38 protein-coding genes and 4 pseudogenes are annotated in these 49,009 nt (G+C 57.6%); 20 read left to right on the forward strand and 22 right to left on the reverse strand.

Annotated elements, in window-relative coordinates; all coding sequences use genetic code 11:
* A partial coding sequence (locus IB262_RS36815; protein WP_348646952.1) for a DUF5372 family protein occupies positions 1–81 on the reverse strand: 81 nt, incomplete at its 3' end.
* Positions 82–125: 44 nt separating this feature from the next.
* Between IB262_RS36815 and IB262_RS33930 the strand changes: the two are divergent.
* Positions 126–311, forward strand: a pseudogene (locus tag IB262_RS33930) (integrase core domain-containing protein); the annotation flags it as partial.
* Between the two features lie 361 nt (positions 312–672).
* Here the strand turns inward: IB262_RS33930 and IB262_RS33935 are convergent.
* From IB262_RS33935 to IB262_RS33945, 3 genes are all read right to left on the reverse strand, one after another.
* The gene (locus IB262_RS33935; protein WP_113554708.1) at positions 673–906 is read right to left on the reverse strand and encodes a hypothetical protein; all 234 of its coding nucleotides are present in this window, start codon (positions 904–906) and stop codon (positions 673–675) included.
* A gap of 262 nt (positions 907–1,168) precedes the next feature.
* Entirely contained in the window at positions 1,169–2,281 is a 1,113-nt protein-coding gene (locus IB262_RS33940; RefSeq protein ID WP_113554707.1) for an exo-alpha-sialidase, read from the reverse strand.
* Positions 2,265–2,552: a SemiSWEET transporter gene (locus IB262_RS33945; RefSeq protein WP_113554706.1), complete on the reverse strand. Its 288-nt coding sequence runs from the start codon at positions 2,550–2,552 to the stop codon at positions 2,265–2,267. The genes IB262_RS33940 and IB262_RS33945 overlap by 17 nt, the downstream gene beginning before the upstream one ends.
* Before the next feature lie 1,595 nt (positions 2,553–4,147).
* Here IB262_RS33945 and serA point away from each other — a divergent pair.
* Together serA and IB262_RS36280 are read left to right on the forward strand one after the other, a co-directional pair.
* The gene (serA, locus tag IB262_RS33955; RefSeq protein WP_192494487.1) at positions 4,148–5,386 is read left to right on the forward strand and encodes a phosphoglycerate dehydrogenase; all 1,239 of its coding nucleotides are present in this window, start codon (positions 4,148–4,150) and stop codon (positions 5,384–5,386) included.
* A 323-nt stretch (positions 5,387–5,709) separates the two neighbouring features.
* The gene (locus IB262_RS36280) at positions 5,710–6,054 is read left to right on the forward strand and encodes a hypothetical protein (protein ID WP_049811001.1); all 345 of its coding nucleotides are present in this window, start codon (positions 5,710–5,712) and stop codon (positions 6,052–6,054) included.
* Positions 6,055–6,266: 212 nt separating this feature from the next.
* On the opposite strand, the gene IB262_RS33965 is transcribed toward IB262_RS36280, so the two are convergent.
* A complete protein-coding gene (locus IB262_RS33965; RefSeq protein WP_112976924.1) occupies positions 6,267–6,512 on the reverse strand; it encodes a DUF982 domain-containing protein in 246 nt (81 codons plus the stop codon).
* A gap of 35 nt (positions 6,513–6,547) precedes the next feature.
* A complete protein-coding gene (locus tag IB262_RS33970; RefSeq protein WP_090300513.1) occupies positions 6,548–6,718 on the reverse strand; it encodes a hypothetical protein in 171 nt (56 codons plus the stop codon).
* A 515-nt stretch (positions 6,719–7,233) separates the two neighbouring features.
* On the opposite strand from IB262_RS33970, the gene IB262_RS33975 reads away from it, so the two are divergent.
* The gene (locus tag IB262_RS33975) at positions 7,234–7,443 is read left to right on the forward strand and encodes a cold-shock protein (RefSeq protein WP_029742828.1); all 210 of its coding nucleotides are present in this window, start codon (positions 7,234–7,236) and stop codon (positions 7,441–7,443) included.
* A 565-nt stretch (positions 7,444–8,008) separates the two neighbouring features.
* Positions 8,009–8,938 (forward strand): NAD(P)/FAD-dependent oxidoreductase, encoded by a 930-nt coding sequence (locus IB262_RS33980; RefSeq protein ID WP_192494488.1) that lies wholly within the window; start codon positions 8,009–8,011, stop codon positions 8,936–8,938.
* An 87-nt stretch (positions 8,939–9,025) separates the two neighbouring features.
* On the opposite strand, the gene IB262_RS33985 is transcribed toward IB262_RS33980, so the two are convergent.
* Positions 9,026–9,286, reverse strand: coding sequence for a hypothetical protein (locus IB262_RS33985; protein WP_029742830.1), 261 nt, complete (start codon positions 9,284–9,286; stop codon positions 9,026–9,028).
* A gap of 77 nt (positions 9,287–9,363) precedes the next feature.
* Entirely contained in the window at positions 9,364–9,615 is a 252-nt protein-coding gene (locus IB262_RS33990; protein WP_029742831.1) for a hypothetical protein, read from the reverse strand.
* A gap of 602 nt (positions 9,616–10,217) precedes the next feature.
* Here IB262_RS33990 and IB262_RS33995 point away from each other — a divergent pair.
* From IB262_RS33995 to IB262_RS34015, 5 genes and pseudogenes are all read left to right on the forward strand, one after another.
* Positions 10,218–10,877 (forward strand): DUF6766 family protein, encoded by a 660-nt coding sequence (locus IB262_RS33995; RefSeq protein WP_029742833.1) that lies wholly within the window; start codon positions 10,218–10,220, stop codon positions 10,875–10,877.
* A gap of 427 nt (positions 10,878–11,304) precedes the next feature.
* The gene (locus IB262_RS34000) at positions 11,305–11,592 is read left to right on the forward strand and encodes a hypothetical protein (RefSeq protein WP_029742834.1); all 288 of its coding nucleotides are present in this window, start codon (positions 11,305–11,307) and stop codon (positions 11,590–11,592) included.
* 434 nt (positions 11,593–12,026) lie between these two features.
* Positions 12,027–12,530: a ferritin-like domain-containing protein gene (locus tag IB262_RS34005; protein WP_029742835.1), complete on the forward strand. Its 504-nt coding sequence runs from the start codon at positions 12,027–12,029 to the stop codon at positions 12,528–12,530.
* A 375-nt stretch (positions 12,531–12,905) separates the two neighbouring features.
* Positions 12,906–13,808, forward strand: a complete 903-nt coding sequence (locus IB262_RS34010) for a hypothetical protein (RefSeq protein WP_192494489.1) — start codon at positions 12,906–12,908, stop codon at positions 13,806–13,808.
* 198 nt (positions 13,809–14,006) lie between these two features.
* Positions 14,007–15,129: pseudogene (locus IB262_RS34015) on the forward strand (zinc-dependent alcohol dehydrogenase).
* A 249-nt stretch (positions 15,130–15,378) separates the two neighbouring features.
* Here the strand turns inward: IB262_RS34015 and IB262_RS34020 are convergent.
* The 6 genes from IB262_RS34020 to IB262_RS36285 form a co-directional block, all read right to left on the reverse strand.
* Complete coding sequence (locus tag IB262_RS34020; RefSeq protein ID WP_060609066.1) at positions 15,379–15,561, reverse strand: hypothetical protein; 183 nt, start codon at positions 15,559–15,561, stop codon at positions 15,379–15,381.
* A 204-nt stretch (positions 15,562–15,765) separates the two neighbouring features.
* Positions 15,766–15,984: a hypothetical protein gene (locus IB262_RS34025; protein WP_060609062.1), complete on the reverse strand. Its 219-nt coding sequence runs from the start codon at positions 15,982–15,984 to the stop codon at positions 15,766–15,768.
* A 113-nt stretch (positions 15,985–16,097) separates the two neighbouring features.
* Positions 16,098–16,439, reverse strand: a complete 342-nt coding sequence (locus IB262_RS34030; protein ID WP_146243048.1) for a hypothetical protein — start codon at positions 16,437–16,439, stop codon at positions 16,098–16,100.
* An 865-nt stretch (positions 16,440–17,304) separates the two neighbouring features.
* Complete coding sequence (locus tag IB262_RS34035) at positions 17,305–17,634, reverse strand: hypothetical protein (protein ID WP_246802824.1); 330 nt, start codon at positions 17,632–17,634, stop codon at positions 17,305–17,307.
* A 1,490-nt stretch (positions 17,635–19,124) separates the two neighbouring features.
* Entirely contained in the window at positions 19,125–19,430 is a 306-nt protein-coding gene (locus IB262_RS34040; RefSeq protein ID WP_089046304.1) for a hypothetical protein, read from the reverse strand.
* 418 nt (positions 19,431–19,848) lie between these two features.
* Complete coding sequence (locus tag IB262_RS36285; protein WP_246802825.1) at positions 19,849–20,316, reverse strand: hypothetical protein; 468 nt, start codon at positions 20,314–20,316, stop codon at positions 19,849–19,851.
* A gap of 462 nt (positions 20,317–20,778) precedes the next feature.
* On the opposite strand from IB262_RS36285, the gene IB262_RS34050 reads away from it, so the two are divergent.
* The 5 genes from IB262_RS34050 (at position 20,779) to IB262_RS36290 (ending at position 29,772) form a co-directional block, all read left to right on the forward strand.
* Positions 20,779–21,138 (forward strand): hypothetical protein, encoded by a 360-nt coding sequence (locus IB262_RS34050; protein ID WP_034800013.1) that lies wholly within the window; start codon positions 20,779–20,781, stop codon positions 21,136–21,138.
* Positions 21,139–21,182: 44 nt separating this feature from the next.
* A complete protein-coding gene (locus tag IB262_RS34055; protein WP_089046223.1) occupies positions 21,183–21,629 on the forward strand; it encodes a hypothetical protein in 447 nt (148 codons plus the stop codon).
* Between the two features lie 297 nt (positions 21,630–21,926).
* Positions 21,927–27,392, forward strand: a complete 5,466-nt coding sequence (locus IB262_RS34060; RefSeq protein ID WP_089046224.1) for a HAMP domain-containing protein — start codon at positions 21,927–21,929, stop codon at positions 27,390–27,392.
* A 10-nt stretch (positions 27,393–27,402) separates the two neighbouring features.
* Complete coding sequence (locus IB262_RS34065; RefSeq protein ID WP_060520799.1) at positions 27,403–29,076, forward strand: response regulator; 1,674 nt, start codon at positions 27,403–27,405, stop codon at positions 29,074–29,076.
* Positions 29,077–29,331: 255 nt separating this feature from the next.
* Positions 29,332–29,772, forward strand: coding sequence for a hypothetical protein (locus tag IB262_RS36290; RefSeq protein ID WP_246801983.1), 441 nt, complete (start codon positions 29,332–29,334; stop codon positions 29,770–29,772).
* A 321-nt stretch (positions 29,773–30,093) separates the two neighbouring features.
* Here IB262_RS36290 and IB262_RS36295 read toward each other — a convergent pair.
* Together IB262_RS36295 and IB262_RS34075 are read right to left on the reverse strand one after the other, a co-directional pair.
* Positions 30,094–30,321, reverse strand: a pseudogene (locus tag IB262_RS36295) (CsbD family protein).
* A gap of 94 nt (positions 30,322–30,415) precedes the next feature.
* Positions 30,416–31,282: an alpha/beta hydrolase gene (locus tag IB262_RS34075; protein ID WP_110819832.1), complete on the reverse strand. Its 867-nt coding sequence runs from the start codon at positions 31,280–31,282 to the stop codon at positions 30,416–30,418.
* A 610-nt stretch (positions 31,283–31,892) separates the two neighbouring features.
* Here IB262_RS34075 and IB262_RS34080 point away from each other — a divergent pair.
* Together IB262_RS34080 and IB262_RS34085 are read left to right on the forward strand one after the other, a co-directional pair.
* Positions 31,893–32,183 carry a hypothetical protein gene (locus IB262_RS34080; RefSeq protein ID WP_034800005.1) on the forward strand — a complete coding sequence of 97 codons (291 nt, stop codon included), beginning with the start codon at positions 31,893–31,895 and terminating at the stop codon, positions 32,181–32,183.
* A 20-nt stretch (positions 32,184–32,203) separates the two neighbouring features.
* Entirely contained in the window at positions 32,204–33,229 is a 1,026-nt protein-coding gene (locus IB262_RS34085) for a YihY/virulence factor BrkB family protein (RefSeq protein WP_210337842.1), read from the forward strand.
* A 766-nt stretch (positions 33,230–33,995) separates the two neighbouring features.
* On the opposite strand, the gene IB262_RS34090 is transcribed toward IB262_RS34085, so the two are convergent.
* The 5 genes and pseudogenes from IB262_RS34090 to IB262_RS34110 form a co-directional block, all read right to left on the reverse strand.
* Positions 33,996–34,889: a DUF72 domain-containing protein gene (locus tag IB262_RS34090; protein ID WP_090428909.1), complete on the reverse strand. Its 894-nt coding sequence runs from the start codon at positions 34,887–34,889 to the stop codon at positions 33,996–33,998.
* Positions 34,890–34,975: 86 nt separating this feature from the next.
* Complete coding sequence (locus IB262_RS34095; RefSeq protein ID WP_110819831.1) at positions 34,976–37,291, reverse strand: glycosyltransferase family 4 protein; 2,316 nt, start codon at positions 37,289–37,291, stop codon at positions 34,976–34,978.
* Positions 37,288–40,466, reverse strand: a pseudogene (locus IB262_RS34100) (glycosyltransferase). Before IB262_RS34100 ends, IB262_RS34095 begins: the two are co-directional and overlap by 4 nt.
* A gap of 8 nt (positions 40,467–40,474) precedes the next feature.
* The gene (gene glf / locus IB262_RS34105; protein ID WP_192494491.1) at positions 40,475–42,817 is read right to left on the reverse strand and encodes a UDP-galactopyranose mutase; all 2,343 of its coding nucleotides are present in this window, start codon (positions 42,815–42,817) and stop codon (positions 40,475–40,477) included.
* A gap of 39 nt (positions 42,818–42,856) precedes the next feature.
* Positions 42,857–44,020: a glycosyltransferase gene (locus IB262_RS34110; RefSeq protein WP_167550738.1), complete on the reverse strand. Its 1,164-nt coding sequence runs from the start codon at positions 44,018–44,020 to the stop codon at positions 42,857–42,859.
* Between the two features lie 479 nt (positions 44,021–44,499).
* Here IB262_RS34110 and IB262_RS34115 point away from each other — a divergent pair, with 479 nt between their 5' ends.
* From IB262_RS34115 to IB262_RS34125, 3 genes are all read left to right on the forward strand, one after another.
* A complete protein-coding gene (locus tag IB262_RS34115; RefSeq protein ID WP_060529765.1) occupies positions 44,500–45,009 on the forward strand; it encodes a ferritin-like domain-containing protein in 510 nt (169 codons plus the stop codon).
* 117 nt (positions 45,010–45,126) lie between these two features.
* A complete protein-coding gene (catE, locus tag IB262_RS34120) occupies positions 45,127–47,274 on the forward strand; it encodes a catalase C (protein ID WP_110819830.1) in 2,148 nt (715 codons plus the stop codon).
* 495 nt (positions 47,275–47,769) lie between these two features.
* Positions 47,770–47,988: a hypothetical protein gene (locus IB262_RS34125; RefSeq protein ID WP_110819836.1), complete on the forward strand. Its 219-nt coding sequence runs from the start codon at positions 47,770–47,772 to the stop codon at positions 47,986–47,988.
* Between the two features lie 232 nt (positions 47,989–48,220).
* Here the strand turns inward: IB262_RS34125 and IB262_RS34130 are convergent, their stop codons facing one another.
* Positions 48,221–48,862, reverse strand: coding sequence for a helix-turn-helix domain-containing protein (locus IB262_RS34130; protein ID WP_089046231.1), 642 nt, complete (start codon positions 48,860–48,862; stop codon positions 48,221–48,223).
* Positions 48,863–49,009: the final 147 nt, after the last annotated feature.

The raw sequence follows: 49,009 nt of genomic DNA on the forward strand, positions 1-49,009 counted from the left end.
GCCCCAGTTCTGTTTGCGTGTCGACAGCACGAAGCGCTGTCCGCGCCACGGATGGAACGGGTGCGTAACCTCGAACTCTATGCGGGCTTGAGTGTCAGTACGAACTGCAGTCCTGGACTTGAAAGAACGGTATGTCGGAGGCTTTCGTCAAAACCCTGAAACGCGACTACATACGCATCTCACCCATTCCCGACGCCGACACAGCGCTCCGGAACATCGATGGATGGATCGAGAATTACAACGAAATCCATCCGCATTCAGCGCTGAAAATGGCATCCCCAAGGGAATTCATCAAAGCATTGTCTCAATAGCTGACTTGTCTGGCGAAATGGGGGGCACTCCAGCCGCACCTGTCTGTGAATCAATCTAACCGATCCCGAAAAAGGCTAAAATTGCAATCACAACAACGACGAGGCCGACGAGATAAATAATCTGGTTCATGTCACCTTCCTTTCCCCGAATCAACGGCTGCCAAGCCAATAGGTTCCTCGGGCCACGTTCGGGAATGGTTTGCGCAGTTGAGATGCGTCTTATGGCAAAGCGATCACACCAGGTATTCATGATTGCGAGCCATGTTTCATCGATCCACGCGGGCTGGAAAGACCGAGCGCCGTCATCGCCTGGCTGTGTGTCCCAACTCCTTGTCAGGCGCTCCTTACCCGTGCATCCATCTCACCGGTTGCGTCTCTTCCACTCGCGATATGGCGCGAGCAACTGACCCGGAAATCGCTTTTCAATTTCTTCTTCGGTTATTACAATGCGCGCCAACACCTCGTCGCGTTCCGCGCCTTCGACACGTTCACTCGCAGCCTCCAGATCAGTCATGACCGAAAAGACTTCGTCCTTTGTCATCGCCTCAAGTTGGTAGGCGAAATCCGCGACGGAAATGTTGTTGAAGTTCGCCATGGTTCACCTCCAGCCTTCCCAGCCCTAAAGCTAGATTCGGCTCGAAAGTTCCCCGAGGCCTACCGCAAGGGCCATCCTGACAAAATATCGCATGGGGATTTCCTTTTCGTTTCGATTTCGCTGGACCTCCCTTTCAGCAAAGCCAAGCACGACGTGTCCTGATCGGGCCGATGCGGTAATGTCACAAAGTCGCACGACGTGTGCGACCTTCGTCTGAATTCCCATTCATGCCAGTCCGACGGGTGCTCAAATGGATTGAGGCTCAACTTAAGGTTGGTGCTTCGAGGATAGAAGCTGCGATGAAGCGCTCCGGGCCATCTCGATCGTTGAAGTAGTATACAACAATAATCTTGCCGTCCTGTCTAACCAAGGCGCATGGATAACCTAGGTCCGCATCGTCGCCATCATCCCGGAGAACCGCCGGTTCGGACCATGTTCCGCCCCTATCGCGGCTGACGACAGCGCTTAGTCCGAAGGGTGGATCTCGAAAACCGTAGAGCAGCACCAATCTTTCGTCGGGCAGAGCGACAAGCGCAGGCGGATTGCCCATGATCCCCGTATTCCGAACTGGCGTACCGACACAGGACCAAGTCCGCCCCAGATCCGCTGACCGATATGCCTCCAGCCAGAACCGATCATGGGCCCTACGACGAACGACTGTGTAAATCGTGCCGTCTGCGAGGCGCGTCGACGACGGCATGATGGCGTACCCCGTCTGTTCATCCCAGACGAATCCTTCCGAGGAAAAACTCAATCCTCCGTCCTGCGTGCGGGCGCAAAGGATACGACCTTCTGTCCCATCGGCTTTCGGCGCGGTGAGCATAAACAAAGCGTCGTGTCGGCCCAGCGTTATGATGTCGGTACGCGCAGAGAGCGCCTCTTCGTGAGACTTCAACCCTTCGAACCTAAAAGGCCCATTCCACGAGCGAGCACGGTCCTTGCTGACGTAAAACCAGCTCACTGATCGCCCCGATATCCCGGTGCGGGCTGCCATGACGACTTGCTCGCCATCGGCAAAGTCGATCGGGGTGGGGAGAGTAATGAGATCAAACGCCGGGTCCACATTGGGTCCTGCTTCCAAGTCCTTCGTGACATGTTCGTCCGCCGAAAGACTGCGCGCACCCGGTACGCTCCCACAGAATGGTTCTGCCTGCCAAGTCAGGCCGCCATCGAGGCTTCTCGCCTGAACCGGAGTGAACGCGTGATGCTGATCTTCGAGATGAAGGTTTTCGCTTTCCCTCCCTAGACGGCCTGTGGCGAAGACGCAGACAATTTCGTTTCCCCACGCCCACACGCCGTAATTCGCGGGCCATCCCGCGAATGCGCCGAGTCTCCGATATACGACGGTATGAATCGCTTCAAACCTTGCGGTCATCTCTTCTATTCCCGCGCTCGCAGCCTCCAAGCTTCCGCAAAAGGATGAATGCTGAAAGGCAAAAGCAAATCGCATTGGCGATAATTATCGGCCACTCTTCTTTGAGGACACCAAAGACAGTCCACAGCGCAAAACCGGTAACGGTGAGAACGTACATCCGGGCAGAGAGCGCCGAGGTATCGCCTGTTTTTACGACCTTCCATGCCTGCGGAACGAAGCTACCCACTGAGCAAATTGAGGCGAGATAGCCGATGAGCAGCGTTGCTTCCAAGTGTTCTCCATAAACGTGCGACCAGGATTCTAGCCGGGCACCGCCGCAGCCGCTGTGACTGTGAGCAGACCGAACAGAGAGCCTTGCGAAATGTTCCTCGCATAGGACCGGCCTTGGTCGCGGTGAGCTAGCGAAAGGCTGAAAATACTTCGCGTGCCATGTCCGCCGATCGATATTGTTTCCTGCCGCAGCCAGAATGCACTGCTCGCACCGACTTCAAGATCCTCTGCACTTTCTTCGAGAGGCCATCGAGCGCGGCATGCGGTTAGTCTGCGACGGGGAAGCCAGCCAGGGTGTCGCACACCCAGCAAATGTTGCAGTTTCGTAATCCGCGTTATGCCATTAACAGGTTGTTTGCTAATGCGTTTTTATGGTTTGAGAATACGCGAATTATTTCAGTTCCCTACGGATCCCGCGATCGGTGAGGCCTTCGCGATAGCCGATTAATTGTGTCATCCCCTGCCGGAGCGGGGTACTGCTAACGGAACGGTTGGTCCCTGTCGGCCGAGACTTTGGATAAAAAGGGCACATAGGCTTCTCGAAATTCCAATTGCCCGAAGGAAGTTCCCTATTGCTGTGTTGCGCCCAACCCCGCAAACGGTGTTTCGCGCGTCGCACACCGTCGATCCCTACAATTCGAGCTGCGATATTCTGCCGTTAGGATCCAACCCCGGTGCCAAGGCGCGGGACGTCATGTCCGAATTTCGAAGCGCTCGTCTAAGGGTCGACCATCGCATACTGTCCCGGTCGTTGAGGACGCTACGGGCTGCGAAGTATCAGGACACCTCTCGCCCGCTTTGAGTAAGCTTTGGGGGCGATACGGCGTGTCTCACATGACGCTTCTTGTCTGAGCCGGAGGAGCTTCTCATTCGTACCCGTATTATTGCACCACCTATCCAGAGGCCTGGGTTACGACCTATCTCGAACCGGGTTACTTTGACGTAGATCCGGTCCTCGACATTATCCGGTGGGGGTTCCTGCCCGTGGACTGGTCTTTTTCGAGCACCGGTCAGATCCGTCCGCACCCATGGCATAGGTTCTTATGGCTTGACCATTCCCGTCCGTGGGCCAAATGGCGAACGCAGCCTTTTTCCGTGACTTCGCGCCTTCCCAGACAGCAATGGACACATTGCGAACTTCTTTCATTCACGAAATGTAGGTCCTTGCAAGCCATCTCCATGAAACTGTGTGAGGCGGTCGGTTTTCGAAGGCTCAACCGTATTCGCAAACTCTCGCGACGAGAGACACAGTGCCTGCAATTGCTCGCAATGGGCCGGATCGCTTCGGGGAGGGGCATGCCGGGGCGGGCAGCCTCAGTAATATACCCGATCTCAATCCGTGAGCCGAGAACCACGTTGGGTCGGGGGCAGGCCTGCTTGCACCGGCATTTCGGGATTAGATGGACCGACTGGGGCGTGAGCGCCCGTCGGTCGATGCTACGGAACCCCGGTCCTTCACCGGTGCAGGCCTTAGCAAGCGCCGCAGTACCTTGAGTTTTTTTGCCGTATCAGTGTGTTGATATTTGCCTGTCCGGCCGCTTAAATCTTCAAAGACGCTGAAGCCACTTCGACCTTCCGGACATCGGAGCAACATTTATGACCCGCCAACTTTCTCTCCCACGCGAGCGAATTTCCGTGCTTCTCCTAGAAGGTATTAGCCAGACCGCTGTGGACTACTTTTCTTCGTCCGGCTACACCAACCTCGTTCATTTACCGAAGGCGCTCGACGACCAGGATCTTCAGCGCCACATCGCCGACGCTCATATCATCGGCATTCGTTCCCGCACGCAGTTGACGGACGAGATTTTCGAATCCGCCAAGAAATTGATCGCCGTCGGCTGTTTTTCCGTCGGTACGAACCAAGTCGATCTGGATGCTGCGCGGCGGCGCGGCATTCCGGTGTTCAATGCACCTTATTCAAACACGCGATCGGTGGCCGAGCTTGTGATCGGCGAAATTATTATGCTGACACGGCAGATCTTTCCGCGCTCGGCTTCGGCGCATCAAGGTGGGTGGGAGAAGTCCGCTGTCGGCAGCCGGGAGGTCCGCGGCAAAACGCTTGGAATTGTCGGCTACGGCAATATCGGATCGCAACTCAGCGCGCTTGCCGAAAGCATGGGCATGGTCGTGCGCTACTTCGATCTTTCAGATCGGCTGCGCCGGGGCAATTCGGAGTCGATGGCCTCGCTCGGCGACCTTCTCGAGATCTCTGATTATGTGACAATGCACGTTCCCGAAACACCCTCGACGCATAATATGATCACTGAAACCGAATTGCGCCGCATGAAGAAGGGCGCCATCTTCATTAACAATTCTCGCGGGACGGTGGTCGATCTCGATGCGCTTGCGAAAGTCCTTAACGACGGGCATCTGGCGGGTGCCGCGGTGGACGTGTTCCCTAAGGAGCCGGCATCGAACAAGGAGCGTTTTGAGACGCCGTTGCAAGGTTTGAGCAACGTCATTCTGACGCCGCATATCGGCGGCTCCACTGAGGAAGCCCAAGAACGCATCGGCGGAGAAGTTTCAAGGAAGCTGGTCGAGTATTCCGACATCGGCTCAACAATGGGTGCCGTCAACTTTCCGCAAGTGCAACTGCCCGAGCGCCCGAACGGCACGCGTTTCATTCACGTGCATGAAAACCGCCCCGGCATGCTCATCCAGCTCAACGAGATCTTCTCATCGCGCGGGCTGAACATCGTCGCTGAGTTCCTTCAGACGCTTGGCGACACGGGCTATGTGGTGGTCGAGGCCGATGGAATTTCCGAAAATGCCGACGAAATTCTTCAGGCGCTACGCGAAATTCCTGGAACGATACGAACGCGATTAGTCTACTGACAGCTGTTAGGGCCGATCTGTTGCGGGGCAATAAGGGTGTTTTCGCGGGACAAGTGAAGACGTCCAATGCTTAGAATGCTCGATTCCAAGGGCCCGAGCGTTTTTGCCTGGGCAGACTACCGAATGCGACAAGGGAGGGTCGAGCTAACGCGCACATGGCCAACGTATGCTGGCCGGGCTCGCGAGCATTCGCCCAAAAATACGCACCCATTGATGGTTTGACGGAAGAGTGGATTGGCAGAGCATGAGGCACGTCAGGCCGCTGCGTTTGAGCAGATGGCAGCGGAAGGCACCGCCCCGCAGGAAGTCTGGAGGACGCGCCGATGACCGACTCCCCCGAAATGATCGTTTTGTTCAACAACAGCCACTTTGGCCTCACGAGCTGCGGCAAGGAGAGCCAGTCTAGCCCGCGTTGGAGAGCATTTTCCTTCGGTTGCGCGAGCGCAGAAGGCGAGGGCGCGCTGAAAGGCCGGGCCGTAGGTCACCGGCCATCTCTCGGCCAGGACGAACATGGCGTTTCGAGCGTCTTTGATCTCTATCGCACGGGACATTCCCGGAAGCAAAATTACAAGGGTGCTATCCCAGGTCGCAGCAAGCATTTCGAATTCCTGTCTCACCGGGGCTATGAATGCAAATTGTGCGCAGGTGGTTCCGTGTTTTTTCGATGAAATTTTAAGAGGCGGACCGCGTGAACGAGATCGCACTCCTCACGGACGAACTCGCCGAGCGCGAACTCAGATCTTCCGCAGCAAGAACAGCATGACCAGGGCCGATAATGGCGTGGAGCTGCAAAAGCTGGCGGTGATCCCTCGCCTGTGACCGGTGCAATCGGTCTCTGGACTCCCTCGAAAAGCGGGTGGGCAGCATGACGAGAGTCAATTCAGCGCAATCTTGTAACCTTGGCCTCGGCGATCGCCGCGATGAACGCTACTCGGGCTTGTTCCCATGGGTAGGTACCAACCATCGCGTCGCTGCATTTATCAACGGCGTCGAAGTAAGCGACGCCCGAGGCGGCAGGCCAGTTTTCACCAAGCAGGACCGTGGCCTTGTTCGGTGTCCAGACTATCTGCGCGCCGTCGAGCTCGGGAAGTTCGATGATCACGCACTTGTTCCAGCTGTCAACCACGGCTGTTCCTTTTCTTTGTGCTTGCTCCCCCGCCGTCAGGCGTTGAGCTTCGGTGGCGTATCGTTCTCATCCGGGTTCGGGTTGGGAACTTCGTCAGGAAGGATGTCGGGCTCCGGTTCCTCGATCGGTGGCTGTGGCACGTCCGGGGGCATGTGCGGCGGGAAATCAGGTTGGGGCGGCCTCGGGATCGGTTCGGTAGGCATCATGATGGACTCCTGTTTAGGAGGGCAACTGATCTCGCGTTGGGATTGTTCCGATCTTTCGGTCAAGGTGCCAGCATGATCAAGCTTCACCTCCCATACCCGTCGGTCTGGGGCCTATACGACGGCTGGGGCGCGAAGCGCCGGCTGTCGCCGACCTACACGAAATGGCGCACTGACGCTGGTTTCTTCATCCAAGTCGAGGCTGACACTCGGCAGGAACTTCTTCCGCTAGCGATCTGCCGAGCGCATCATGCAGCAAATGCCAGACCGCGGGATCCGATGGGGGTGGTCCGTGCGCCGCTCGAATAAGCGACTGCCTGTGCGCAATGCGAAGATAAAGTCCCCATCGACTTGCTAGCGACACATTCGGTCTATAAATACACAGGCATCGATATTTGCTTGTTGAGCTTTGTTTTCTCGCCTTTCGCGTTCAAGCCGACCTTCCCTCTCAAAATCGATCTATCTGCCTTGGCTGTCACAAGGTCGGTCGGGGAATCATGATTTTGAAAGGAATTGTCATGAACACTGGAACCGTAAAGTTTTTCAATAGCGCTAAGGGCTTCGGCTTTATCGAACTCGAGAACGGCGGGACGGACGTATTCGTTCACGCATCTGCTGTCGAACGAGCCGGTCTGCGTTCGCTTGTCGAGGGCCAAAAGGTCACCTTTGACATCGTTCGGGACGCACGGTCTGGCAAGAACGCAGCTGACAACCTCGCAGCTGCCTAAAAAATTCGCTTCTGGCCACTGACCACGGATGTACTGGCAGTGCCGCTGAGGCGTGTGTAGAAGGTCGGGTTTTGCCCGGCCTTTTTTATTGGCAATGTGGTCTGTTTGCTGCCCCGTTCCGCGTTTTCGGCTGACCCTAGAAACTGGGGGGAATGGGGCTCGTCTAGATGAGCGATGTTCTCGAACTGTTCTCCGCGTAAGAAGTGCTGGATGCCTGGCTCGCAACCGATGCGAGATTGCAACGAAAAAGAGCCTCGAATGTTCATTAATCCGCACGGATTAGAAATCCACTTTTGTACATGCCCCGTTCTCACGCCGTTCGGCGCGTATTAGCGATCAAACTTTCAGTAGAAATTCAGCGTTTTCGTCGGAAGAGGGCAACTGGGTAGCTCGCTAGCTTCGGGGACGCGCATCATTACGTGACGCGTGCGTTTCACCCATAAATCAGCAAGGCCCCGCCGGAAAAGAGGATCGCGCACCAAGCCATAGAGGGTGCATTGGCGCTCAGAGGGAACCGTTGCTCTCTTAGACAGTTGAACCCTATTAGGCCGGCTGGAATCTGCCCATGAACCAGTCCTCGAATGGACGAATCTATGACTGCATCGTCGTTGGCGGTGGGCCAGCGGGCCTTACCGCTGCTATATATTTGGCACGCTACCACCTCTCCGTTTTGGTGTTCGACGATCAAGCAAGCCGCGCCGCCAGTATTCCCGTGTCCCACAATCATGCGGGCTTCCCAAACGGTGTGATTGGCGAAGAGTTGTTGGCTCGTATGCGAACGCAAGCGGAGCGATACGGGGCCTATGTGAGGTATTGTCAGATTACGGAGCTGCGCAAGAGAGGTTCGCTGATCGAGGCGATGTCCGCGATTGGTCATTGGAGGGCGAAGACGGTGCTTCTGGCGACCGGGGTCATCAATCGGCGACCGCAGATGCCGGCGGCCGTTCATGATGACGCGCTAGCCCGGGGGCTTCTGCGGTACTGTCCGGTTTGCGATGGGTTCGAGGTTACGGATAAAACCGTAGGCGTTATAGGGGTTGGGACGAGAGCGTTCCAAGAGGCGATTTTCTTGAGAAGCTATACGCGCCACCTCACCATTATCTCGTGCGAGGATAAGCCTCGTTTGAATGAGACGCAGATTTCTGAACTTCAGGAGACCGGCGTCAAGCTGGAGCGCGGTCCCGTGAGTTCCATCGAAATCGCGGGCGATCTTCTCGTCATAAACACACCAGACCATCGTCTCTTCTTCGCTTCGGTCTATCCAGCGTTGGGCTCGGACGTGCGGTCGGATTTGGCATCGCGACTGGGCGCTCGGCTATCACGTGAAGGATGCGTGTCCGTCGATGCCCATCAAAGGACGACGGTGAGCGGCTTGTACGCGGCGGGCGACGTTGTACAGGGGTTGGACCAAATCAGTCGCGCAATGGGGCAAGCGGGGGTTGCCGCCACTGCCATCCGAAACGATCTGTGCGAGCAAGTGTTGCGGGTGCGGTAAAAGAGGCCGGACGGTCTCAGATGCAGTTGGGCCGCCCGGCGTATCATTTGTTGCTTCGATAGTTCCACTGCATACGCTTGAGGCGATCTATCGATCTGCAGCAGTCACCTTAGTTGTGTTCGGAATGACTTCGAGAACCAATCTCAGCTCCACCAGCAGGGCATGATGCTGATCGAGAACTTGGATGCTGATCATAGAAATTGGGTCCTGCGGAAGGCCGTCAGCCGCCATCTCCGCCAGGGTGACCTTTGCCTCTTTGATCGCCGCCTGTTCATCTGCGAATTCGAACGCCCGATCTTCGGCGCTGAACCCTTCCTGATCAGTTGTCCTGAAGTAGAAATTTGGCATGTGATGTACTCCTACTGTCATATCGATACACGGGCTGCCGCGCAGTCGCTTCAACCTCAGAACCGGAGGGATGGCGCCTAGCGTGTCGTGACCACGTTCTTAAGCAATCGGGTGACATCGACCTCGATCCGCGCGCAATCGGAGTCGAGTTCGGCCACATGACTGGAATTCCGGCCTTCAACTGCCCGCACCTGGTCGCGCTGATGAGCCGCAAATCCGTACGCGCGCAGGAGATCTTTCAGCTCGGGAACGCGCAAAAGCTCGATCTGGGGACGATACGTGGGCAATTGTATCAGTAAGCGCGAGCGCCCTATTGCTTCGAAATCCAACGACGTGCCTCCTAATTTGTTTTGGGCATCCAGTCGCGAACGGCGAGAAAAGTTCCTCATGCCACGTGCGGACGGGGGTGTTGAGGCCCCGAAGGGCGACGTTGCCGCGCTTGTAGGGCTAGGCGCTTGCTGTCTTCTCTGTCGACGCTCTCTAGAAAATAACATTGTGTTTGAGGAACCGATTGGAGGTGCCCCGGTTTGGAAGGCCACAGCTACAACGGAGTATCCAATGGCAGGATCAACGGAACCACCCTGCTCCGCAGGGCGGCGGCCAGCAGAGTCGCCAGGGGTGACCAAGGCAACGACCAGGGTGGCCAGCAAGGGGGCCGCAGCGAGATCGAGGTGGCACGGGTACTCCTCTTCCAAGAGTTTCCAACCTGAGGCATGGCCGATGACCGACCATCAGGTTAAGCAATGATCGCCAACATTTGTCTTAACTGTAGTTGCGGGACCTTCGCCATTTGCTCCGCGTTATACACACCGCAACGCGGCGCACGTCCAGCCATGTCTGAGCGGCCTTCGTTAATGGCACGAAAGGAGAAACCCACCGGCAGGCGTGACTGGGGGCATGGTCTGATCCCTAGCTAATTGTGGAGATCTGAATGAAAATACTGCGCGACAACGGCCTGACGATCGTATTGCTGCTGGCCTCGTTGGGCACGGTGGTGGGCATGCTCTTTACCGGACTCCACGTCTATAACGACGAATTGGCCGAACACGGGGGGCAAATGGTAACGCTGCCAGCTTACCTTATAAGCGGTCATTTCCTCTCCGCCTTGTTCGAGAATTGGGAGTCGGAGTTTTTGCAGATGAGTGCCTATGTGGTGCTTACGGCGTTCCTGTTCCAACGCGGCTCAGCAGAGTCAAAAGATCCCGACGAGCCGTCATCCCAGAATAGCAACCCTGCGGACGACCAAGACAACGCCGAAGCACCGCTGCCCGTAAGAATGGGCGGCATGGCAAGCTCGCTCTACTCCTATTCCCTCGGTTGGACATTGTTTCTCCTCTTCGTACTCAGCTTTCTAATGCACGTGAGGGAGAGCGCGTCTGCGCAGGCGGTTGAGGCCATGCTGCATGGGCAGCAAGCACCTTCGATTGGCGAACAATTCTTCAGTGCGAGGTTGTGGTTTGAGTCTTTCCAAAATTGGCAATCGGAATTCTTATCGACTGCAGTTCTCGTCGTCCTATCGATTTTTCTGCGGTTTCGTGGGTCCCCTGAATCGAAGACGGTCTCCGACCCGCATTCCAAGACAGGAGCATAGACCGGTAAAAGGGCCGGCGGATATTTACTTTTGGATGTCCTAGCGCTGACAATCCGTTCACGACAGCGCTCGAGAAAAACCAGGTTCCGCTGCTGCGCCGACCATCGCGATGGCAGCTACTCAGGCTGTTTTCATCGTCGAATGTTTCCGCGTCGTTCATCGACAGGTGGAGTGGCAGCGCTGCGCTCACTCGCCGCCGCGCTCGCGGTTTGCCAAACCATGCGGCGCACCCGCCTTGGTAGCCCTGATAACGGTGTTCCGATTCCCTGCGCGGGCTCGCAATTCCGCGGTAGCCCAGCTCGCGCACAATTTCTGACCGATTTCGTGGGGGAAAGGACCTTGGTCGTGGAAGACGTCCGCCCCACCTCCTGGGCTCGGGCGAAAGATTCATCTGTTGCACCAAGCCGGGCGTTAAGGAGGCGGTGCTGTGAACACGAAGCTGCATACTGACGGATCATTTCAAGCCGTGCGTCAGGCGATCGACGATGCGCGCCAGGCGTTCGCGGGCGGAGGCGCCGATCATCATCGCGACGCCCTGCAACACCTTGGTCGCGTTGTAATGAACTCACTGGCTGAGATCATTGAAACTGACGGCGGCACAGATGGTCCGACGGCATCGCCCAGGATATCGAGGATTGTTATCAAAGGGTCATCGATGAAGAAGAAGCCGCGGAACCGGACAACCCAGCGCGGCAATCTACTCAGGGAACGATGAACCCTCGACAGCAGGGAGGGGGGGCGATGAGCACTGGCCCGGACCTGCTGCAGATTTCCCTTGCACGCATAAACATGGAGCGCTCCGAACTCGAAGAGGCCGGCGTGATCGATAAGGGTATCGACGGCGACAAAGCATAGTCGAACTTCGGACGCGACATTGATACTTTCATTGTCAAGCTGCCGCAAAGTCGACTCGCTGCGTTAGCCGCGATGATCCAGAGACGAGCAAATCGTCAACGTTGACGGCATCTGGGGGGAATGCGGGATGGCTCGTTGAGCGACGGCTAGGAGCGGACCGTGGCGCGCGCTAGCGGCAACAGAGGTGCCGTTGCCGGCAGTGTCAACAGCCCGTGATTATTTCCTGACCCACGGAACGTGCTTCCTGCTCGATGGTTGGGTAGGTCTCTCTCAATAAAATGATCGGACCCTAAAATTCCTGAGAAGACATTGAACGACCTCTTCCTTGACACGCTGAAAGATATCTACTTTGCCGAAAAGCAAATCGTGAAGGCCCTTCCTAAAATGGCCCGCGCCGCCCAGTCGGAAGAGGGCAAAGCTGGTTTCCTGCAGCATCGTGATGAGACTGAAGGACAGATCGAGCGTCTCGAGCAGGTGTTCGAACTGATTGGCAAATCTGCCCGCGGCAAGACCTGCGAAGCCATCCAAGGGCTCATCGCCGAAGGCGAAGAAATCATGGAAGAATACAAGGGCACGGCCGCACTGGATGCCGGCCTCATTTCGTCGGCCCAAGCCGTCGAACACTATGAAATTGCCCGCTATGGGACGCTCAAATCGTGGGCCGCTCAGCTTGGCCTCGATGCGGCCGTCCCGCTCCTCGACGCTAATCTCCAGGAGGAGATCGCCACCGATCAGAAGTTGACGGCACTTGGTGAGGTTGCGGCAAACCCGAAGGCGTCCAAGCGGGCGGCCGAGTAGACCACCTCAACGAAAAGCCGCGCACATAGTTGGTTTTTCATTTCGCATCGGCGTTGGACGGTCGGTGGCGCATTGCGACGGCACACGCCGGACGACACAACGCCCCTACCGTTGCAGACTGCACGCAGCCGAGGCATCTCATCACCCTTTTTGCCGACGGGCATGGAACCTTTTCATGCGGCAATGTTTGGGTGAAGGCGCTCTCAACCGTAACCGCTCCAGAACAATCACGATCTGGGTTCATGGTTAGCAGCGGTTGGGCCGCGTTTAGCTTAAGGAGGTACGTCGATGGGTCGCGGTATTCTACTCTGGCTACTTGGTGTCCCGATACCGATCATTATTCTTTTGATGCTTTTCATGCGATAGGAGGCTGCCATGGCACCGTCAGTGCTTGCCGATGTTTCAACACCGGCCGAATCATCCGTTCCAGCCGTCAGCTGGGCGCCGATCATTGCAGGTGCCTTCGCGGCCTCTACATTGACGCTCATTCTCATGCTCGTTGGCTCAGGCCTTGGCCTTACATTGATATCACCGTGGTCTGGGGAATCCGCCAGCGCCACCACTTTCGCGGTCTCAAGCGCCATCTGGCTGGTGATCGTCCAATGGCTCTCGTCGGGCCTGGGCGGCTATCTGACCGGGCGCTTGCGCACCAAATGGGTCGGGCTTCATACCGACGAGACCTTTTTCCGTGATACAGCGCATGGTTTTCTGGCCTGGGCGCTAGCAACGATGCTTGTCGTGTTCGTCCTCGGCTCCGCCACCTCCGCTGCAGTCGGAACGGGGGTGAAGGCAGTTTCCTCAGTCGCGTCAGGCGCGGCCCTTGGGGCGTCAGCGGGCGCAACGAGCGGTCCTGAGGTGGGCGATTCGAACGGGATGCCGTCTTATTTTGTCGACTCCCTTTTCCGTCCAACCGATCCCGCTCGCCTGACGGCGCCGGGCGCCGAGGGCGATGGAGCCGCAGCAGCGCAAGCTTCCCGAATTCTGGTCGCGAGCGCTGCGGCTGGCGAAATGTCGCCGGAGGACAAGACGTATCTGGCCCAGTTGGTCGCGGCACGTAAAGGGTTATCGGAGGCCGATGCGACAACCCGGGTCGATACGGTACTTGCGCGGATCGAAGAGGCCAAGGTCGCCGCTCAAAAAGCTGCTGACGCTGCCCGAAAGGCGGCTGCGACATTTGCCCTTGTCGGCGCCTTATCTCTCATCATCGGAGCATTCATAGCGAGTGCCGCAGCCGCCCTTGGTGGACGACAACGGGATGACCTCGAAACGCTTTCCTGAGGGTCCTTTAGCTAAGCTTTGCATTCTACCTCTTCCTCGACGTCCTTTTTGCCGGGGCAATGGTTGCCTCGGCATCGCTGATCGACGTGTAGGCGGCGCCGCGATTTCACTATCGCTCTGCTTGCTCTACTGCTCGTCGTCACGACGAAGACCAAGGTGCTTGGCAGGTCTGACCCAACTGATCCAAAGGAGACCACGATGAAAGCCCTTTGCTGGCATGGTAAGAACGACATCCGGTGTGACAGCGTCCCCGACCCGCAGATCGAGGATAGCCGCGATGCGATCATCAAGATGACGGCCTGCGCAATCTGCGGCTTTGGGTCACGAGTTCATGGGCGAGGTCGTCGAAGTCGGGAGCGACAACAAGAAGCTCAAAGTTGGTGATCGGGTCGTCGTGCCCTTTACGATTTGCTGTGGCGAATGTCCGCAATGTCTCAAAGGCAACTGGTCTCTATGCGAGCGCAGCAATCGTACCCCCGAGAACGCGGCGAAGGCATTCGGCTATCCGACAGCGGGTCTGTTCGGCTATTCTCATCTAACCGGCGCTTACGCCGGCGGTCAGGCCGAGTACGTCCGCGTCCCCTATGCCGATATTTCGCCTATCATCATTCCGGGCGGAATGACCGATGAGCAGGCTCTCTTTCTCGGCGACATCTTTCCAACCGGTTGGATGGCCGCTGCGAATTGCGAGATCGAAGCCAGCGACATTGTCGCGGTGTGGGGATGTGGCCCGGTCGGCCAGTTTTGCATTAAAAGCGCATTCATGCAGGGCGCCGCCCGCGTCATTGCCATTGATAATGTACCGGAGCGGCTCGCTCTGGCGCAGTCGGCTGGCGCCGAAATCATCAATTTCGATGAAATCGACTGCACGATTCCCGATTATATCAAGGAAATGACTGGCGGGCATGGCGCGGAGAAGTGCATCGACGCAGTTGGCGCCGAGTCTCATGCCACCGCCTCGTTTGACGCCATCGTTGACAAAGTTAAAGCAGCGACACTGATGGGAACCGACCGACCCCACGTGCTGCGCGCGGCGATTATGGCGTGTCGGCCGGGCGGAATCGTCTCCGTGCCTGGCGTCTACGGGGGCGTTCTCGACAAAATTCCGTTCGGCGCGGCGATGAACAAGGGGCTGACCATCCGGACGGGGCAGACGCATGTCAATCGCTATTCGCTCGAGCTGCTTCGCCGGATCGAAGAGGGCGAAATCGACCCCGGCTTTATCATCACACACCGTGCGACGCTTGAGGATGGTCCCGGTCTCTACGAGACCTTCCGTGATAAGAGGGATGGTTGCATCAAGGTAGTGCTGACCGCCTGACGGTTCACGGCGGCCGCGGGGAAAGGACACAGACGACCGTGCCCAGGCAACGAGAACGACCCCGAGCATCAACATTGTCGGCATTTGCGACAAAATGCTCTCGCAAAGCCCTCGTCATTCTTGACGGGTCACGGCGTGCGCTAGGAAACAGGGGGGCGAGCCGTTAACGGGCCGAGGGCGGTCGTCGGCATAACAGCAACGACAAAGATGCCAGAACGGTCGCGCGAGACAAGTAGAAGAGGCCTGAGCTTAGGTCGCTACACCAGTGACAGGGTTCACTTCCGGTTTTTCACTCGTATCCTTGGCGTCAGGAGGTTGAACGGTTGGCGGCGCGATCGATTCCTCGTCGCGGTGCTTTTTGCGATCGGCGGGGTGATGGACGTCTTCCGGCTTCGCCTGCTCAGGCTTTGCATTGGTGACTTTGGTTGCCATAGCGATACTCCTTCCCAGTACAACGGCCCTGGATAGGTGCGGGTTCCGCATACGGAGGGTTTCCATGTCATTTGATCGCGAAAAAGCTGGCCCCGAAAGGCGACTGACGAGCCCACAAGGCTCCGGTGTCAACGAGGGATCAGAAGCAGACCTTGTAACCTCGGCCGACGAAAAAGGTGGCTTCTCACCTTCAATTCTGCCTCGTCAGGTACACGATGGGCGCGAATGCTGACTAGCTCTATAGGCCGATCGGCCACCAACTCCCACCTCAGGTGGCGCGATCTCCGTTTGGTTCAGCAATTCCTGCGTTGAAGAGTGCTCCTGAACTTCGCCAATCACGTAGCTGTCGTGGCCGACAGCAGGGACGTCGCAGGCTGCTTCGATGAGGTCAGAGACGAAGAACGGGATTTCGCTGGCGTCCATCTGACGTCGCCTTCAGTCATGTTTGGCCCTACTCTGAGGGCGGGGAACTGAGCGGCCGCCCGGATCGATAGGAGCGAAGCTCACGCGTAACCCGCTGGACACGATTAATCTGGTCATTCACCTGCGTGACCGGGATCGCCACTACCGTGAGCGGGACCGTCACCAGTGCCGGGGTCGCCGCCACCGCCGTGGCCCGGATCATCCCCCTCCGTGCCGGGGTCGCCGCCACCGCCGTGACCCGGATCACCACCGCCCGTGCCGGGGTCGCCGCCACCGCCGTGGTCCGGATCACCCCCGCCCGTGCCGGGGTCGCCAACATTGCCGTGGCCCAGATCGCCAGCGCCGGGGCCGCCGCCACCGGTAGATGGGGTGCCTGGGTTTCTGCCAGCACCCGTTTTGGTGTCGGTCTTACCCGGATTGCCTTTCGATATTGTCGGGACGATTGCACTTGTCACCGCGGCCGACAGCGGCTCGCATTGTTCTTCTGCAGCCTCGACCATCCGGTTTGCCGGCCCACGGGGACTGCACTGCCCGGGGAAAACGGAGCGCTCAATCATCTGTCCTTGTGCTGGGGTGGCTGTCGATAAAAACCCGGCCGACACCAGGGCCAGACCGGTGCTTATCAGAAGTTCACGTATCGCGTTCATTTTCGCTTCACTAAATTAGCTTCATGCAAAATAAACTTGAGTGAGGGAAATGGTTCCGTCCGACGCGTGGCATGGGACCTTTGTCAGCGCCTGTGGGACCAAGGTCCCATGTGGAGGATCTTGGCCCGCGTCTGAAAGCGAACCGCAGGAACGGAAAGGCTGTTCTGGTGTCGTTGTCAGTCCAGGGCGGAGTAATAAAATCGCTGCGCGAATAGTCTATTGCTAGGGGCTGGCACGGAGAAACGGAGCCTGGAAGCGACCGAGCGATCACAAAAAGGAATGGCCCCGTCGCGGGACGACGAGGCCAGAGGCGCTTATCGAAGAGACTTCACTTGGGGACGATCGTGAAGCTCGGGCCTGATCTCGATCGGGGAAACGGGATAAGGACAATTGAGAAACGCTTTCGTTATGAGAGTTCCTGGCCTCCCAATAAGAAACGGTCCTGAAGTCAACGACGGGGCCGAGGACAGTGTGCTTTGTTGGGCCAGGAGGTTGGAAAAACGCTGGGCCCTTCCCGACCTTGATCGGTTCCTGTCTCTGTGCGGCGATGGCGCTGGGCCTCAGTTTCGCTAAGGCCATCAGGCGCGTAGTTTTTGAAGTGGTAGGCAACGGTAAAAGGCAGCGCCTCCAGAGGGCGGGCAAGTGTGGCCCGCGGGGGGCGGGGTTTTGATTGTTATTCAATCACCCGTTGAACCAGTGCCGGGATCGCCGCCACTGCCGGTGCCAGGATCGCCGCCACTGCCGGTGCCAGGATCACCGCCGCTGCCGGTGCCGGGATCACCGCCGCCGCCGGTGCCAGGATCGCCGCCGCTGCCGGTGCCCGGATCACCGCCGCCGCCGGTGCCAGGATCGCCGCCGCTGCCGGTGCCCGGATCACCGCCGCTGCCGGTGCCAGGATCACCGCCGCTGCCAGTGCCGGGATCACCGCCGCTGCCGGTGCCGGGATCGCCGCCACTGCCGGTGCCAGGATCGCCGCCGCTGCCGGTGCCGGGATCACCGCCACTGCCGGTGCCGGGATCACCGCCGCTAACAGGAGTACCCGGGTTGGTGTTACCGCCCGGACTGGTGGCGGTCCGATCCGTTTTGCCATTCGTTGTTGTCGGGGCGATTGCGTTTGTCGCCGGCAATCGCTCACATTGTGCTCCTCCGGCTCCATTGATCTTGTTTGCGTCTCCAATCGGGCCACACTGACCCGGGAAAATGGAGCGCTCGGCGATTTTCCCTTGCGCCGGGACGGCTATGAATAAGAAACCTGCCGACACCACGGTCAGACCGGTGCTTATCAGAAGTCTATGTATCGTGTTCATTTCGACCTCACTAATTTAGCTATATGTTATGTAATCTTTGGTGAGGAGAAAGGTTCCGTCGGACGACTCGGCTTAAAAACTGCCTACAGGGCTAGGGTACTATCCTGAGTGTTTTGGGCGCCGTTTAGGGGCGAGCTTTAGTTCCTCCGGTTGAACAACGAGATGCTGCGACCGTCGTGTCTAAACGAAGCAAACTGCTTCCGCGAAATCTTGGGGGCATGAAAAGGAATGGCCCCGTCGGGGCGCGACGAGGCTAGGGGATCTTGTCGAGAGACTTCACTGGGGAAATTTGTGGGAGCCCTGCGCCTAACCCTCTATCGGGGAAACGGTATCAAGACAAAGTGAGAACACTCGCATCTTGAAATAGTACCTGCGCGCCAAAAGAAATGACCCCGTCCCTTTGGACGGGGTCTTAGAGCGCGCGTGGTATACGAACCGTGCTACACAATAGGACTCCATTCTTAAAACTATCGATGGAAGCCCTGCCTTTGATCCGTTGCGGGAATCGATCATCGGTATTCGAGAACGGTTGCCGATGCGGAATGTTCCCTCGGCGGCGGAGGACCACCAGCCTGAAACTTTTACGCGGCCATATGGGACTGAAGCCCGATGGCGGAATCGAGAGCCTGTCTCGCTTCGCTTTTGAAAACGCCAGGTTTGCGCAGGCCCGCCCGACCTTTACCCTGTCGCGTTTGCCGCAACTTGGGTGAGCTGCCCTCAGCAGCAGGCGCAACCCGGCGGTTCCGAACCAGATAGCGTTCTGGTAGGGAGGTTTCATCCGTATTTCCAAACCGATACTCATCGCGATGAAGTTTGCAAGCAGGTCAGCGGGCCTGCTGGTACGTGGAATGTTGCGTTTTGGCGCAAGCCGTTTCGAAGACCCTTCGTGTGAAGGCAAGATCTTGGAGGCCAAGATCTTGGATTGCGAGTTTGGGCCGAATGCGCACTGACATCTCGCATAAAAGGAGTGGAGTGCGCGCCATATCGGGCTTCGACGAAGCCTCAAAGGTGAGTGCTCAAAAGGTGAGTGTGCAATTACGCCGCCTTCATTCTCCCATCGATTGATGGGTTCAAGTTTTGTCACTGCGGGCAGGGGCGAGTTTCAGCTCGATACAGGCCTGCCTTGGCAGCCCGATCCTTGCTTTGTGAACCTGACTAACAAAGCTTCCAGCGACGGCGAAAGAACTTAAAGCCGCTTGATCGGCAACGCTCGAATGACAATCTCTTGCTGGCCAAACGCACACTCCAATTCATGGCGATAAACCCGCCACCATAGCTGGTCGAGGTTTTCTGTCATTACTTCCGCCACAACGATCTGATCACGCTCCATTTCAGCTCCGGATACCCAATTTCCTTCCGCGGGAGCATTCCTGTAAAACGTTATGCCGCCGAAGGCCTCCGCAAGTTGATGCCGAACGGTATCGAACATTTGGGAACCGAACGGTTGCCCATCTTGTCGTTTGAGAGGCAGTAAGATCTGGATAAGATGCATGTCCGGTTCCTTGATTTCGAGCAGTCCAATCCTCTAATTGCCAGGTGGTTTCTTCCAGCGAGATAAAAAGCCACAGTCATCGTCAATGACCTGCCCCTCGTAGGATCAGAAATGCTTGCGGACCACTGCTCTCACTCTTCGCGTAAAGTCATTGCCGTGTTTCGTTAGACGCCGCCAACCCACCCTGCAAAGCACCGCGTTCAACCACCAGGACCGAGAAATGCGCCTGCGGAAACAGTATCGGCTGCAACTCCCGCGGCTTCAATCGCCTCCTGCTTGGCCGCAGCGATGCTTGTGGTGGTAAGTCTTTTCATACCGCTCGACATGCGTCCGTGCTTGCAGGCTTCCACATTGAACAGGGGAGGGTGAGCCAACAAGGGATTTGCAAACCCTTCGATCCCGCCGGTATCGCGACACCTCATGCCTTAGGGTCTTGTTTCTCTCCCGCGCTTTTGCCGTCGGAGCTTCGCGAACGCTCCTCGAAACGTTCCTCCCCTTTTGCCAAGGGGCTTCCTTTTTGGAGTTCAATCCGGCGCTCCTCTCGTTGGGCACTCTCTTGAAGCCCTCGCGCAGACTCGTTGCCCTCGGGTTGTTCATCCCTCGGCCCTTGAGCCGAGAGCGCCTCGGAGGTCGACTTTTGTTCGGCGTCAGGCATTGCTGAACTCGCGCTCGCGGACGCATCGGCCGAGCGAAATCTCTTCAAAGCTGCGCGAACCTCATCTTCTTCCCATCCGGCCTCGACGGCCGCGGCGACCCATTCGGTTTCGAAGTCTTGCCAACTGTCCCGCCCTTCATGAGCTGAAAGAATGGACGAGAAGCACTGGTAACAGTCGGCCGACCTCTCCAACGTGCCCTTCGCAGTTCTTGGGGATGCAATGTATGTCATGATCTCGGACCTCGTATCTGACGGAGCGATCAGGCAGCGAAGTGCAAGGACCTGCATTCGCTATCACTGGCGCGCAAACCTTCGGCCTTTCAAAATGTTCCTGGGAATTTCAAACGGAGGGTACGTCGTCGGCCAGGCAAAAAGGCGTGACATGGAGCCGTTGCCGCACGATCGGAAACTCCTGAAGATCCGTGCAGCCGACGTCGTTGCGCGCGCTTCACCCAGGTTACGTAACAATCCTCTCGCGGGGGGCCCTCTAACCACAGGCTCATCGCCTATGAACTGCCTTGCCCAGGCTTGCAAGCAATTCGCCACCTGAACTCCTCCCGGCGTCTGGCGCGATGAACTCTATCAACCCTTGAACGAGCGCAGGTGTCTTTTCACATTTGGACGGAACCACCGTCTCTCGTGCGGGTTTCACTGATGGCCGGCCGCCAAGTTCGTTCCGATGGAGAAGTTGCAATGGTAAATATCAAAGCAAAGGGGTTTGAAAACCTCGCGCAGTTGCAAGAACATCTGGCTGAGCTCGAGGAAGAAAGCCCTGCAGACGAGCAGGTGCCGGAAGCCTCCCCTTCCCCACAGGAGCAGATCGCAGAATTGCGCCGAGAGCTCGCTCAATTGCAGGCGCGGCTGGTGCCAATTCACGCGAAAACAGAGGGGTTGGACGTTCCATCGCGCCGGGACGTCCATCTGTGGTTGAGGATCGTCATAGCGGCGGCGACAACGCTCGTACTCGCCCGCGTGGTTCAACACTTTCGTCCCGGAGCACCGGGTGCAGCGATCCTACCGTTGCTTACGGCTCGACGTGACGGCAGAATCTGATCCCTACAGGCAAAAGGCCACGGTGAATACATCGGGAGGATCCTATGTCGAACGACAATGGAACGGATGACAGAAATAGCCAGCCAACAGCACCTGGAACCACGTTCGGACGCTCGCTCGAAAGCCAGGCGCAAATGGCGGACGCGCGAGTTGTTGCGACTGGTGAAGCGGTCGAAACCCTCAACGTCTACCGGCTTGTTCCCATTGCGGAGGCAAATGATCCCCGCTGGGCAAACGCTCCACCGCACGGCGTGGTTGTGGTGGCTGCGCGCACTGCCGGGGATGCCCGGGTTGTGGCGGCCGGCGGCGAGCTGGATTTCATGGAGGTCGACGCGGCTCCTGCGGAGGACGTAACGACGCTGCAGGCAAGTGCGTTTCGATCCGAAAAACTTTACAGCGTGGTCGAGATTGAAAGAGGAAGATCGGATCTCAGGAGGGGCGTGCTTTCCGGTGCGATCTCGGTCGGCAACATCCGGCCGACTCAGGAGTAGAATCATGTAATCCGTTACCGTCGCCAACATCTTACGACCAACCTTGGGTCGGGGGAGACAATTTCCACCGCCTTGTACTGTCTGCATTCCACCCATTGATGTTGAGAAGGGGGCCGAGACAAGTGGCGCGGCATTGACCGGGATGTCCCCCGCCTCTTCTGCTTTGTGCAACTTGGCTTTTCTTCGTCGAAGGCATCGCGTCCCATTGGACCAGAGCGTTCCAACAAGCCGCGCGGTGCCCATGGCAATTTGTGGGTCGAGCGGTAGATCTATCTTGCCTCAACGGAGAACACCAAGGTGGGAAGACAAAGTGGCGATGTCCGGCGTGACAATATGGGCTCAGTCGATCCTCTGGACCCGGCAATCATGGCGGGCGAAGACGCACGCGCCTTGTTCGAAGCACTGCTCGCGATGAAGCGAGGAGACTTCTCGGTCAGGATGAGGCTTGACCTGGATGGTATCACAGGAAAGATAGCCGATACCTTCAACGACCTGGTCGCCGCCAACCAGAAGATGGCTCAGCAGCTAGCGCACGTTGGTCAAGTGGTGGGGCGCGACGGACGCACAAGCACCCGAGTCCGCTTCGGGCTTTCCGACGGGTCCTGGTCCGATATGGAAGACTCCATCAATACGCTGATCGATGATCTCGTATGGCCCACGGCTGCCGTAACCCGTACGATTGCCGCAGTCGCCAAAGGCGATCTTTTGCAGACCGTTCCGCTCGACGTCGATGGTCGCCTCCTCAAGGGGGAGTTTTTAAGATCCGCGAATATCGTCAATACGATGATCAAACAGCTCAGCGTATTCACCTCGGAAGTCACGCGCGTCGCCCGTGAAGTCGGCACTGATGGCAAGCTCGGCGGCCAGGCGCAGGTCCCTGAAGTCACCGGCGTCTGGAAGGACCTCACCGAAAGCGTCAACTCGATGGCGTCAAACCTGACGGCACAGGTGCGCAATATCGCCGAGGTTACGATCGCGGTTGCCAACGGCGATCTGTCGAAAAAGATCACCGTCGATGTCCGCGGCGAAATCTTGCAGTTGAAAGAGGCCATAAACACGATGGTGGATCAGCTTCGCTCTTTCGCCTCGGAGGTAACGCGTGTTGCACGCGAAGTGGGAACGGAAGGAAAGCTCGGCGGCCAAGCGCTCGTGCCAGGCGTTGCCGGGACCTGGAAGGACTTGACGGACTCCGTCAACGCCATGTGCGGCAATCTAACGGCCCAGGTTCGAAACATTGCACAGGTCACGACCGCGGTTGCCCGAGGAGATCTCTCGCGCAAGATCACTGTCGACGTGTCGGGAGAAATCCTTGAGCTCAAGGAAACCATCAATACGATGGTCGACCAGCTGAATGGCTTTGCAGGGGAGGTAACGCGCGTCGCCCGTGAGGTTGGCACCGAGGGGCGTCTGGGCGGGCAAGCACAAGTCCCAGGCGTTGCCGGCACGTGGAAGGACTTGACCGACAGTGTGAATTCCATGGCTGGTAACCTCACGGCTCAGGTTCGAAACATCGCCGAGGTGTCGACCGCCATCGCCAACGGCGACCTTTCACGCAAGATTACCGTCGACGTGAAAGGCGAGATCCTTCAACTGAAAGAAACGCTCAACACCATGGTGGACCAGTTGAACCGTTTCGCTTCCGAAGTTACTCGCGTCGCCCGCGAAGTCGGTACCGAGGGCAAGCTTGGCGGTCAAGCACAGGTTCCAGGCGTTGCTGGCACCTGGAAGGATCTCACTGAAAATGTGAACTTCATGGCATCGAACCTGACGGGCCAGGTGCGAAACATTGCCGAAGTCACGACGGCCGTGGCAAGGGGCGATCTTTCGCGCAAGATCACCGTCGACGTCAAAGGCGAAATCCTAGAGCTCAAGAATACCATCAATACGATGGTCGATCAGCTCAATGCCTTTGCCGGCGAGGTTACACGCGTGGCGCGCGAGGTCGGGACGGAGGGCAAGCTTGGGGGGCAGGCGCAGGTCTCCGGTGTCGCGGGCACCTGGAAGGACTTGACCGATAGCGTCAACTCGATGGCCGGCAACCTGACGGACCAGGTCCGCAACATCGCCGAGGTCGCGACCGCGATTGCCAACGGCGATTTGTCGCGCAAGATCACCGTCGATGTCCGCGGCGAAATCTTGCTCCTGAAGGACACGCTCAACACGATGGTCGATCAGCTGCGCTCGTTCGCGGGGGAGGTGACCCGTGTGGCGCGCGAGGTCGGTACCGATGGCCGACTGGGTGGCCAGGCTGTTGTTCCCGGTGTCGCCGGCACATGGAAAGATCTGACCGACAACGTCAATCTGCTTGCGGCCAACCTGACGACCCAGGTGCGCAACATCGCCGAAGTCACCACGGCTGTCGCGCGCGGTGATCTCTCCCGAAAGATCACGGTCGACGTCAAAGGGGAAATCCTCGAACTCAAAAACACCATCAACACGATGGTCGATCAGCTCAACGCCTTTGCAGGCGAAGTGACGCGTGTGGCCCGCGAAGTGGGTACCGAGGGAAAGCTCGGCGGACAGGCGCAGGTGCCGGGTGTCGCTGGAACCTGGAAGGACTTGACCGACACGGTAAACGTCATGGCTGCCAATCTGACTGAGCAAGTTCGTGGTATCGTGAAGGTGGTGACTGCTGTTGCAAACGGGGACCTCAAGCAGAACCTGACGGTTGCCTCCAAAGGCGAAGTTGCCGCTCTTGCCGAGACGATCAACAACATGACGGGTACGCTTGCAACCTTCGCCGACCAGGTCACGAGCGTGGCGCGCGAAGTGGGTGTCGAGGGCCGGCTCGGCGGGCAGGCAAACGTTCCTGGCGCCGCCGGGACCTGGAAAGACCTCACAGGCAACGTCAACTTGCTCGCGGCAAACCTGACGACGCAGGTCAGAGCGATCGCTGAGGTGGCGACGGCTGTGACGAAAGGTGACCTGACGCGTTCAATCCAGGTCGAGGCCCGCGGCGAGGTGGCCGAGTTGAAAGACAACATCAACACGATGATCGGCAACCTAAGGCTCACGACGGAGCGCAACACCGAGCAAGACTGGCTTAAGACTAACCTGGCCCGGTTTACCAATATGTTGCAGGGGCAGCGCGACCTGACATTGGTCGGGCGGATGCTGCTGTCCGAGCTCGCAGCGCTGGTCGGCGCACACCAGGGCGTCATCTATAAGGTTGATAGCGACGAGCGCCGGTCGACACTTTCGCTTTTGTCGACTTATGCCCACGGGATCGATGCTACCCACCCGGCGCGTCTGGATTTTGGTCAGGGGTTAATCGGACAATGCGCGAGCGATGCACGCCGTATTCTCATTACCAATCTGCCGGACAACGTCGTTCCGATCAGTTCAGGCGTGTTTTCCGCACTTCCCAAGAGCGCGATTGTGCTGCCCGTTCAATTCGAGGGTCAGGTCAAGGCAGTCATCGAACTAGCCTCGGCTGGCGATTTTACAGACCTGCAGTTGTCGTTCCTGGACCAGCTGACGACATCGATCGGGATTGTGCTCAACTCGATTGAAGCGAACATGCAGACAGAGGGACTGTTGAAGCAATCGCAGCAGCTGGCAACGGAACTTCAAACCCAACAGAGAGAGTTGCAGCAGACCAACGAGCAACTTGAACAAAAAGCACAGCAGCTCGAAGAGCGAAACGTCGAGGTCGAAGGCAAGAACCAGGAAATCGAGCAAGCCCGCCGGGCTCTGGAAGAAAAAGCGACCGAACTTGCACTGACATCGAAATACAAATCCGAGTTCCTTGCCAACATGTCCCACGAGCTGCGGACGCCGCTAAACTCGATCCTCATTCTGGGTCAGCAACTAAGCGACAATCCCGACGGAAATCTGTCGGGTAAGCAGGTGGAGTTCGCCAAGACAATTCACGGAGCCGGCACCGATCTCCTCAACCTCATCAGCGATATCTTGGACCTTTCGAAGATCGAGTCCGGGACGGTTTCGGTCGATGCTGAGGAGATATTCATCAACAACCTGCTGGAGATGATGTCGAGGCCATTCCGCCACGAGGCCGAAAACCGCAACCTCAGCTATTTGGTGGAGATCGGCGACGACGTTCCCAGAAGCGTCATCACAGACTCCAAGCGATTGCAGCAGATCCTCAAGAACCTGCTGTCGAACGCGTTCAAGTTCACCGCAGAGGGCGGCGTGACGCTACGGGTGACCGCGGCAACGGAGGGCTGGTCTTCGGATCACCCCTCGCTCCAACACGCTCCCTCAGTGATCGCGTTCGAAGTGTCTGACACCGGGATCGGCATTTTGCCGGAGAAGCAACGCATTATCTTCGAGGCATTTCAGCAGGCTGACGCTTCGACCAGCCGCAAATACGGCGGCACCGGGCTCGGTCTCGCCATTAGTCGAGAACTAGCAAACCTCCTTGGCGGAGAAATTCAGTTGCGCAGCACCCCCGGGATCGGCAGCACCTTCACGCTCTTTCTACCGCTGACATATGTGGGTGCGTCGACGGCGCTCAAATCTGTTCCTGCTCCAACCAATGTGGTGCAACTGGCGGAGGCTGCAGCCGCATGGCGCGGCGAGAAAGTGGCTGAACAGATGGATGATGATCGCGGCGTGATTGAACCCGGCGACGTTGTTCTTCTGATCATCGAAGACGACGCTCACTATGCGCGGGTTCTTGTCGACCTTGCCCGTGACAACGGCTTCAAGGTCCTGGTCGCCAGCCGCGGTAGCGACGCATTGGATCTCGCCCATGAGTTCAAACCCGCCGCGATATCGCTCGACATCTTCTTGCCGGACATGCTCGGATGGACCGTACTGAGCCATTTGAAGCAGAGCGCGGCAACACGACACATCCCGGTCCAGATCATCAGTCTCGATGAAGACCGGCAGCACGGCCTCGCGCGAGGTGCCTTCGCGTTCATGACCAAGCCCACCACCGCACATAGCGTGGGCAAGGCTTTTTCGCGATTAAGAAACTACGCCGAGCCCCGTCGCAAACGCCTCCTTCTCGTCGAAGACAACGAGGCCGAGCGCATGAGCGTCACCGCACTCCTTGGTGACCATGACATCGACATTGCGAGCGTGGGGTCCGGTGCGGAGGCTCTGGTCGCCCTCCGTAACGATCCCATCGACTGTGTGGTTCTAGACCTGACGCTCCCCGACATGACCGGCTTTGAGGTTCTGGAGAAGATTCGGGACGACGATGACATCGTTGAAGTGCCGGTTGTCGTATTCACGGGGCGAGAACTCTCTCCGGAGGAAGACGCACGACTACACTCAATGGCACGCAGCGTCGTCGTGAAGGGAGTGGAATCGCCGGAAAGACTCCTCGACGAAACCGCGTTGTTCCTCCATCGGGTGGTAGCTGACATGCCCGCGGCGAAGCAAACCATGCTCGAAGAGCTGCACAGTTCGGATGAGGATCTGCTCGGGGAGGCCGTGTTGCTCGTCGATGACGATGCGCGTAATATTTTTGCGCTAAGCAGCGTGCTGGAACGGCGGGGTATGCGGGTGCTGACAGCGACGACCGGCAGCGAAGCCATCGAGGTCCTTCAAAACGAACCAGGCGTTGCCATCGTTCTCATGGATATCATGATGCCCGGGATGGACGGCTATGAAACCATGCAGGTCATTCGATCGGATTCGAAATTCCGCAGGCTTCCCATCCTTGCGCTCACGGCCAAGGCGATGAAGGGAGATCGCGAGAAATGCCTGGAGGCAGGCGCTTCGGATTACCTTGCAAAGCCGGTCAATACTGAGCAACTGCTGGCAGCTCTTCGTATGTGGCTTCATCGTTGAGGGTTTGGGCATGAATCCTGTCAACATTCTTCTTGTCGATGATCAACCGACGAAATTGCTGAGCTACGAAGTGGTCCTCCAGGATCTGGGTGAAAATCTCCTGAAGGCGCAATCCGGACGGGAAGCTCTGGAGCATCTTCTTCGAAGTGACATCGCCGTAATCCTGGTCGATGTGTGCATGCCGGAACAGGACGGGTTCGAACTCGTCAGCATGATCCGCGAGCATCCGCGATACCAAAACACGGCGATCATCTTCGTGTCGGCCGTCATGATGGCGGAACCCGACCGATTGCGCGGTTACGCCGCTGGCGCTGTCGATTATGTTTCGGTCCCGATCGTACCGGATGTCCTACGTGCCAAGGTTAGGGTCTTTGCGGATCTCTACCGCAAGACCCGCGAGCTCGAACGTCTCAATGCGGAACTCGAGAACCGAGTCCGCGAGCGCACAGCCGAGCTGGAGGCGTCTGCGACCGAACTCCGGCAGCTCAATGAGGAACTCGAACAGCGCATCGAACAGAGGACGCGCGAACGAGAGGCAGCGCTTGCGCAACTGTTCGAAGCGCAAAAGCTCGACACCGTGGGTCAATTGACTGGCGGTGTTGCTCATGACTTCAACAACCTGCTGATGGCGATCCTCGGCAGTTTGAAGCTTTTGAAGAAGCAGCTCCCTCAGGGAGGTAAGAGCGAGCGGCTGGTCGAAAACTCGATCCAGGCGGCCGAGCGTGGTGCCGCATTGACCCAACGCTTGCTGGCGTTCGCCCGTCGTCAGGAACTGAAACCTCAACCGATCGATTTCCTCGATCTTTTTCAAAACATTGAAGACATACTCGTCCGCGCTCTTGGCCCCGGCATCGACGTGCGAAAACACATTCCCGCATCTCTTCCGCCGTTGCTCGTCGATCGCAACCAGCTCGAGCTTGCCTTGCTCAACCTGTTCGTGAACGCTCGCGATGCGATGGTAGGTGGCGGCACGCTTGTCGTGTCGGCTGAGGAGGATTTAACATCGATGCCCGTTAACCTCAAGCCGGGTCGCTACGTGCGAATAACGGTTTCGGACAGCGGTGAAGGCATGGACGAGGCCACTGTGGCGCGCGCGACCGAGCCATTTTTTACCACCAAGGGGCAGGGAAAAGGGACGGGGCTCGGCTTGTCGATGGTCCACGGCCTTGCAGCTCAATCCGGCGGTGCCTTGAGCCTTTCGAGTAGAAAGGACGAAGGCACTACCGTCGCGCTTTGGTTGCCCGTCGCCGAAGATTCCGTGCCGGCGAGCACGCCCTTGGAAACCACCGCGCTCGAGGTTTCGCAAGTCCAAAGTCCTTTGAGGGTACTTGTAGTCGACGACGATGTTCTCGTCAGTATGGGGACAGCCGCTATGCTGGAGGATCTCGGCCATACCGTTGTGGAGGCATCTTCGGCAGCCACCGCACTCGAGATCCTTGGATCGGGACATACGTTCGATCTCGTTATCAGCGACCAGGCGATGCCAGGCATGACGGGTGCGGAGCTGGCACGTTTGATTTTCTCGTCCTATCCGGGTCTCCCAGTGATCCTTGCTTCGGGATATTCTGAGTTGCCCGACGATGAGGGACTTCAGGCGCTCTTGAGAATGACAAAGCCGTTTACGCAGGAAGAACTACAAACAACGATCGGACGCGCGGTGGCCCACCGGGCCACAGCCGCTTGAGAACTTCGTCACGTGCTGAACATCGCAGCAATGATGAAGCGTTCGGAATTCTCGCGGCTGTTGAAGTAGTAGACGGCCAAAAGGGAATCGCCGCCCGACAGGAAGGACACAGCCGATGTCTGGTCCGCCGCATCGGCTTGGATGACTGTTTCCGAACGCCGCTAGGCGACAGCCTCTATCCATAGCTCGCGCGTGCCAAGCCACTTCAACGTTTCCAGCTGACGATAATCAAAGAAGCTGCGGGTGGCGTGGGGGGTGAGCCGATCGCTGCGAAATCTTTCACGCGGAACCCGGCGGGCGCAGACTGAGCTCAGGCGTCACTTCAGAAAGGCGCTTGCTGCAAGCTCACATCTCGATCACGACGATGTGTACTTTGCCGAAGGAACGGGAGTTTGGCTCGATGGTTGGTCCAACATCTACTGGATCAAGAGGAGATTCACGATGCTAAAAACAATGTTAACGGCAGCTGCGCTGTTTGTTGCAGCGACGCCTCCCGCATTTGCCCTATCGGATATCGTGTGTGACCAATCGAACATGTCGAAGCTCGAGAAGGACGTAAAGAGCATCAAAGACGAGATGAAGAAGGACTACGCAAACAAAGAACTCGCCATGGCAAAGGAGGCGCTTGCATCAAACGACAGCGACAAATGCAAAACGCACATGTCGAATGCGATGAAAGGCAATGACCCGATGTGATGGGTGAGCGGATTCGGAGACTCCCTTTTCAAACCGGCGCTGTTGCCAGACGGAGTGTTGATGCAATATATCGAGCATTGGAGTGGTTGCCCTTCCTTTCGCTCGACTCCAGCGGCGCGAGCGCTGCAGCCACCTCCAAAAAACCTTGAGGCCCTCGAGGGAGTCGGAGGGTCTCAAAATGCCCACGTCGCCTTCGTGCCACGCGGTCTTTTAAGCTGCCCCAACCTCTGATTTGGTGCCGGACGCGGAAAGCTTCGCTCCAAACGGTTCCCGCCGCTCCTAAATCAAAATAGTCCGCCCCGCCAAGGCGGGCAGACAACGTCACCAGGTTTGCCGGCCATACCAGTCGTCGATGTCTTGCCGGACGCGATTCTTCTCGAGGCCGTAAGGCTCCTGAATCTTCACTTCTAGCTGATCTTGTTTTTCCCCTTACTTGATCAAGATCGTCGTCGGTGAGTTTGCCCCACTTTCCTTGATTTTCCCGTTGAATTGCTTGCAGTTACCTTCATGCGATCCGGCGGCGAAACGCCTGGCGGCTCCTTTGTTCACCGGTTTGTCCAGATTGGGGTTTGAGGAGGGTGATCGACCTAATGGCTGCTTCGCTTCGCGGGATGGCTGGCGGGTGTGAGGCTGAAGAAGAGGACTAGATTTCGATTTGGCTTAGGAAGCGAGCAAGTGCCTTCGACAATTCCTCGGGTGCTTCCTCAGCCATATGATGGCCTGAACTGATGGAGTGGCCCTCGACCTTCGTTGCCCGGGGGCTCCAGACCGCCAGAACATCATCGTAGAGATCCGCGAGGTCGTCCAACCTGGACCATAGACACAACATCGGGCACTCGATCAACCGGCCGGCCCGCCGATCGGCGAGGTCGTGTTGCCTATCGACACCCAGCCCAGCCCGGTAGTCTTCAAGCATACCGTGAACAACGGAAGGATTGCGGGTGGCGGCTCGGAAGTCCTCATAGGCAGCCTGACCCATTGGTTCCATTTCGCCGCCGTACCACGCATCCGGATCGGCAAGGATTGCGCGTTCCGGCTTATCAGGGACGGCAAAGAAAAACCAATGCCACCATTTTCTCGCAAACTGCTCACCAGTTCGTTCGAGAGCTTCCAGGATTGGAACAGCGTCGAGTACGACCAGGTGCGTGACGCTGTCGGGATGATCCATTGCGAGCCGAAACGCGGTGTAGGCGCCACGATCATGCCCGACAACGGCAAATTGAGTATGTCCAAGCGCCCCCATCAGCTCGACGCATGCGGCAGCCTTGGCCCGTTTCGACGAGCCGGAGTGGTCAGGCGTATCCTGCGGAACATAGGATTGACCAAATCCCGGCAGATCTGGACAGATAACCCGAAAGGTGTCTGCCAGCCGCTCCGCCACCTTCCACCAGGTGACGTGGGTCCGGGGGTGGCCGTGAAGCAATAGAACAGGCGGACCGCTTCCGCCATGTCGCACCCGCAGCTGGCCAGCTGTTACAGGTATCGTTTCAAGTTTGAAGCCCTCGAACATGGTGGTGCCATGAGTGCCATGGGGCCGGTTTGCATTATATCCGGGGCCGCAGATCGGTTAGTAACCGAAGAACCTCTAGCAAAGTCCGATAGTTCCAACCGAGTGTCTGCCTCCCCCAACAAATCGTGGGCCCCACGGGTTAGCATTCGGAACACGTCCGACGCCCTGTCACGCCGCCCATTCTGGCCATCATCACGTCCGCAGGACTTCGTCCATTTGTGTCTCCCGTCGGCGCAACGTGGGAATTTTACTTCGGCGCTTTTGGCGAATTCTCGCCCGTCAATGGTCGAAGAAAGCCACACGGAGGGATAGCGGCGGCATGAAACCCTTCCAGCAGTTACGCTCGACAAGCGCGGAAGCGTCCGCTTGGGGGCGAAAGCGACGAGCGCCCTGCGGAACGTTCAAGCTTCTCGCCGGTTTTGGCCTGAGAGAGGAGCCAGTTATGGGAATCAACGAATCAAAAAGCGGCGCGCGAGGTACTCCATCACATAGGCTTGGGATACTTGTCCGGGGCCGATTGGAACTTTCCGTCTTTTAGCGCGCTTATCGGATTTGCGGCCAATGCCAGTCGAGCGATGAAGCCCGCCTGCCCAGATCAAGGAAAAAGACGATGCGGAATTCAGTTGCCGCGGTCATTGTCAGCGTTTCGCTCGGCGGATGCACCGCTGGCGTCGCGACTTACGGCTTCTCGCCAAACTTAGAACCGATACCCGGTAGCATCACCTATCGCGGCCAGCCTCGCACCAAGCTGACGAAAGCACCTGTAGGCAGCATCGTGCCACACGAGTTTCGAGACCAATTCGGTCGGCGCGTTTCTGAGATCTATGTCATTCAGCCGGATCGCTCTCTTCGTCTTGTCTCCCGACGCAGGCAGACATTTGATTTTTTCGATGACGATTAAGGGGGCTTGGCATCCGTAGATTGACGGACGAAGAAATCGCAGAGGCGATAACTTTTAAGCGGCAAGAGGTCGATGTGACGAAGTCAAGGGAAGCCGTGGAACCGGGCAGGGGGCGAAATGCTTCAACGCCTGAAGAGATACCGCCGAAAGGCATTCGCGATGTCTTTTGGCGTGTTGTTTCAGAAATGTTCGAGGAGCGTGTTTTCCTGATCGCGGCGGGGGTGAGTTTCTATCTTCTGTTGGCACTCTTTCCCGCTCTTGCTGCCCTCGTGTCCTTTTACGGCTTCATCGCCGATCCCATCGACATCGGAACCCATATGAGCGTGCTGGACGATCTGTTGCCACCCGGGTCTTACGCTCTGATTTCGGACCAGTTGAAATCTTTGACCTCCCAGAAGACGACAACGCTTAGTTTCGGTTTCGTCAGCGGCCTGTTCATCTCGCTCTGGAGTTCTGCCAATGGCATTTCGGCGCTTTTTGATGCCATGAACGTCGCCTATGGCGAAACTGAGAAGAGGACATTCGTCACCCGGACGCTGCTTTGTCTCGCATTCACGTTCGCCGGGTTGCTTTTTGCGGTGGTCCTGATCGTGGCTATCGGCGTCATTCCCGCCTTGCTGGCGTATCTGTGGCTCGATCGGTGGACTGAAATCCTGACGAGGACGGTGCGGTGGCCGATGATCCTCTTCCTCGTCGCTATCGGCACGGCCTCGATCTACCGGTACGGGCCGAGCCGCGAGCGGGCGAAGCTACGGTGGCTCAATTGGGGTGTCATATTCAGCACGTTTATGTGGCTCGCCGCCTCATGGCTCTTTTCCTTCTATTTGCAGAATTTCGCGAACTACAACGCGACTTACGGCGCTCTCGGCGCGCTAGTGGGTTTCATGATGTGGGTATGGATTTCGACGGTTATCCTCATCATAGGTGCTCTGATTAACGCGGAGCTCGAACACCAGACAGTCGTCGACTCCACCACCGGTATACCGCTCCCGATGGGTGAACGCGGCGCCTACGTTGCTGACACACTCGGCAAAGCTGCCGACTAGGCGCGTAAAGCCACGTCGGTTCGCGCACCGCTCTCCGAGGCGGGGGATCTGCAGACCCGAATGAGCCGATCACTCTGAAGGTCTGGTGTGCGCACCGTCAGCAAGAAACGCTCCAACGACCGACGTTGTGGCGCGTGCTCGGCTCCGTTCTCGTGCCACCGACACCAGTGCGCTCGGCGTTCGCACTTCGACGAAACCTCAAGCCGCGGCAGATCGCGTTCGCTTATCGCTATGAATTCCATGCGCGATCTCCCAGGTCATCCGCCCTCCGGGAAGAGCGTGCACAAGTCCAGGGTGAACTGCCGAATGGCCGGTCCAGCGACACCAACGTCGGGTTAGCTGTGCCCTTCGATTTCCGCGGCCGGTCTGCGACTAAGCCCGAGAGTTCGCAAACTCCTGCTTCGTGAGGCCGATGCACTAGCGCATACCCGGCAGACGCAAGCCGCCGCGGCGCGCCTGCTCAGTAGATCCTGGCGCATCTGCGAACCTCGCTCTTTTGTCGGCCTTTTCCGTCGTGCCAATTCGATCAAGCTCCTTCCCGGCGCCGATCTCAGGCGCTGAGTGAATGCCCGCAGGGGCGGTCAACTGCCTCATTGCTACGAACGGCAATTGTCGGAGGCCCCGGGCGGGAGGTCCTGGTGGAGCTCACCGCTCGACCCCAAAATGCAGGCCATATAGTCCCAGATGGTGAAGGGGGGTCGCACGGCGGCCCTTCAATGTTTCCGATAGAGATGGCGAGCCAGATAGGGCTATAGGCAAAATCTGATCAAAGGGGAGCCCACTCGAGCAGCAGCTCCGACAGGCGCTTGGCATTCTTGATCGCATGACCATCACGATCATTGTTGAAGTAAGCCCAGACCGTTTTCGCTCCGCTTCGGCGGATGCGTTCCGCCCATATCCTCAGTTCGGCGTCACTGTAATCGTGCCTATACCATTGATATGGCCCGTGAAACCGCACATAGATGTCATCGCAAGTCTTCACGAGGGCGTCGGGCAGCCGAGGGCCACTGCAGGAGCAGAAAATAGTTCCATTTTTCTCAAAAGCGTCGAAGACGTCGTCATTCCACCAACTCTTGTGGCGGAACTCCACAACGTTTCGACGGGAAGGGTCAAGCTGAGCCAGTATGGTGTGCAACATCTCGGCGGAGTAACGGACGCTTGGAGGCAATTGAAACAGAAAGCAGCCCATCTGGGGGCCGAGAACGTCGGCTATGTAGCCAAAGTCCTTGACCAAGGTGCTGGTGTCGTCGAAGCGCCTGACGTGGGTAATGAGCTCACAGACTTTGACCGTGTAAACAAAATTCGGTCCTGCTTGTCGCAGCCAATTCCTCACCGCGGCGATCGTCGGCCATGAATAAAAGGGCGCATTGAGCTCCACCGTTTGGAACTGCTGGGCATAGATGGGAAACCACTTGCTCGAAGGAATATCTGCCGGATAAAGCTGTCCTTTCCAGTGCCAATAGTACCAACCCGAGCAGCCGATATGGAGGCCGTGTAACAGGTCCCGCGGAATGGTGAGCGCGCCTCCATTCGTCCCCAGCGCCAATCTCAACGCATGCATCTTTTCGGCCCGGCCTATATTCGCAAGCCGCTGCCTCTGTCGGCGCTGCGCGCGACGGGCGCGACGTTCTGCGAGTTCTTCCGAAGAGCGCTCCACCATCTGACAATCCGCCGTTTTCCCTGGTCAGAAAGTCTCGAGACGGGATTTGGTCCCTGCTTTCCAAACACCTATCCATCTTTGCGCCATTACATCCGTGAAGCACGCGAACTCCGGGGCGGAGCATCATGTTTGTTTGCGATTTCTTGAAGAAATGCCTCGATCGTTTTGACCTGATGGAACAACTGATCCGCCAACGGCCTGTAAACATTGCGAAGAGGTGGCGTTGGTTCAGCTGACAAAAGGCCATTGTCGCAAGGGCGACCGTCATCCCAGCCCGCATGATTGGCAATAGGATAAAGACATACTGCCTCTATAGGCACTCCCCACATCATAGCAGCCCTGACTTCTTCGCCGACATATGCCAGCCAATCGGACCGGCGATCGCCTTCAGTACCCGTCTCTGCGATCAGCATTGGCCTGCCATATCGAGCGTAGGTTTCGACAAGAATTTTGCGCAATGGTTTGTAGAGAGGGTGTTCGACGTCGATCGTCGGGCCGCCGTGGATCCACTGGTTGTTGTGGTAGTAGTTGACGCCGATGATATCGAGATACTTTTCCGCGCCTCCCAACTGGGGCCACAAGCGTCCCGAAATCATGTCCCAGGCTTGGTATTGTGCCAATCGATGGCCTTCAGCAGCAAGTCGATCGCCTGGTCGCTCGGGATCGGCCAAAACATTGATGGCCGGCTCGCAGTGGACAAATCGGGCCCGAGGCTCGACCTCAAGAATAGCATCCATCGCCGCGATCGAGGCGCGCGCAAGCTGCACCTTGAGCTCAAAGCCCCTGCGCCCTGCCCAAGGGTTGAGGTAAGCAGCATCTCCACCCGCCCATGAAAAGAAAGAGATTTCGTTGACAGGCACGAAGAACGGCGGGGCGGCGATTTCGCTTCGCAGGAGTTTTGCGGCAGCCCCCGCAAAACGCGCAAACCGTCTCACAAATTCAGGCGACCATATATCGATATCATCGGGCCAGCCGTAGTGCATAAGATCCCAGATGACCTGCGTTCCGGTGGTGCGCGCTGCGCGCATTAACGGTAAAACACTGCTCCAGTCATATGTTCCGGGCAGTTGCTCGACCAGATGCCAGCGAAAACCATCCCGTACGCTGCGGATATGATGGCTCGCCAGCTGACGGTAATCATTTTCCGCATATTGTTCGTGTTTTATCGAGGCTATCATATCCAGGCGCCGACCCCGACCCACCCCATCCCTTGGTCGGACGCGGTGGGTGGAACATTCAAAGCCTCCTTGGAAGAAAGACTGGAACAGTCCGGTCGGAGCGCACGGCGTCCTTTCCTCAAGGACTTCGTCAAAAAGCGCCTGCCACTGCGGAACCACCGCTTCGACGCTGTAAGTCTTCTCTACATGCAAACGCAACTGTAGACCGAAGCTGGCGCGCAACTCCGGCGATCCGGCAAGCATTGTGACGGCCTCTGCCACTGCTAGTGGATCGTCATGTCCGACAAAATAGCCAGAAAGGCCGTGTTTGATCTGTTGTCGTGAACCGTTGTCGGCCGTTGCAATGACCGGAAGGCAGGCGGCCCCAGCCTCAGAAATGACATGGGGCATGCCCTCATCCCGCGAAAGCCAGACGAACACGTCGAACGCTGCAAGCAGGTCCGCGACGTCGACCCGGTCACCCAGGAAGCTCAAGACGGCATCCAATCCAAGCTTGCTACACAGAGCCTTCAGATGCTGCGCATATTCGGGCATGAATGCATCTGGTCCTCCCACGATCACAAAGCGCATGGTGTGATCTTGTGCGTGAATAATCGCGGCCGCCTCGATGAAGGTCTCGACATTCTTTTTTGCATCAAGACGCCCGACCCAGCCGACCAGGATCGTGTCGTCGTAGATGCCGAGTTGCCGGCGCGTTGCAGACCGCCGGCTCGGCTCGAACTCCTTGAGATCGACCATAGATGGGATCTCTCGGGCATCACATTCCCGCCCAGGCATTCGAGACGCGGCGGCGTCGCGAATGGAGCGACAGACACCCACATAGCGACTGGTCAAATGTTTCGGTCCGCTCAAAGCTTCCAGGACCAGGCCACCATGCTCGATCAACGGCGGGCGAATGTGCAGCCGTTCAAGTGCCGGGTAAATGTCTGCAACATTTTGACATGAAACCACCACGTCATAAGAAGGAATTTTGTCGGCGAGATAGGCAACGGTCTCTTCGAGCGACATGGAATAGGGCGCAGTGTCCACTTCGATGCCCAAAGCCCGCAGCTGCTGATGCGTCTGCGCGGGCATGCCGTCCTTGTGCAAGCATGCGACCACATCGATTTTGTAGCGCGAACGGTCGATATTGGCCGCAAGAAGACGAACCTCGGTTTCCTCTCCTCCCACCACCAACCAGCCGAAGACGAAGAGGACGGTCTTGGGGCGGCATGATCCCGTCATGGCCCCACCTTGAAGACGATCTGCAAGAACTCAAACCTCCGCTGCAGCAGATCCGAAAGAAACTCCGGAGCATCCTCGAAGGGGATCACATGGGTGATCATGTGCTGTTTGATCAGTTCGCCCTCACGGGCCAACAGGTCGATCGTTTCGCCCGCAAGCCGGCGTTGGCTCCAATGCGATGAAAGACCGCGTGGAACACGATTGATCTGCGCGCAGCGTATGTTAAGGCCATTGTGGTGAAACTCCTCACCCAATCTCAGCCTGTCAGCTCCACCCTGATAAAATGCCAGGTCAATCACGCTCCCCTGGGGTCGTACGGCCTTGAGTGCGACGTTAAGGCTTTCCGAATGGGCCCGGGTCTGAAACACGATATCGGCTCCGCGGCTTGCAGCGCCGTCGTGCCAGTGCGTCTTCACGTGTTGCCAGGCGTGTTCCTCTGACATTGCCTGAATGCCCATCGCCTCTGCCTTTTCTCGGCGGAACTGTGACGGATCCGCGACGAGGACCTGGCAAGCGCCAAGGGTCTTGGCAAAGAGCGCTGTGAGCAAGCCTACGGTCCCAGCTCCGATAACCAATACGCGTCGACCGATGACACCGCACCCCAGGAAGGGCAGTGCCGTTCCGAACGCATCGGCATCGGCATGGAGAATGCCATTGGCAGCTATCGGGCCCATTTGTGCGACGAAGATGCCAAGCAACGGATCGATCGTGGTGGGAAGTGGGACGAGAAGGTCGCAAAACGGGTCGGCTACATGGCCGGTCTTGTGGGCGTAGGTTGCAGCGACGATATCGTTTGTTGCGTAGCCGGCGGCGTTTGTGTCTGCGACCCGTGCCACCTCCATGTAGCCTAGAAAGGGGACGGGATATGTCAGGTCAGGTTCGTTCGCTATGAAAACCCCCCGCTCGCGGTCGAAGCGCGAGTGAAAGTAGGGGTTGGTGTTTTTGAGGAACGTTAACTCGGTCCCGGCCGAAAACCCGGTAAAGAGTGTGTCGAGCTGTACGTGACCGTCGGCTGGCGCCTCTTCCTCATATTCCAGGAAGTACATTTTGCCAGGGCGCTCGACGCCGAGGGATCTTATGGTGCGGCTGAACATCGGCACAATTCCTAAAAGTTGTGGAGGTCGATGGGCTGACCGGTTTCGGCAGACTTGCTCAGAGCTAAAGCAATGCGGTGGGTCGCGAGCGCCTCATGGTAAGGGCAACGAATGCGATTTTCGCGGCCCCGCACCGCATCGACGAAGTCGCGATCCTCCAGCCGCACCGGGTCTCCGTCGGCCCGGCGCACCGGCCTCCCCGCCCCGACATCCACCATGATGTCATGGTCTGTCAGTTCAATCGCCAAGCCATCGGCAAAGAGGTTCAATCCCATGTGATGCCCCCACTTCAAGGCACACGTGGACGCAATGTTTCCGATTGCACCTGTTGCGAATAAAAAGCTGGCCGTGCTCGAAGTGGCAACATCGAGATCAGGAAAGTCATCCCTTTTTCTATGCGTCGTCTGGCCGAATACCCGGACGATATCGCCGACAAGATAACGGGCGAGATCGACGATATGGGTCGTCTGTTCGACGGTTTGCCCGCCTGATGTCTCCTTTTTCCACCACCACTTCGGGGGTGGAGTCTGATCGAGCCAGTAGCCCGAAACAAGTTGCGCAGGGTTCTCAGCCAGGCATCGGCGCGCTTCCTCGACGGTGTCGAGGTATCGCCAGTGATAGCCCACCGCGGTAATCAGGCCGGCCGCAGCAATGCCCGCGGCGAGCTCCCTGGCAAGATCGAGATGCAGGCTGATTGGCTTCTCGACAAAAAATGGAATTCGAGCCGAAATGAGCTCTCGCTCGACATCGCCATGCGCAAATGGGGGGACACAGATATAGGCGGCATCCAGTTCCAGTTCGCCCAGCATCCGGGCAGAGGAAGTAAAGGCTCTGGCGCCAAATCGGCCTGCCGCATGCTGGGCCCGTTCGATGGCGGGATCGGCAAAGCCTACGAGTTGCACGTCGTCGAATTCCGCCAAAATATCGAGATGGCGGGACGCGATCCCGCCCACTCCAATAAAACCGATGCGCGTGCGTTTCATGGTTCGATGCTCTCTTTCGTTGGCGACCGCTGAATGGAGAACGGATCGGTAGATTTCTGCGGTCTCCTCGACCATCCGGGCTGCGGTGAATTGTTGCTTGAACCTTCGTCGCTGCGCCTCTCCCGTGCGAGCTGCCCCTGCCGGATCGGCTAGGACGGAGATAATCCCCTCAGCAAGCCCTTCCGGATTGCTGGGCTCGACAAGGAAGGGATGCTCGTCTCCAAGAGCGTCAATCGTGCCTCCGATCGCTGTCGCAACGACAGGGACCCCCACCGACATCGCCTCAAGAACCACCAGCGGCAGCCCTTCGAACAGCGATGAGAGAACGAAAACGTCCGCCGATGCCAGCAGCGAGGCTATGTCGTTGCGCTGCCCTGCAAACAACACAGCGCGTTCAAGTCCGAGCTCTGCGACCAAATCCTTCACATTGCCGACTTCAGGACCGGTACCGACCAGTAGCAGCACAGCATTGGGGAATTGTTGCAGGACGCGAGGCATCGCTCTGACCAAGGTCAGGTGGTCCTTCTGCCGTGTGAAGCGCGCAACCGATATAAGGGTGTTTGATCGTTGGGAACCCCACTCAGACCGCACCTCGATGCCATCGCGAAGCGGTGGAATTCCGTTTCGGACAACCTTGATCTTGTTTGGATCGACGCTCTCACTCGGGAAAGTCGACCGCGCCGCGGGGGAGACGACAACCAGTCGCTCGACGAAGCCAAGGCCCTCGAAGAACGCCGCCTTCTGTTCTCCTTCGGTGAGGAGAAACGGCAAATGCTCCGTTCTGATAACCGGAACACCTGCGACTTTTCCGGCGTGTGCGAGCCCATGGCCTTCCCAGCCGATGCCTGCGTGAACATGAATAAGATCGGCATCGACCGATTTCAGCCACAAACCGCACTCGGCGATGTCGTCGAACTCTTTGACCGCCAAGCCGAGTGCGAAGGCTTTCGAAGCAAGGTTGCCCTCGCATCCTCGCGGCATCACCATCGTAACTTCAAAGTGTTCGCTCAACCCCTCGCCGAGAATAAGCATGTGGGCACCCATGCCCGATGCATCGCAGCTGTCGGTCGCAAGGACGAGCTTTTGTTTTGGCTTCATGAGAGGGCTCATCGAACACCCAAGCTATGGTCCGCCGTGTCCCTGGCCGCAAATCGCTTGAAAGTCGAAAGTGCCTGACCCACAACCTGGTCCATGTTGTAGTAGCGGTAGCTCGCCAGTCGTCCGACGAAGGTCACATCGCTGCGCGAGCGTGCAAGAAGCGCGTACTGGTTGTAGAGCTCCTGATTTTCGGGCCTTGGGATCGGATAGTAAGGGTCTCCGGCTGAACACGCGTACTCGTGACACACACTCGTCTTGGGATGGACTTGCCCGGTGATGTGCTTGAATTCGGTCACTCTCGTGTAAGGAATCTCTTCAGAGGGAAAATTTACGACCCCGACGGGCAAAATTCGCCGCTGGTCGTAGGTCGTGTGTTCGAACCGCAGGCACCGGTAAGGAAGCCGACCATACTGATAGTTGAAGAACTCGTCGATCGGTCCGGTGAAGATGATATGCGTGCCGGGGAACTCATCCCGGACATCTCTAAAGTCGGTGTTGAGCCGAATATCGATGCGATCGCTATCCAGCATATTCTCAAACATCTTCGTGTAGCCCTCCTTTGGCATCGCCTGGAAGGTGTCCTGGAAGTAGCGATCGTCGGTGTTCGTGCGAGTAGGAATGCGGGCGGTAACTGCCTTGTCGAGTTGAGAAGGATCCAGTCCCCATTGCTTGCGCGTATAGCCCTCGAAAAATGTCCGGTACAAATCCAATCCGACCTGCGCGATAACGACGTCCTTCGAAGTGCGCACCCGGTCCATCGGCTCCGCCTTGGAGGCGAGGTACTGGGCAGCCGCGTCGTCGTCCTTCAAATCAAGTCCGTACAGCCCATTGAGGGTTGTGCGATTGATCGGTATCGGCAAGAGCTTGCCCTCTACATCAGCAAGCACGCGATGTTCGTATGGCCTCCACGCGGTAAAGCGCGAAAGATAGTCGAAGATCATTTCGCTGTTGGTGTGGAAGATGTGCGGGCCATATTTGTGAACAAGAACGCCATGTTCGTTGTAGAAATCGTACGCATTGCCTGCGATGTGGGATCGCCGATCGCAGACGAGCACATTGTGCTTGCCTTTGTTTGCCAGCCTCTCGGCAAGGACTGCCCCAGCAAAACCGGCGCCGACAATCAAAAAATCATAAGCACGGCGCCTAGATCTCATTTGTGCCGGTTTTCGCGAAATGGGCGATATCGAGCGCAGATTTGTTTCAGCCGCTTCCTGCACCAATCCGTCCATTTTCCGGTGAGTCTCATCCCATGAGACCGTCGACAGAAATTCATCGACGCCTTTCAGCCATTTTCCTGACCGGGGCTTTAATTTCATTGCGGCTTCGCATGCCTCAACGAATTCGCTCGCATCGGATGCAAAGAAGACCCCGCTGATGTCTTTGTATTGACGCACGACGTCGACAACCGGCGTAGTGACCACGGCAAGCCCGGCTGCCAGGTATTCCGGGGTCTTTGTCGGGCTGATAAACCGGGTGGCCTCATTCATGGCAAACGGCATTAGAGCCACGTTCCACCCAGAGAAATAGGCAGGCAGGACCTTGTAGTCCTTCTGGCCGAGGTAGTGGATGTTGGGTGCGCGAGGAAGATCCTCCTCCCTGATCTTGGCCACCGGACCAATGAGAACGATTGACCAGGACGGCCGTCGTGCCGCCAAGACGCTTATCAGTTCCAGATCAAGACGCTCATCGATGACTCCGCAAAAACCGAGGACAGGGCCAGCAAGATCCGCTTGGTCCGGTGGGCTGATCGGCACCGTTCGTGCCGACCGAAAGTGCCCCACATCCACGCTGGAGGGAAAGGGATGAATATTGTCATGCAGGAGGCGCTTGGCGTCGTAGAGGCTATGGCCACCTGTGAAGACCACATCAGCCCGATGCATCAGCTCACGCTCCAGTTTCACCATATTTGCCGGCGCGAATCTGAAGTTGGCAAGTTCGTCCATGCAATCATAAACAATTGCGGCCGCATCGACATGCCGGGCAAATGGAAACATCATTGGTGTGTAGAACCACAGGACTGGCTTGGGATGACCAACAAGGTCCAGAAGCTCGTCGAGCAATCCGGCCAAACCCGTGTTTCGTTGTGCCTCGGTCCATTCCCTGGGAATTCGGGGCCTAACGGATTTTACGGTCGTGCCCGCGAAAGGATGGATTTCCAGATAGGCCAGATGGTGGTCTGTCGGAATAAACTCTTCAAAGAAGTAGACGTGTCGGTCGCGAGCAAACCGCTTCATGAGGTGTTGTGGCCGCTGCACGACATAATCCCACCGCAGGTGTGAAAAACAAATCACCGGCGCGCGAGCATTAGAAGAACTCTCTTTTTTCTTCAGATCTGCGGTTAGAACATCCATACTCATTCCGCGCTGAGATGTTCGTAGGCCCGAACAACTTCAATTGACGCGCGCCTCCTTGTTTGCTGACTGTTCGGCTCGAATGAGCTGGCGAAGTTTCTTGATGGAGTGTGGCCAAGTCCAAGATCGGAGGACTGCGTCGCGCGGACTAAAGTCGGTAAGCCGCGACAACATCTGGGCAATAGCAATATGAAACTCGTCCGAGGTTGCGGTCGCGCCGGTCTGCGGGGTTATGTATTGCTGGCCGCATCGCAGTTCGGCGTTGGCAAGTACAGGCAAACCTGCGAGCATGTATTCGGTGAGGACCGCCGGGGCCCCGTCATCGACCCCGCACACCACGCCCATGCGAGCGAGATTCATCAACCTGTTGACCTCCGCGAAGGAGACGCCTGGAGGTCCGACAAAGTCGACATCAATCTGCAATTCCGCCGCGTGTTGACGCAACTGATCCGATCGATCGCCGTAGCCGAAAACGCAAAGTGCGCGCACGGACTTCGGCATCTTGGCGAGCGCGTGAAACAGGACATCGTGACGCTTATAGGCTTGCGCGGCGGCTACATAAATTATGTCGTAAGGCTTGGCCCCCTCGATTGGGTAGAACATCGACGGTGCTGCAAATTCCGGACCGATCGGAAGGACCGCGGTGCGTTTGCCCGGGTGACACGCCTCGACCTCGCGGCTCTGTTCTTCTGATCCGGTCAGGATCAGATCGAAGTGGCGGCTCGTGGCGAAAGGGACCCGCAACGCCGGCGCGTCGATCGAGTTATAGATTTTGAAGCTGTTTCGACAAGCCTGCAGGATTTCCTCATCGACCCCTAGGCCCCAGACACAGAGAATATCCGGAGCGCCATAGATCTCGATATGAGCAAGCATGTCGTCCGACGAAAACGGAGGGGTGTTACCGTCGAGGTGGAACGAGCGCCGTGTCAGGAAGGAACTTTCTCTTACCGTTGGTGGGGGGCCGCTGGCCAGCCAATGGCTCCAGATCTCCGCCCGATCGACTAGGCCATCGGCTACGCAGGCAATTGGCATTCGTTCGAGATAGCTACCCTTTACCTCGACATTGTCTTCTGCGGTTGGCCGAGCAGCCAAATCATCCGCGAAAGTCGATGCCCAGGCCGCCAAGCGCTCTGACTTAGTCGGGACTGTTGAAACCGGTGGCCAGCCGTCCTGGAAATCACTGATGACGACAATCTTTCGCATTACTCACTTCGCACATCTACAGTCGCGAACGTCTTGACGACCACCGCGTTTGGGGAAACGGAGTTGTATTTGTCAGGAATCTAATAGTCTCGGCTTGGAACCGCCGAGCACACTGTTTGTTCCAGTTTTGGCCAACTTAAATTTCCCAACCCATCTATTCAGGACCACCGGTGTCAATCGAGTTCCCATTGGTGGCGCCGATTCTGCTCACGAAAGCCGAACTTCAAACGTCCCTGAACACGGGATCGTCAGAAGGAAAAAGGCATCCTGCAGAAAGAAAGAAGGAGTTCACTGCGTCGCCGATCTTTGGCACTGCGAGTTTTCGACGCTCCTTTTCACAGAAACCGGAACATAGCCGGCGCCACAACGTTTGGTGTGGTCTGAGGTCATGCGGATTGATGACTTGGTGACCCTCACCTGTGAACTGTTCAAAGAGTGAACTGATGTAGTTCAACTCGAAATGAGAGAAAGGCCACCAAATGGCTACGAAGACGAAAGTCCTGAGCGATCTCTTCCACGATACCCTCATGGACATCTATTTCGCGGAAAAGCAAATCCTCAAGGCGCTCCCAAAGATGGCACGGGCTGCGCGGTCTGAAGAAGGCAAAGCTGGCTTCCTCAAGCACCGGGACGAGACCGAAGGTCAAATCGAGCGGCTGGGGCAGGTTTTTGAGATTATCGGAAAACCTCTGCGGGGTAAGACATGTGAAGCCATCCAAGGCATCCTCGCCGAAGGCGAAGAAATCATGGAAGAGTACCGTGACAGTCCCGCCCTCGATGCCGGCCTCATCTCGTCGGCCCAGGCGGTCGAACACTATGAAATTGCCCGCTATGGGACGCTCAAATCGTGGGCCGCCCAGCTTGGTCTCGATAAAGCCGTTCCACTGCTCGACGCCAATCTCCAGGAGGAGATCGCCACCGATCAAAAGCTGACGGCACTGGGCGAAGCTGCGGCAAACTTAAAGGCTTCCAAGCAGGCCGCCGAGTAGTCCAACTCGACATGGAGAAGCCGCCGTGGACGGCGGCTTTTTCATTCCGGCACAGGCAAGTGCGCACTCTCCGCGTAGTCCCCCGGCCAATCAATTCGAAACAACGGAGTTCGCCCCATGGCCAAGAAATCTCAAGAAAAGTCGACCTTGAAGCAGCGGGAAACTGTGACGATCCATGATCAAAAGGTGCGCCGCGGGGAAGGAGGCGAGCTTCACCAGATCGCGGAAGACGATACGCCCGTCCTGACCACCGCTCAGGGCGGCCCCGTTGCCGACGACCAAAACTCCCTGCGCGTTGGGCCACGCGGTCCGCTTGTGATTGACGACTTTCATTTCCGTGAAAAGATTTTCCACTTTGACCATGAGCGCATCCCCGAGCGGGTAGTCCACGCTCGAGGCTATGGAGCGCACGGCTATTTCGAAACCTACGAGTCGCTCGCCGCCTATACCCGGGCTGATGTTTTTCAGCGAGCAGGTGAGAAGACACCGGCGTTCGTCCGCTTTTCCACAGTTGCCGGCAGCAAGGGGTCGTTTGATCTTGCCCGCGACGTCCGCGGTTTCGCGGTAAAAATCTACACCAAGGAGGGCAACTGGGACCTGGTAGGCAATAACATTCCTGTCTTCTTCATCCAGGATGCAATCAAGTTTCCCGATATTATTCACGCGGTGAAGCCGGAGCCGGACCGCGCCTTTCCCCAGGCGCAATCTGCCCACGATACATTCTGGGACTTCATCAGCCTCACGCCGGAAAGCATGCACATGATCATGTGGGTGATGTCGGATCGCGCGATCCCCCGCTCGTTCCGGTTCATGGAAGGGTTTGGCGTTCACACCTTCCGCCTCGTCAATGCAAAGGACGAGTCGACCTTCGTTAAGTTTCACTGGAAGCCGAAGCTGGGCCTCCAGTCGGTAGCCTGGAACGAGGCGGTGAAGATCAATGGCGCCGACCCGGATTTTCACCGCCGCGATCTTTGGCAGGCAATACAGTCGGGCAATTTCCCGGAATGGGAATTGCAGGTTCAGCTTTTCGATCAGGAATTTGCAGACAGCTTTGATTTCGACGTGCTTGATCCGACGAAAATCATTCCCGAGGAGGTCCTGGCGCCCCAGCCGATTGGACGGCTCGTCCTTGATCGCATGCCGGACAACTTCTTTGCCGAGACCGAGCAGGTAGCATTCATGACGCAGAACGTTCCGCCTGGCATCGATTTCAGTAACGATCCTCTCCTACAGGGGCGTAACTTCTCCTATCTCGATACGCAGCTGAAACGTCTCGGCAGTCCCAATTTTACCCATCTTCCGATTAATGCGCCGAAGTGTCCCTTCGCGCATTTCCAGCAGGACGGCCACATGGCTATGCGCAATCCGATCGGTAGAGTGAACTACCAGCCGAACTCCTTTGCGGAGGGGCCACGGGAATCGCCGATGAGCGGCTACCGGCATTTCCCCGCCGAAGAGACAGGGACGAAGGCGCGGCTACGGCCGGAGAGCTTTGCCGACCACTACAGCCAGGCTCGCCAATTCTACATTAGCCAGACCGCTCCCGAGCAACGCCACATAGCGGCCGCGCTGACATTCGAGCTGAGCAAGGTCGAAACGCCGGCTATCCGCGAACGGATGGTGTCCCATCTCCTCAATATCGACGAAACGCTAGCAACCGCCGTTGCCCAGAAGCTCGGCTTCCATTCGATGCCAAGCCCGGCTGATGCGGCCATGCCAACCCGGCAGGATCTTGAACCGTCCCCAGCGCTCAGCATCGTGGAACGCGGACCGAAACGCTTCGAGGGCCGCAAGCTCGGCATCCTGATCACCGACGGTCTGGATGCAGCGTTGTTAAACGGCCTGACCGCGGCGGTCGCCAAGGAAAAGGGGGCCTGCGAACTTGTCGCTCCGAAGGTCGGGGGCGCTACGGCCTCGGACGGGACCTGGATAGAAGCACATCACATGATCGATGGCGGTCCCTCCGTGCTGTTTGACGCCGTCGTCCTGCTGACTTCGGCTGACGCCATCGACGACCTCGTAAAGGAAGCCACCGCCCGCGATTTCGTGGCGGACGCCTTCCAGCATTGCAAGTTCATCGGCTACGACCCCTCGGCGATGCCGTTGATCGAAAAAGCCGGGATCGCCGATGGCCTCGATGAGGGTACAATCGAGCTTCCAGGCGAAAAGGGAATATCCGATTTCGTCTCGACGCTCGGCAAGCTGCGCGTCTGGGCCCGAGAACCGTCGGTGAAGCTGGGTAAAGCTTCGTCGCCTCCAGACTAGGCTCGCTGAGATCCCGCGCGCCAAACACGGGACCTTGGCCGTGGATGGTGGTGGCGTGGATCAAACGATTCGTCGCTGTGGACTGGAGCCGTTGCGGTGATGCTTCCGAAGCTCGCGCAATCGCATCCCGTGGTTGACCGAGCAGAGGCCGACAGCAGGGAAGTGCCACTTCGGACTCACGCGCGACCCGCGCATTTTCTCAGCGTTCCAGAGCGAACGATTCACAGCTCAGAGGCCGCTTCGACGAGTCCGGAAACTCGGCCAGTGGCTTTGTGTGTGGTGTGGGTCGCAGAGCCACACCACAGCTACATAGCTCTGGCTTGATATCGAGGAGGAGCCACTCTGTGTTAGACGAAATCTAGATTTGTCAGACACGAGGCCTGTCATGGGAAAGCACAGTGGAACGGGAGAACAGCCAGGGGCAACGCTGCGTGCAAAGCGCGTGCGCTGTGCGAAGGTCGGCAAGTTCACTTGTAGCAGCAGATTGATGCGGTCATGAAAGCGGCTGAGCATTCCGGCCTGCTGGGCGAAAAGAGCAGAAAGAGCGGCGGTAGGATCAGCACCGCTCTTATCGAACAAGCCAACAAGCACACCGGCATCGAAAGCGATATGACCGAGTTCGCTTTGGCAGCCGTAGCGCTTGACGACGATTTCGGATCCGCTTTTCGCAAGATCCGCCGTACCGTCAACCCCGACCTGAAACTCGGCTTCTGATTTGTCGGACTTTAATTTCGACGCCGCGGTTCGCAGGGGAAGGTTTGATCGCGGACGCACGCTTTCAAGGCGCAGGGATAGAGGACTGCCTTCCTTGACAAGCCGGTTGAAGCCGGTCTCGAACTGCTGCTCGATAACTGCGTAGGCCCTTGCGACACCGCGTTCGGTCTGCGTTGGCAGTCTTGTTCGCCCCAAAAGCGGGTGTATCGCGGCCGCGATCCCGATGAACCGCCTATTCGCTCATCAGTCGTAGCTTTGTGAGGTTCAATACCTCGACCGCGCGTGCGCTTTTGAGTCGAATCACCCCCATGGATCGCAGCTTAGAGAAGCTTCGTGAAACAGTCTCGATCGTCAGCCCAAGATAGTCGCCGATGTCTGTCCGGGTCATTGGAAGGTCGATCGTGCCGTTTGCGCCTTGACGTTCGAAAAGGTCAACGAGGAAGACGGCCACTTTTTCAAGCGCGCTCTGCTTTCCGACGACCAAAAGATGCTCCTGCGCCCGCACCATGCACTCAAGCGCCAGAGCCATTAACTCTGAAGAACAGCGGCCTCGTTCTTCGAAGGTTAGGATTGTCAAACCCGTAGGGGCGATGCTTTCAGCGAAGAAGCTGCGCATGGTCCGCGCTTCGAAACCGAAGGTCTCTCCGGCAACGTGAAACGCAACCACCTGCCTGCGGCCGTCGGCGAGCAGACGGAAGATCCGAACAGCTCCATACTCGATCCGATAGAGCGTACCCGCCACCTCTCCCTGGGCATAGATTTCAGTTTCTGCCCCGTAGAATGAGATTGCGCGAGGCCGAGCAAACGAACGACCATCAAGGGCTACGGCGGCATTGAAGCTGAAGGAGGGGATGGAAGCGGTAGAAGCGTACATGGGACCGACCCTTTGTTGACGGTCAGATCATGACGAAGCATGGCCGCGTGCGAAATTCGTTCGTTCCACTACGCATTACTACGTAGTGCGGCCAAGGCCGCGATGACATCGGGGCCGGAAAGAGGTTTGTGAAGGACAAGAATGTTC

The sequence above is a fragment of the Ensifer sp. ENS02 genome (genome assembly GCF_014851885.1).
Classification (GTDB): Bacteria; Pseudomonadota; Alphaproteobacteria; order Rhizobiales; family Rhizobiaceae; genus Ensifer; species Ensifer adhaerens.

What these genes read in the sequence shown, in the direction of transcription:
- IB262_RS34110 (WP_167550738.1), bottom strand. Translation starts at nt 44,020, where the DNA reads ATGCGAAAGATTGTCGTCATCAGTGATTTCCAGGACGGCTGGCCACCG.
- IB262_RS33995 (WP_029742833.1), top strand. Translation starts at nt 10,218, where the DNA reads ATGAAAATACTGCGCGACAACGGCCTGACGATCGTATTGCTGCTGGCC.
- IB262_RS34130 (WP_089046231.1), bottom strand. Translation starts at nt 48,862, where the DNA reads ATGTACGCTTCTACCGCTTCCATCCCCTCCTTCAGCTTCAATGCCGCC.
- IB262_RS33970 (WP_090300513.1), bottom strand. Translation starts at nt 6,718, where the DNA reads ATGATGCCTACCGAACCGATCCCGAGGCCGCCCCAACCTGATTTCCCG.
- IB262_RS34090 (WP_090428909.1), bottom strand. Translation starts at nt 34,889, where the DNA reads ATGGTGGAGCGCTCTTCGGAAGAACTCGCAGAACGTCGCGCCCGTCGC.
- IB262_RS34065 (WP_060520799.1), top strand. Translation starts at nt 27,403, where the DNA reads ATGAATCCTGTCAACATTCTTCTTGTCGATGATCAACCGACGAAATTG.
- IB262_RS34010 (WP_192494489.1), top strand. Translation starts at nt 12,906, where the DNA reads ATGGCACCGTCAGTGCTTGCCGATGTTTCAACACCGGCCGAATCATCC.
- IB262_RS33935 (WP_113554708.1), bottom strand. Translation starts at nt 906, where the DNA reads ATGGCGAACTTCAACAACATTTCCGTCGCGGATTTCGCCTACCAACTT.
- IB262_RS33985 (WP_029742830.1), bottom strand. Translation starts at nt 9,286, where the DNA reads ATGCCAAATTTCTACTTCAGGACAACTGATCAGGAAGGGTTCAGCGCC.
- IB262_RS36285 (WP_246802825.1), bottom strand. Translation starts at nt 20,316, where the DNA reads ATGACATACATTGCATCCCCAAGAACTGCGAAGGGCACGTTGGAGAGG.
- IB262_RS33975 (WP_029742828.1), top strand. Translation starts at nt 7,234, where the DNA reads ATGAACACTGGAACCGTAAAGTTTTTCAATAGCGCTAAGGGCTTCGGC.
- catE (WP_110819830.1), top strand. Translation starts at nt 45,127, where the DNA reads ATGGCCAAGAAATCTCAAGAAAAGTCGACCTTGAAGCAGCGGGAAACT.
- IB262_RS34050 (WP_034800013.1), top strand. Translation starts at nt 20,779, where the DNA reads ATGGTAAATATCAAAGCAAAGGGGTTTGAAAACCTCGCGCAGTTGCAA.
- IB262_RS34095 (WP_110819831.1), bottom strand. Translation starts at nt 37,291, where the DNA reads ATGACGGGATCATGCCGCCCCAAGACCGTCCTCTTCGTCTTCGGCTGG.
- IB262_RS36280 (WP_049811001.1), top strand. Translation starts at nt 5,710, where the DNA reads ATGACCGACTCCCCCGAAATGATCGTTTTGTTCAACAACAGCCACTTT.
- IB262_RS34080 (WP_034800005.1), top strand. Translation starts at nt 31,893, where the DNA reads ATGCGGAATTCAGTTGCCGCGGTCATTGTCAGCGTTTCGCTCGGCGGA.
- IB262_RS34115 (WP_060529765.1), top strand. Translation starts at nt 44,500, where the DNA reads ATGGCTACGAAGACGAAAGTCCTGAGCGATCTCTTCCACGATACCCTC.
- IB262_RS33940 (WP_113554707.1), bottom strand. Translation starts at nt 2,281, where the DNA reads ATGACCGCAAGGTTTGAAGCGATTCATACCGTCGTATATCGGAGACTC.
- IB262_RS34075 (WP_110819832.1), bottom strand. Translation starts at nt 31,282, where the DNA reads ATGTTCGAGGGCTTCAAACTTGAAACGATACCTGTAACAGCTGGCCAG.
- glf (WP_192494491.1), bottom strand. Translation starts at nt 42,817, where the DNA reads ATGGATGTTCTAACCGCAGATCTGAAGAAAAAAGAGAGTTCTTCTAAT.
- serA (WP_192494487.1), top strand. Translation starts at nt 4,148, where the DNA reads ATGACCCGCCAACTTTCTCTCCCACGCGAGCGAATTTCCGTGCTTCTC.
- IB262_RS33980 (WP_192494488.1), top strand. Translation starts at nt 8,009, where the DNA reads ATGAACCAGTCCTCGAATGGACGAATCTATGACTGCATCGTCGTTGGC.
- IB262_RS34025 (WP_060609062.1), bottom strand. Translation starts at nt 15,984, where the DNA reads ATGGACGCCAGCGAAATCCCGTTCTTCGTCTCTGACCTCATCGAAGCA.
- IB262_RS34020 (WP_060609066.1), bottom strand. Translation starts at nt 15,561, where the DNA reads ATGGCAACCAAAGTCACCAATGCAAAGCCTGAGCAGGCGAAGCCGGAA.
- IB262_RS34040 (WP_089046304.1), bottom strand. Translation starts at nt 19,430, where the DNA reads ATGCATCTTATCCAGATCTTACTGCCTCTCAAACGACAAGATGGGCAA.
- IB262_RS34125 (WP_110819836.1), top strand. Translation starts at nt 47,770, where the DNA reads ATGAAAGCGGCTGAGCATTCCGGCCTGCTGGGCGAAAAGAGCAGAAAG.
- IB262_RS34055 (WP_089046223.1), top strand. Translation starts at nt 21,183, where the DNA reads ATGTCGAACGACAATGGAACGGATGACAGAAATAGCCAGCCAACAGCA.